44 protein-coding genes are annotated in these 47,029 nt (G+C 63.9%); 17 read left to right on the forward strand and 27 right to left on the reverse strand.

Annotation, left to right across the window (positions count from 1 at the left end):
* The first annotated feature begins 207 nt into the window (after positions 1-207).
* Entirely contained in the window at positions 208-501 is a 294-nt protein-coding gene (locus tag CKO23_RS14885; RefSeq protein ID WP_207168562.1) for a hypothetical protein, read from the forward strand.
* A 461-nt stretch (positions 502-962) separates the two neighbouring features.
* Here the strand turns inward: CKO23_RS14885 and CKO23_RS14895 are convergent, their stop codons facing one another.
* The 5 genes from CKO23_RS14895 to CKO23_RS14915 all read right to left on the reverse strand — a co-directional run bounded on the left by CKO23_RS14895 (position 963) and on the right by CKO23_RS14915 (position 5,310).
* On the reverse strand, positions 963-1,856 hold the full coding sequence (locus CKO23_RS14895) for a lysophospholipid acyltransferase family protein (protein WP_200332589.1): 894 nt from the start codon (positions 1,854-1,856) through the stop codon (positions 963-965).
* Between the two features lie 92 nt (positions 1,857-1,948).
* Complete coding sequence (locus CKO23_RS14900; protein WP_200332591.1) at positions 1,949-2,797, reverse strand: MipA/OmpV family protein; 849 nt, start codon at positions 2,795-2,797, stop codon at positions 1,949-1,951.
* A 265-nt stretch (positions 2,798-3,062) separates the two neighbouring features.
* Positions 3,063-4,406, reverse strand: coding sequence for an NAD(P)/FAD-dependent oxidoreductase (locus CKO23_RS14905; RefSeq protein WP_200332593.1), 1,344 nt, complete (start codon positions 4,404-4,406; stop codon positions 3,063-3,065).
* A 372-nt stretch (positions 4,407-4,778) separates the two neighbouring features.
* Positions 4,779-5,060: a type II toxin-antitoxin system YafQ family toxin gene (locus CKO23_RS14910; RefSeq protein WP_200332595.1), complete on the reverse strand. Its 282-nt coding sequence runs from the start codon at positions 5,058-5,060 to the stop codon at positions 4,779-4,781.
* The gene (locus tag CKO23_RS14915; RefSeq protein ID WP_200332597.1) at positions 5,047-5,310 is read right to left on the reverse strand and encodes a type II toxin-antitoxin system RelB/DinJ family antitoxin; all 264 of its coding nucleotides are present in this window, start codon (positions 5,308-5,310) and stop codon (positions 5,047-5,049) included. The genes CKO23_RS14910 and CKO23_RS14915 overlap by 14 nt, the downstream gene beginning before the upstream one ends.
* 387 nt (positions 5,311-5,697) lie before the next feature.
* On the opposite strand from CKO23_RS14915, the gene CKO23_RS14920 reads away from it, so the two are divergent.
* Positions 5,698-6,489: a class I SAM-dependent methyltransferase gene (locus CKO23_RS14920; RefSeq protein ID WP_200332599.1), complete on the forward strand. Its 792-nt coding sequence runs from the start codon at positions 5,698-5,700 to the stop codon at positions 6,487-6,489.
* On the opposite strand, the gene CKO23_RS14925 is transcribed toward CKO23_RS14920, so the two are convergent.
* The 8 genes from CKO23_RS14925 to cutA form a co-directional block, all read right to left on the reverse strand.
* Positions 6,453-7,385 carry an LpxL/LpxP family acyltransferase gene (locus CKO23_RS14925; protein WP_200332601.1) on the reverse strand — a complete coding sequence of 311 codons (933 nt, stop codon included), beginning with the start codon at positions 7,383-7,385 and terminating at the stop codon, positions 6,453-6,455. The two genes, CKO23_RS14920 and CKO23_RS14925, sit on opposite strands and share 37 nt — an antisense overlap.
* The gene (locus CKO23_RS14930) at positions 7,382-7,687 is read right to left on the reverse strand and encodes a hypothetical protein (protein WP_200332603.1); all 306 of its coding nucleotides are present in this window, start codon (positions 7,685-7,687) and stop codon (positions 7,382-7,384) included. The genes CKO23_RS14925 and CKO23_RS14930 overlap by 4 nt, the downstream gene beginning before the upstream one ends.
* Positions 7,684-9,060, reverse strand: a complete 1,377-nt coding sequence (locus CKO23_RS14935) for an AMP-binding protein (RefSeq protein WP_200332605.1) — start codon at positions 9,058-9,060, stop codon at positions 7,684-7,686. Before CKO23_RS14935 ends, CKO23_RS14930 begins: the two co-directional genes overlap by 4 nt.
* 19 nt (positions 9,061-9,079) lie before the next feature.
* Positions 9,080-9,739, reverse strand: coding sequence for a hypothetical protein (locus tag CKO23_RS14940; RefSeq protein WP_200332607.1), 660 nt, complete (start codon positions 9,737-9,739; stop codon positions 9,080-9,082).
* Positions 9,739-10,035: a phosphopantetheine-binding protein gene (locus CKO23_RS14945; RefSeq protein ID WP_242482461.1), complete on the reverse strand. Its 297-nt coding sequence runs from the start codon at positions 10,033-10,035 to the stop codon at positions 9,739-9,741. Before CKO23_RS14945 ends, CKO23_RS14940 begins: the two co-directional genes overlap by 1 nt.
* Before the next feature lie 214 nt (positions 10,036-10,249).
* The gene (locus CKO23_RS14950) at positions 10,250-10,816 is read right to left on the reverse strand and encodes a TlpA family protein disulfide reductase (protein ID WP_200332609.1); all 567 of its coding nucleotides are present in this window, start codon (positions 10,814-10,816) and stop codon (positions 10,250-10,252) included.
* Between the two features lie 47 nt (positions 10,817-10,863).
* A complete protein-coding gene (locus CKO23_RS14955) occupies positions 10,864-13,251 on the reverse strand; it encodes a protein-disulfide reductase DsbD (protein ID WP_242482462.1) in 2,388 nt (795 codons plus the stop codon).
* Between the two features lie 35 nt (positions 13,252-13,286).
* Complete coding sequence (cutA, locus tag CKO23_RS14960; RefSeq protein ID WP_200332613.1) at positions 13,287-13,619, reverse strand: divalent-cation tolerance protein CutA; 333 nt, start codon at positions 13,617-13,619, stop codon at positions 13,287-13,289.
* A gap of 338 nt (positions 13,620-13,957) precedes the next feature.
* Between cutA and CKO23_RS14965 the strand changes: the two genes are divergently transcribed.
* Positions 13,958-14,380, forward strand: coding sequence for an FxsA family protein (locus tag CKO23_RS14965; protein ID WP_200332615.1), 423 nt, complete (start codon positions 13,958-13,960; stop codon positions 14,378-14,380).
* A gap of 45 nt (positions 14,381-14,425) precedes the next feature.
* Here the strand turns inward: CKO23_RS14965 and CKO23_RS14970 are convergent, their stop codons facing one another.
* The 6 genes from CKO23_RS14970 to CKO23_RS14995 form a co-directional block, all read right to left on the reverse strand.
* Positions 14,426-16,921, reverse strand: coding sequence for a glycogen/starch/alpha-glucan phosphorylase (locus tag CKO23_RS14970; protein WP_200332617.1), 2,496 nt, complete (start codon positions 16,919-16,921; stop codon positions 14,426-14,428).
* A 157-nt stretch (positions 16,922-17,078) separates the two neighbouring features.
* The gene (locus CKO23_RS14975; RefSeq protein ID WP_200332619.1) at positions 17,079-18,053 is read right to left on the reverse strand and encodes a DUF3298 domain-containing protein; all 975 of its coding nucleotides are present in this window, start codon (positions 18,051-18,053) and stop codon (positions 17,079-17,081) included.
* A gap of 101 nt (positions 18,054-18,154) precedes the next feature.
* Complete coding sequence (lpdA, locus tag CKO23_RS14980) at positions 18,155-19,861, reverse strand: dihydrolipoyl dehydrogenase (RefSeq protein ID WP_200332621.1); 1,707 nt, start codon at positions 19,859-19,861, stop codon at positions 18,155-18,157.
* Positions 19,862-20,106: 245 nt separating this feature from the next.
* Positions 20,107-20,862 (reverse strand): GGDEF domain-containing protein, encoded by a 756-nt coding sequence (locus CKO23_RS14985; RefSeq protein WP_200332630.1) that lies wholly within the window; start codon positions 20,860-20,862, stop codon positions 20,107-20,109.
* A gap of 4 nt (positions 20,863-20,866) precedes the next feature.
* The gene (locus tag CKO23_RS14990) at positions 20,867-22,087 is read right to left on the reverse strand and encodes an FIST signal transduction protein (protein ID WP_200332631.1); all 1,221 of its coding nucleotides are present in this window, start codon (positions 22,085-22,087) and stop codon (positions 20,867-20,869) included.
* Between the two features lie 550 nt (positions 22,088-22,637).
* Positions 22,638-23,681, reverse strand: a complete 1,044-nt coding sequence (locus CKO23_RS14995; RefSeq protein WP_200332632.1) for a WD40/YVTN/BNR-like repeat-containing protein — start codon at positions 23,679-23,681, stop codon at positions 22,638-22,640.
* A 341-nt stretch (positions 23,682-24,022) separates the two neighbouring features.
* Here CKO23_RS14995 and CKO23_RS15000 point away from each other — a divergent pair, with 341 nt between their 5' ends.
* The 3 genes from CKO23_RS15000 (at position 24,023) to icd (ending at position 30,067) form a co-directional block, all read left to right on the forward strand.
* The gene (locus CKO23_RS15000) at positions 24,023-26,305 is read left to right on the forward strand and encodes an AAA family ATPase (RefSeq protein ID WP_200332633.1); all 2,283 of its coding nucleotides are present in this window, start codon (positions 24,023-24,025) and stop codon (positions 26,303-26,305) included.
* A gap of 596 nt (positions 26,306-26,901) precedes the next feature.
* Positions 26,902-28,575, forward strand: coding sequence for a methyl-accepting chemotaxis protein (locus tag CKO23_RS15005; protein ID WP_200332634.1), 1,674 nt, complete (start codon positions 26,902-26,904; stop codon positions 28,573-28,575).
* Between the two features lie 235 nt (positions 28,576-28,810).
* Positions 28,811-30,067: an NADP-dependent isocitrate dehydrogenase gene (icd, locus tag CKO23_RS15010; protein WP_200332635.1), complete on the forward strand. Its 1,257-nt coding sequence runs from the start codon at positions 28,811-28,813 to the stop codon at positions 30,065-30,067.
* Between the two features lie 95 nt (positions 30,068-30,162).
* Here the strand turns inward: icd and CKO23_RS15015 are convergent, their stop codons facing one another.
* Complete coding sequence (locus CKO23_RS15015) at positions 30,163-30,369, reverse strand: cold-shock protein (RefSeq protein ID WP_200332636.1); 207 nt, start codon at positions 30,367-30,369, stop codon at positions 30,163-30,165.
* 271 nt (positions 30,370-30,640) lie between these two features.
* Here CKO23_RS15015 and clpS point away from each other — a divergent pair, with 271 nt between their 5' ends.
* Both clpS and clpA read left to right on the forward strand, forming a co-directional pair.
* Positions 30,641-30,964 (forward strand): ATP-dependent Clp protease adapter ClpS, encoded by a 324-nt coding sequence (gene clpS, locus CKO23_RS15020; RefSeq protein ID WP_200332637.1) that lies wholly within the window; start codon positions 30,641-30,643, stop codon positions 30,962-30,964.
* Between the two features lie 69 nt (positions 30,965-31,033).
* Entirely contained in the window at positions 31,034-33,295 is a 2,262-nt protein-coding gene (gene clpA / locus CKO23_RS15025; protein WP_200332638.1) for an ATP-dependent Clp protease ATP-binding subunit ClpA, read from the forward strand.
* A gap of 333 nt (positions 33,296-33,628) precedes the next feature.
* Here the strand turns inward: clpA and infA are convergent, their stop codons facing one another.
* From infA to trxB, 5 genes are all read right to left on the reverse strand, one after another.
* Positions 33,629-33,847 (reverse strand): translation initiation factor IF-1, encoded by a 219-nt coding sequence (infA, locus tag CKO23_RS15030; RefSeq protein ID WP_164451408.1) that lies wholly within the window; start codon positions 33,845-33,847, stop codon positions 33,629-33,631.
* A 99-nt stretch (positions 33,848-33,946) separates the two neighbouring features.
* A complete protein-coding gene (locus CKO23_RS15035) occupies positions 33,947-34,711 on the reverse strand; it encodes an arginyltransferase (protein ID WP_200332639.1) in 765 nt (254 codons plus the stop codon).
* Positions 34,708-35,460, reverse strand: coding sequence for a leucyl/phenylalanyl-tRNA--protein transferase (aat, locus tag CKO23_RS15040; RefSeq protein WP_200332640.1), 753 nt, complete (start codon positions 35,458-35,460; stop codon positions 34,708-34,710). The genes CKO23_RS15035 and aat overlap by 4 nt, the downstream gene beginning before the upstream one ends.
* The gene (locus CKO23_RS15045; protein WP_200332641.1) at positions 35,457-36,650 is read right to left on the reverse strand and encodes a GNAT family N-acetyltransferase; all 1,194 of its coding nucleotides are present in this window, start codon (positions 36,648-36,650) and stop codon (positions 35,457-35,459) included. Before CKO23_RS15045 ends, aat begins: the two co-directional genes overlap by 4 nt.
* Before the next feature lie 134 nt (positions 36,651-36,784).
* Positions 36,785-37,750 (reverse strand): thioredoxin-disulfide reductase, encoded by a 966-nt coding sequence (gene trxB, locus CKO23_RS15050; protein WP_200332642.1) that lies wholly within the window; start codon positions 37,748-37,750, stop codon positions 36,785-36,787.
* 290 nt (positions 37,751-38,040) lie between these two features.
* On the opposite strand from trxB, the gene CKO23_RS15055 reads away from it, so the two are divergent.
* The 8 genes from CKO23_RS15055 to CKO23_RS15090 all read left to right on the forward strand — a co-directional run bounded on the left by CKO23_RS15055 (position 38,041) and on the right by CKO23_RS15090 (position 45,423).
* Positions 38,041-38,508 carry a C40 family peptidase gene (locus CKO23_RS15055; protein ID WP_200332643.1) on the forward strand — a complete coding sequence of 156 codons (468 nt, stop codon included), beginning with the start codon at positions 38,041-38,043 and terminating at the stop codon, positions 38,506-38,508.
* Between the two features lie 129 nt (positions 38,509-38,637).
* The gene (locus CKO23_RS15060) at positions 38,638-39,000 is read left to right on the forward strand and encodes a high-potential iron-sulfur protein (protein ID WP_200332644.1); all 363 of its coding nucleotides are present in this window, start codon (positions 38,638-38,640) and stop codon (positions 38,998-39,000) included.
* Positions 39,001-39,293: 293 nt separating this feature from the next.
* Positions 39,294-40,145, forward strand: coding sequence for a hypothetical protein (locus CKO23_RS15065; RefSeq protein ID WP_242482463.1), 852 nt, complete (start codon positions 39,294-39,296; stop codon positions 40,143-40,145).
* Positions 40,146-40,594: 449 nt separating this feature from the next.
* Complete coding sequence (gene rlmE / locus CKO23_RS15070; RefSeq protein WP_200332646.1) at positions 40,595-41,215, forward strand: 23S rRNA (uridine(2552)-2'-O)-methyltransferase RlmE; 621 nt, start codon at positions 40,595-40,597, stop codon at positions 41,213-41,215.
* A gap of 77 nt (positions 41,216-41,292) precedes the next feature.
* Positions 41,293-43,209, forward strand: coding sequence for an ATP-dependent zinc metalloprotease FtsH (ftsH, locus tag CKO23_RS15075; protein WP_200332647.1), 1,917 nt, complete (start codon positions 41,293-41,295; stop codon positions 43,207-43,209).
* Between the two features lie 4 nt (positions 43,210-43,213).
* On the forward strand, positions 43,214-44,548 hold the full coding sequence (gene glmM, locus CKO23_RS15080) for a phosphoglucosamine mutase (protein WP_200332648.1): 1,335 nt from the start codon (positions 43,214-43,216) through the stop codon (positions 44,546-44,548).
* Positions 44,549-44,677: 129 nt separating this feature from the next.
* The gene (locus CKO23_RS15085; RefSeq protein WP_200332649.1) at positions 44,678-45,106 is read left to right on the forward strand and encodes an SRPBCC family protein; all 429 of its coding nucleotides are present in this window, start codon (positions 44,678-44,680) and stop codon (positions 45,104-45,106) included.
* Positions 45,103-45,423 (forward strand): RnfH family protein, encoded by a 321-nt coding sequence (locus CKO23_RS15090; RefSeq protein WP_200332650.1) that lies wholly within the window; start codon positions 45,103-45,105, stop codon positions 45,421-45,423. The genes CKO23_RS15085 and CKO23_RS15090 overlap by 4 nt, the downstream gene beginning before the upstream one ends.
* Positions 45,424-45,590: 167 nt before the next feature.
* Here the strand turns inward: CKO23_RS15090 and CKO23_RS15095 are convergent, their stop codons facing one another.
* Complete coding sequence (locus CKO23_RS15095) at positions 45,591-46,082, reverse strand: outer membrane protein assembly factor BamE (protein ID WP_200332651.1); 492 nt, start codon at positions 46,080-46,082, stop codon at positions 45,591-45,593.
* A gap of 143 nt (positions 46,083-46,225) precedes the next feature.
* On the opposite strand from CKO23_RS15095, the gene fur reads away from it, so the two are divergent.
* Positions 46,226-46,642: a ferric iron uptake transcriptional regulator gene (gene fur / locus CKO23_RS15100; protein WP_200332654.1), complete on the forward strand. Its 417-nt coding sequence runs from the start codon at positions 46,226-46,228 to the stop codon at positions 46,640-46,642.
* A gap of 59 nt (positions 46,643-46,701) precedes the next feature.
* Here the strand turns inward: fur and CKO23_RS15105 are convergent, their stop codons facing one another.
* On the reverse strand, positions 46,702-46,890 hold the full coding sequence (locus tag CKO23_RS15105; protein ID WP_200332652.1) for a hypothetical protein: 189 nt from the start codon (positions 46,888-46,890) through the stop codon (positions 46,702-46,704).
* Positions 46,891-47,029: the final 139 nt, after the last annotated feature.

Consider the following 47,029-nt stretch of genomic DNA (forward strand, 5'->3'; position numbering starts at 1 on the left):
TTGACATCCGCCAGCATGGCGATGCGCACCTCCCCGCCGCGTTCGATCAAGCCGAAGATCGGTGGCTTGTACTTTGCCAAGGTGCCTCGTCCGGGAGCCCCCTTGTGCCGCCGACGGCGTGGTGAGCGTCCCACGATACGATCCGCACGCCCCTTGTGTCTGGCCAGGATGTACCCTCCGACGGCGCTTGACGATCCCCTTACGCAGTTGCTCCGCCATCCACTGACCATCGCTTTCATTCCGGCCAAGCTCCTCGGCGATCTGAAGGTTCGACTGGTTCAGCCCCTTCAAGTGCAGAGTGGAAAACTACATCGACAGCGGCTGATGGCGTGCCATGAAAATCGTCGCCGTCAGGTCATCGAAGCGTTTCGCGCGGTTTCGGCAGGTGTAGCGGCGACAGGCCATGTGTCGGTGGTTGCGGCCACGCTTGACGACTTCGTGCGTCGCTGGTTGATCTTGAGGCCGGTCGAACGAGCCGCTACGCGGATGCGGATTCACTGATGTGTGCGCTCGGTGCTGATGAAGCATGAGCTGCGTGCTCGTTACGACTCAGCACTTTGAGCGACGCGCTCGCAAGTTTCTCTGTAAGCCCCCGACCTTCGTCCCGCTCTTCGGGACATTCTGACAGATCTCGGTCAAGACCCTTTCCTGCCCGGGCTGAAGCTGCATCCCCTCGCTGGCAAGCTGGAAGGAATGCAGGCGGTCAGCCTGACCTACAGCTATCGATTGACGCTTCTGCTCAAGATCACGGAACAGGAGACCGGGCTTCTCGATATCGGGATCCACGATGAAGTCTACGAATGAGAGTTACTGCCAAGGACATCGAAAGATGGGCTGAGCGTCGCGAAGCGCAAGCCGAGCAGCCACGTCTGGTGCGACGCTTGGCTATGCAGGGTCGATCACGGAAATGGCCTTTCCAGCGGGTGACTCGGTGAGTCGTCCCGGTTGGGATGGGGTCCACTTCAGGGCTCCGGATGATGCACTGCGGAGATTCGGCTCTGCGTGGATGCTTGCGATGAGGCATGCGTCGGTATGGCCTCCTTGAAGTAGCCTTCGAGCGCGAGGCTGAGGGTATGGTTGTCTTCGGGAGGATCGAATCTCTCCCCGAGCCGGACGCGGTAGTTCAACGGTATTGGGGGACAGCGGTAGAGAGGCCAGCCTTTGGCGAGGAAGGCGGAATCCGTCTCGATGATGATCGTCTGCACCTGGACCTTGGCACGACGGGAGATGGTGCCTGTCGTTGTGGGGATCGGGTTGATCGGCGAGTGGGTGGTGCGTGTTCCCTCGGGGAAGAGCAGCAGCTGGCCGCCCTCCCGCAGGTCGCCGCAGGCGGCCTTGATCATGGCGCGCGGGTTGTTGTTGGGGATGTAGCCGGCGAGCCGCGCACCGGCTCCCAGGAATGGGTTGCGCATCAGCTCGGCCTTCATGATGCAGGCGATGTTCGGCAGCCGCGAGATGATCATGACGGAGTCGAGCAGGCTCGGGTGATTGGGGGCGAGGATCATGGGCCCGGCATGGCGCAGCTGGTCCAGCTCGGAGAGATCGAAACGGCAGGCGCCGAGGCTGCTCAGCATCCAAAGTTGCAGGCGGAAGCAGGCGGTAATGGCGCGGCGTCCGATCCGACGCGCCGGTTTCTCCGGCAGCACGGCCTGAAGCAGCAGGGCGAAGGGCAACCAGCCGAGGCAGATCAAGGCGAACGCGAGCAGTCCGGCGTAGAGGCAGACGTAGGCGTAGGCTCTTGGCAGCGGTCGGCTTCGGGTATCCGGTGCGGCCGCGCCGGGAGTCTGTTCGACGCGGGAGGGGCGAAGCGAGGACCTGGGCGCGCGGGGTATTTTCGTTCTGGTCTTGAGTCGCATCCTGGTTCTATATCACGAAAGACCGGCGCGAAAGTGACCGTCCCCCTGCTTCCGCGGCCGATCTATTCTGACTCGGGCAGGTGCTCTGGCCTCTAGTCGAGCACTTGCACGGTCTTGGTGGACTGGCCAAGGATCCAGGCGATTCCGATTCCGGCCGCCCAGGCGTGGTCCTGCCTGACCAGCGGGCTGTCTGCGAAGACGGCGTCTCCCAGCCAGTCGTAGCGTGCGAAGCAGCCGACCCAGAAGCGGTCGAAACGCTTCGAGAGCGCGGCGATGGCCTTGGCGCCACCGTAGCCGCCGTCGGATTGATAGGCCGGCCGATCGGCGGTCGCGAAGGCCGGGTCGACGTCATAGAAGTAGGCGTGCTGGCGCTGGTTGCCGTAGACCGCGCCGACCAGCAGGCCAAGATTCCAGCCGGAGGCACCCAGAGGATCCTCGATGTCGAGGTTGAGGTTGGGTGTGAAGACCAGGCCGGCATCGCGGAAGCCGCCGTCGATGGTGATGGCCTTGCGGACCGGCAGGCGCAGGTCGAGCAGCCGACGGCGATCGGCGGAGCGCCAGAGGTGCAGTTCCAATGCGGGGCCGATCTCGACGGTCGGATCCAGGTTCGGCATGCCGCTACGGGCGTCGTTGCCGTCGCTGTCGACGGGCAGGGAGGCGGAGACGCTGAGATTGAGTTCGGCGATTCTGTTGTCGAACAGGATGCCTCGCACACCGTCGCGGTCCGCCTGGAAGATCTTGCCGCGATAGATGAAGTAGGGCATCGGCAGCAGATAGCTGCTCTGTTGATCCGAGCCGCGATAGTCGGGGAAGGCGAGGGCGGTGGCCCCCAATCCGGCCTCCCATAGCGGCTGCTCGGTCTGCGCGGCCAGCGGGCTGGAAAGAGCCGCGAGCAGAAGCGCAAGGGTGACTGCGCCGGATGTCGATCTGGATGGGATCATGGGGCGGGTGCCGCCAAGGTTGTCGTGCTCATGCCCTCGATGTCGACGGGCAGCTCACGGCGACAGATGTCCGCGTGCGTGAGGCGCCAACGCCGGTGTCGGCGAGGACCTCGGCTTGGTTCCTCGGATCGACGCCATCGTCCATCGCATCGGGGCGGAATCGCGCGGATCCGACCGTCCGATTCGCCCCCGAGATCGCCGCCGCCAGATTCGCGATCGTCTCCCGCTTTCGAGCCGATGCTTCGTCGGGGTGCGGGACGCATACTCAGGCTTCGGCGGTCGCGCCGCTCTCCTCGACGGGCTGGATCTGGTCCCGGCGCTTGCGGGCAGCCGCGAGGGTGCCGCGCCAATTGCGCAGGGCCGAGATGTAGTAGATGAGCTTGAACAGATAGAGCGACGGCCAGATCGGCGTCTTGCCGTAGATGTCGCCGGAGAGCAGGGAGAGCAGCGCCTCCTTGACTCGCAGTACATTGCGCGGCGCCATGAAGAGGTCGCGCATGGTCGGGCTGGTCATGCGATAGATGAACCAGGAGAACTCGCGGGGTCCGTGCCGCATCCGACGGTCGAAACGCTTGAGGGCCTTGCGGCTTTGCGTCGGCACGCGCAGACAGGCGTCGACCGCCTCGGCGCCGAAGAAGGCCCCCTGCATGGCCAGCATGACGCCCGAGGAGAAGACCGGGTCGATGAAGGCATAGGCGTCGCCGAGCAGGATGTACCTGTCCCCGTAGGTATGGTCCGTCGCGTAGGAGAAATTGCCGGTGGCCTCGACGAGGTCGGTCGGCTCAGCGTCCTTCAGGCGCTCGGCCAGCGCGGGACAGAGGGCGATGGTGTCGAGCAGGAACGTGGAGAGCGTCCGGCCCTGGCGCTGTTTGGTGTAATAGGGCCAGGTCACCGCGCCGACGCTGGTCGCGCCGTCCGCGAGCGGGATGAACCAGAACCAGCCGTGCTCGAACCAGTAGATGCTGATATTGCCCTCGGCCTCGCCTGGATTCCGCTTCGCGCCCCTGAAATGGCCGTAGAGGGCCGAGCTGTTGTGATGCGGGTTGCGGGATTTCGCGTGCAGCCGGTTGGCCATGAAGGTGTCGCGCCCGGAGGCGTCGACCAGAAAGCTGGCCCGCCAATGCGATGCCGTGCCGTCTTCATGGGATGCCTCGATGTCCACGGCGTCCGCCGTGAAACTCACCGCGCGAACGCGGCAGCCCTCGACGAGCCTGGCTCCGCTGTCGACGGCATTCCTGGCCAGGATCTGATCGAACTCGGAGCGCCGGACCTGATAGGCGTGCGAGAGGCGCTTGTCCCAGCCATCGGCGAAGGAAAAACGCTGTGGGTGCTCGTGGTTCGGTGAGATGAACTCGGCCGCGTTCTTGCGGATGCCGATCTGGCGGATGGCATCGCCGACACCGAGCCGGTCGAACAGCGGCAGATTGGCGGGCAGCAGGGACTCGCCGATATGGAACCGAGGGTGGCGGCTCTTCTCGATGATGGCGACCGAATGACCCTGGCGCGCGAGCAGGGTCCCGACCGTCGACCCGGCCGGGCCGGCACCGATGACGAGCACGTCGCAGCACTGCCTGGTTTCGCCGGGTGCGGGGGTGTCTTGCAGTTGCATCTGGAGGGCGTCCTTCGATCGCGGGCCTTTCTGTGCCGCACTATACCCCAAGCCCTTTGTCGCGACAGTCACGGCGGTGAGCACGCGCGTCGAGCGAGTGATCAGGCGCCGTTACTGAGACTGGATCTCGCCGACCATGAGATTAGGTGCCATCGCAACGGAACGGCCACGTCGGCCATGACAATGAATACAGTCACCAGCGAACTGGCCGACTCGCTCGCCGAACTCGACAGCATGTGCAACCGAAGTGGACGCTGGGTTTTCGTCGGAGAAGTCTCTTTTCGACGGATCCAATAGCGCTGGAGGCGAGGACGACTCATGCGCCTCCAAAACCTCGCCGGACGAGCACCTGTCGTCAACGGCTCACCCCGTTCACAACCCCAGCTCAGCATGGGAGCCGAGCCGGATCAGCTGCAGAGTCTCCGGGTCCGGCTTTCGGTAGATCAGGATCAAGTCAGGCTTGATATGGCAGTCGCGGTGATCGGTCCAGTCACCCGTCAGTGCATGGTCTCGATACCGTTCCGGCAAGACTGTGTTGTGGGCCAGTGCCGTTAGAACCTGTCGCAAATCGGCTTGCAACGTCGTGCGATATGCCCCTTTCCCCTCGCGTTTGTAGTCGCGCTTGAAACGCGTCGTTAGCTCAATCCTCCGCATCCAGATCCGCCATCAGGTCGTCTAAGGACTCGAAGGATTGCAGTTGACCGCGACGTGCTTCCTTCATAGCCTCGACCGTCTCTGGATTGGGGATCAGCGGATCAAAGGGCAGCGCGTGCTCACGTGCGACCCGTGTCAGCATCAGGCGGACAGCGTCGGAGACCGTCAGCCCCATGGTCGCCAAGACGGCGGCCGCCTCCTCTTTTACGTCACCATCAATGCGAGCCTGTACAAGGGCATTAGCGGCCACCGGATATACCTCTCAATTGCATGACGTTGTCATGCAATTGAGTATGCGGTTTGCTGGCTTGCATCGCAATCGTGCAACCATTGAAGACCCGCAGTCTGCCTCGAGCAGTTCTAAATCTGGCGTCGCTTATCTTTGGCCCACACGCCTCCGCATCGAGCAAAGTGCCGACTGAGGAGGACGCCTGCGGCGCAACAACAGTCATTTCCGAGTGATGATTCTGGACAACTGCGTGCCAGGTCCGACGTTGACCAATCTCATCGGCAGCCATTGGCTGGTCCGCTTGCTAGGACCGTCCAGTCTCTTGCTTGTCACGACCTTGACGCGAACCCACAGGGCGGGATCTCGATACAATGCGCGTTCTTTCGATGATCTTGGGCCCACCCGCCAATGACGACTCAGCCTTCAGGCGCCAAGCGCACGGTCTTGGTCCCGCATCCCCCGCTGACGGCCTACTACGCGAGCGAGTCCGAGCGCTCGGCCTTTGTCCGTGGCCTCTTCGACCAGGCGGCACCGGATTACGACCGCATCGAGGGACTGCTCGCCCTGGGGAGCGGCGGCTGGTATCGCCGCCAGGCGCTCTTGCGGGCCGGACTGCGGCCAGGCATGCGGTTTCTGGATGTCGGCGTGGGTACGGGGATTCTGCTGCGCCAGGCGGTCCGCATTCTCGGCGATGAGGCGCTCGCGACCGGCATCGATCCCAGCCCCGGGATGATGAGGCTTGCGTCCTCATTGCCGACGGTGACGCTGGTGGAAGGCTGCGCGGAGCGGATTCCCTTTCCGGACGAGAGCTTCGACTTCCTGGCCATGGGCTATGCGCTGCGCCATATCGGCGATCTGTCCGCGGCCTTTCACGAATTCCATCGCGTTCTGCGCCCAGGCGGCCGTTTGTGCATTCTGGAGATCACACGCCCCGACAGTGCTTGGGGGCGGTCGCTGATGAAGCTCTACATCCGCGGCATGTTGCCCATGCTCGCGCGCCTCACGGGCGCGCGGCGCGAGAGCCTTCTGCTCTGGCGCTACTACTGGGACACCATTGAGACCTGTGTGCCGCCGGAGCCTCTGCTGGATGCGCTCGCTGCCACGGGCTTCGAGGGAGTGCGCCGCCACGTCGATAACCGGATGCTGAGTTTCCTGTCCGAATATCAGGGCCGTAAGGCTGGCTCCTGCCAGAAGGGGTAGAAGTTGAACCAGTTGTCGGGGGCGTCGCGGCAGCACTGCTCCAGGGCCTGGACGTACCGCTCCATGGCGGCGGAGATGGCGGCCTCGCGCTCGGCGCGGGGCACGCTGCCGAAGTCGGCGATGGGCAGGAAGCGAATGCGGTAGCGATTGCCGCCACGGTAGAGCCCGGCCATGAAGATGATCCGGGTCTTGAGCGCCGCGGCCATGCGGAATGCGCTGACTGGAAAGGAGGCCGGAGATCCCAGGAACGGCAGGCTGCGGCAGGTCTCGGCGCGCAGGCTGCGGTCCGCGAGCACGCCGACCAAGGCGCCCGCTTCGATGCGATCGCGGATGGCGAGGATGGCGTCTGGCCCCCCCAGCGCGATTAGATCGGGTCGCGCCGCCGGATTGATCGCCGCCAGCATGTCATTGAGGCGGCGGGTGTTGTCCTCGTACATGGCGAGCGCGATACGCAGATCCGGCTGGCTGCGGCCCAATGCCCGAGTGACCTCGAAGCTGCCAAGATGCGCGCCGAAGAGCAGCGCCCCTGTCCCCGAGGCGACCTGCGCGGCGATCAGCGGCTCGCCCTCGATCTCGATCTCGAAGTCGTCCAGGCGCGCGTTGAGCAGGTAGATGCGGTCATGGATGGTGGACGCGAAGGTGAAGATGTGGCGGTAGCGCTCCGCCAGGGTTGCCGCGCGGCCCTTGACCCGGCGCAGATAGTCCCCCGAGGCGCGGCCCGCGCTGGGCGAGAAGAGCAGGAAGTAGAGCGCGATGCCGCGCAGCAGGACGCGGCCGGCCCGGCGTCCCATCCGCAGCGAGATCCAGGTCATGAGACGCAGCATGAGCCGGTTGCTGCGCTCCGGATAGCCTGTCCAGAGGGTGGGGGTCGCGGATCGGGCCTCGGGTGCGCTCATGTGCCGCGCAGTCGCAGGGATCCCTCCGCCAAGGCCTCCGCCGCGCGCTCGATGCGGAAGTCGATGTTGCCCTTGGCGGCGCGCTCCCAATGCAGCTGCAGGCTATCCCCGGGAAAGGCGGGCCGCAGGAATTTGACCCGGTTGATCTGCCATGCCAATGCGGGATCCAGATCGAGCGACGCGGCGATGCGGTTCGCGGCCTCCGCGAGCAGGACAACGCCGGGGAGAATGGGTCGCCCCGGAAAGTGTCCGGAGCAGGCTGGGTGATCCGGTGCAATGAGGAAGGATTCGCTGCGTGTCATTCAAACCTCCCATGGCGTTGGTCAGTGTCGCGCGCATGCTGCCGGAACAGCGCCTCGCACTCGGCCTTGAGCAGCTTGCCGACCGGGTTGCGCGGCAGGGCATCGAGCAGGATGAGCGGGCGTGGCAGGAAGACGGGATCGATGCGTTCGCGCAGGGCCGCTAGGAGCTGCTTGGCGCTCTGTCCGGGCGCGACCACGAAAGCAGCGAGCCGAACGACGCTCGGCGCCGGGTCCGACGCTTCGGGCAGGTGGAAACAGCCATCGCGGACACCTGGGATGGACAGCAGCTGCCGATTGAGCCAGCCGAGCGAGGTGCGCTTGCCCGCGATGTTGATGAGATCGGTCTGGCGACCCTTGAGTTCGAAGCGGTGTTCGTCGATCTGCTCGATGATGTCGCCGAGCGGGACGGCGACCTCGACGTGTCCACCCTGCGCCCAGGTCTGACCGTCGCGCGCTTCGAGCCGGACGTCTGGGAAGAGCGTCCAGGCCAGCTCTCGGCTGGTGCGCCGGGTCGCGAGCTGGCCGGTCTCGGTGCTGCCGTAGATCTCGAACAGGGGTGCGCCGGAGGCCGCCTCGGCGCGCAGCGCCAGGGCCTGGCTCAGGGGGGCGGTGGCGCAGAGCAGGGATCCGGCCCGCGTCAGTTCGGCGCCAGCGTCCAGGATCTTCTCCAGGTGGAAGGGTGTGGTGACCAGCATGTTGCGCGCGGGGCAAGCGGCTAGGGTTGTGGCGATGTCGGCCGGGTAGAAGGGGCGCGCGGTCTCGAAGTTGCCGCCGCTCAGCCAGGCGAGCAGAACGGTGGATTCGAAACCGTACATGTGCTGGGGCGGGACGGTGCCGACCAGGGTGACGGGTTGCTCCGGCGCAAAGCCGAGTGCTCGGGCTTCATTGGCGACATTGCGTCTGAGCGGACCCCAATGCTTGCGGTGGGGCTGCGGCGCACCGGTCGACCCGGAAGTGAAGACCCAGGCCGCCAGCTGCTCGGCCGGGATGGTCGGGATCTCGGTGACCTCGACGGCTGGTCGGAACGCTGCCGGCGGCAGTTCTGGAAATGCCAGCACCGGCTGGCGCAGGTCGCGGTGCTCGGTGTCGGCGAGGACCAGGGCATCGTCCGCGAAGTCCCGCAGCTGTTCCAGTGTGCGCGCGATGTGGCTGGGCGGGAGTAGGCTGACCCGCCCGCTGATGAGGCAGGCGGCAAGAGCGACCGCGAAGCGATAGCGATCGGCGCAGGCGTTGATGATGTGATCGGTGTCCGGCAGCGCGGCCGCGAGCGCCAGGGCATCGGCGAGAAATTGGCGGACGCTGATCGGCACGCCGCGCCGGTAGGCCAGTGCGGCATCCAGATCCCGATGGGCGAGCAGCGGCTGGTGAGTCATGAGGCGACGCGGCGTCGGGCTAGCACGCGGGCGGTGCGGATCCGCGGGCGGCGACGATGCTGGCGCGAATCGACTCGATGAATCCCGTGCGGATCTCGGCTGGCAGCACCCGCAGCCGGACGATGAACTCGCCCGCGAAGGTTGCGATGACGAGCGTCGGGGTGAGCAGGTTGGCGAAGAAGGACCAATGCGCAAGATCGCCGAGCCCAAACAGGATGCCGGAGACGGCGGCCATGCCGGCGAAGAACAGCGTCCAGAGGATGGTGACGGAGCGCGTGTAGCGCACCACCTCCGGCGCGAGCCGGCCATCATGCGCCAGGCGGGCGAAACGCGTGATCATGGGCTCGGCGCCTGCCGCGAGTGTCCGACCGAAGCCGATGGCGAGCAGGGTGAAGATGCCGGCGTGCTGGATGAAGTAGATCCAGGCGAAGCGCGCCTCGATCACGGGCCAGGCCAGCAGCAAGAGCACCACCGCGGCTGACCAGGTGGCCATGGCGATGATCCGCCGCGCGGCCTTCCAGGCCAGCGCCAAGGCGAAGAGCGCGACCGGCAAGATGGCGAGGAGCGCGCCCAGGTGCGTGGGTTGGGCGCTCGCGGTGGTCCGGTAGGCGAGCCAGACATAGATGCCGGACAAGGCGGCGATTGCGAGCCAGCGCAGGACGCAAGTGGCCTGGCGCATCACTGTGTGCGGTTCGCTTCGATGTGATCGCAGAGGCTGCGCAGGGAGGAGAAAATGGAGACGTTGTCTTCATTGTCCGCGCGTAGCGAGAAGCCATAGCGTTTGGATACCACCAGCGCGACTTCCAGGATGTCGATCGAATCCAGCCCGAGGCCCTCTCCATAGAGTGGTGCATCGAGGGCAATCTCTTCCGGGGTGATCTCGAGATTCAGCGCGGTGACGATGAGCGCGGCGACGTCGCGTGACAGTGCGGTGGGGTCTTGCTGGAGGAGATCGGGTGCGGCGTTCTGAGTCATCGAGTCGGGGCTCCTGGAGAAGGGCGGCTTGGCGCTATTGCGGCGATTTTAACCTTCGTCGCGCCCCTGTGTGGCGAATCCTGACCAAAATCCTTGGCGCGCCGCCGCAAAGGCGATCCCGCGTTCGGCTCAGCGGTGTCTTGCCGCCAACGCGGGGAGGGCACAAGGATGACGTGATCGGGATCGCCGCGCCCTTACGCCTCGGGAATCGCCGTCAAAGCCTGGTCTTGCCGGAGGTTGCTCGATCGACCTCCGCGCGAAGCGCTTCGGCCTGCAGATCGCCGATCTGGCTGTAGACCCGTCGTCCACGGGCATCGAAGATGACGGTGAAGGGGAGGACCTCAAGGCGGTTGCCGAGCCGTTTGGAGAGCGCGATGACCTCGCTGTCGGCGATGAGGACGGGGTAGTTGATGGGGTGATCCACGACGAAGTCCTTCACATCCTCGACGCTGTCGACGGCGATGCCCACGAACTGCACCCCGGATTCGCGCAGTGCCTCCTGGGCGCGAATCAGCATGGGCATCTCGCTGATACAGGAGGGGCACCAGGTCGCCCAAAAATGCAGGATCAGGGTCTTGCCGGCCCAGGCGTTGCTCGTGACCTCACGTCCATCCAGGTCCAGGAGGCGAAAGTCTGGCAGGGTCTCGAGTCTGTCGGTGTTGCGGTCCGTCAGGTTCTCGATCAGTGGACTCTCGCCGATCCAGCGCTGGCCGAAGATGGCGGCACCGATGCTGATGGTGCCCGCGAGCACGGTGACCAAGACGACTTTGACCGGCCTCATATTGCGAACGCCTTCATGCTGTAGTTCTCTTCATGCTGTGGTTGCCGTCATGGTGTGATTGCTCGGAGATGTGCGACGAATTCATCGGCGGGTTTGAAGCCGACGAGACGGAAGTCTCGAAGCTCGCTGCCGCTCCCATTGAAGAAGAGGATCGTCGGCGGGCCGGGAATCCCGAAGCGCTCCTGCATCAGCGCCTGGTCAGCCTCATCGTTGGCGGTGACATCCGCTTGCAGCAGCACGAAGCGGTCCATCTCGGCGATGACCTGCGGATCACTGAAGGTGTAGCGCTCCATCTCCTTGCAGGACACGCACCAGTCGGCATAGAAGTCCAGCATCACCGCCTTGCCCGCGCCACGCGCTTGCGCGAGCGCCGCCTCCAGGTCGGCGACCGTCTTGATGCCTTGGAAGCTGGCATGGGGCGTGGCGGCGGCTCCAGCACCCAGCCCCAGTCCCCGCAGCGGTTGCAGGGTGTCTTTGCCGCCGGCTGCCGCGCCGACCAGCATCAGCGTACCGTAGATGAGCAGGAAGGTGCCCATGCCTTTCCAGAGTTTGCGCCAACCGCTGACATCGGCGGAGAGCTGGCTCAAGGCACCCATGTAGACCGCCGAGCAGATCAGTAGCAGACCCCAAAGCAGCATGGCGACCGTGGCCGGCAGGATGCGTTCCAGGAGCAGGATGGCGACCCCCAGCAAGGCGACGCCGAAGACAGCCTTGACCGCATCCATCCAGACGCCGGCGCGGGGCAGCAGCTTTCCGGCCGAGGTGCCGATGGCGATCAGCGGCGCGCCCATGCCCATGCTCAGCGCGAAGAGCGCGACGCCGCCGAGCAGGGCATCGCCGGTCTGGCTGATGTAGATGAGGGCGCCGAAGAGGGGCGGGGCGACGCAGGGGCCGACGATCAAGGCGGACAGCAGACCCATGATGGCGACGCCGATGAGGGTGCCGCCCTGTTGGCGGTTGCTGATCTCGGCGAGCTTCGACTGGAGCGCGGAGGGCAGCTGCAGGTCGTAGAAGCCGAACATGGACAGGGCCAGGAGCACGAATACCAGCGCGAAGGTGCTGAGGATCCAGGGGTTCTGGAAGACCGCCTGGAGGTTGGCCCCGAAGAGCCCGGCGAGGATACCCACCACCGTGTAGGTGAGCGCCATGGCCAGGACATACACCAGAGAGAGGATGAAGGCCTTGCGCGTGGTGATGCCGGCGCCCTGGCCGGCGATGATGCCGGAGAGGATGGGGATCATCGGGAAGACGCAGGGTGTGAAGGCGAGCAGCAGACCGAAGCCGAAGAAGGCGGCGACGATCACCCAGAGGCTCTCGTCGGCGAGGACTGCGGCGATGCGATCCTGCTCCGAGACGGGCGTCGACTGAGTTGCCGCTGGCGCGCTCGCGGGCATGCTGGCTGTTTCCGGGGTCGCCTGGCCGGCCGGCGCCGGCTCGGACTTCGCCGTCACCATGGCTGCCGAGGCGGCGGGCAGGCTCAGCGCGAGACGCTGAGTCTGCGGCGGATAGCAGATCCCGATCTCCGCGCATCCCTGATAGGTGGCGACCAGGGTGACCTCGGTCGGCGCGCTGGCGCCGCGGCGCAGGGGCAGCGCCAGGTCGATGCGGTCATGGTAGACCTCGACATCGCCGATCGACCCATCCGGCAGCACCGAGTCGTGTTTGACGTCGCCGGGAGGACGCTCGAAGTCACCGAGCGCGACCGCGTCGCCACCTTCGAGACGGACGTCGACCAGGTGCCGATAGAGGTAGGTCCCCGGGGCGATGTCCCAGGTCAGCTGGAGCCGGTCCGGCGCCGCGACCTCCGCCTGGAAACGAAAGGCGTCCGCGACGTCCAGGATCTCGTCCTCGGCGCCGATGCCGAGCGATTGGCCGAGGCTGGGGGCGGCACTCGCCGGCTCCGACGGGGATGAGGCCGCCGCGGATTCAGGTTCGGATGCCGTTGGAGCGGCGGTCTCGGCAGCGGCCAGTTCGGGGAGTTCGAGTAGCAGCGTCTGGCGATGCGGCGGATAGCAGAGTCCGGCATCGGCGCAGCCTTGGGAGGTGGCCTCGAGCGTGATGATGCGCTCCGAGCCCGGATCCCGCTTCAGGGGCAGGTCAACCTCGACGCTGTCGCGATAGATGCCGACCTCGCCGAAGAATTCGTCGTTCTTGATCTCGGGCGAGGGCAGCTCGGGGTCGCCTGGAGAGACACCGAGCGTCTCGGAGCGGAAGCGCAGCTTGCTTTGGTAGAGGTAGTAGCCGTCGGCGATCTTCCAGCGGATCTGGACCCGGTCCGGCCCGGCGGCCTGCCCGGAGATCTGGAAGGCCGCGTCCGGGAGCAGGAAGTCCTCCTCGGCCTGCGCACTGGAGAAGAGCGCCACACAGAGGGCGATCAGTAGCAGTCGCGGCAACCCCCAGCCGCCCAGACCAGTGACCTCGGGTCTCTTTCGCATGCCAAGCAGCCTCTTCGTCGCAAGTCGCCTATCGGTCATTGGTCTCGCTCTCTCGTGCAGTTGTCTAGCCAGCTCAAGTAGGCCGTGGAGCCTTCGGTGATGGGGAGTGCGATGATCTCCGGCACCTCGTACGGGTGCAGTTGGCCCAGGCGCTCGATCAGGGCCGCTGTCCGCGCGGTCGTGGACTTGATCAGCAACAAGACCTCGGCGTCCTCCTGCAGCGCGCCCTCCCAGCGATAGACCGAGGTGATCCCCGGGACCAGGTTCACGCACGCGGCCAGCCGCTCCTCGACCAGTGTCTTCGCCAGGCTGAGCCCCGTGTCCCGGTCCGGGCAGGTGCAGAGCATCAGACGGGGATCGTCGTTCATCCGGCGTGGCTCCTTCGATGGGGCATGGCAATGATTCCTCGGCCTTGCTGGGGCGCGGGTTGGATTCGGCCCTTGGACTGGCGAGGGCGAAGGGTTAATGTGAGGGTCTCAGGATGGCTCCATGGGTTCGGCCTGACGTCGCTTCGCTCTGACTCGGAAACCCTCGATTGATTCCGCGGCTTGGCCGCCTGCGGTTTCAGTCGGGTGGATCCTACCCGGAAGGCGGCGGCGACGTCACCCGTCTGCTTCGTGCCAGGCTGTGCGCGCCGAGGGAGTGTATCCGTTCAATGTTGATCCCTGATCTGGCCCATGGCCCGGATCCCGAGGAGATGGCTAACGTGTTTGTATTGCTTTTGCTCTTCATTGGTCTGCCCCTGATCGAGATCTACTTTTTGATCGAGGTCGGCTCCGAGATCGGCGCCCTGCCGACCATCGCGCTCTCCATCCTGACCGCCGTTATCGGAACCTGGCTGGTGCGGTTGCAGGGTTTCGGTGTGCTGATGCGTGTGCGGCGCATGATGGATCAGGGCGAGGTTCCCGCGCTGGAGGTGCTCGACGGCGCGCTCATCCTGGTCGCCGGTCTCTTCCTGCTCCTGCCCGGGTTCCTGACCGACATCGTCGGTTTTCTGCTGCTGGTCCCGCCCCTGCGCCGCTGGGTGGTCGGCCGCTATGTCCAGGTCGCTCCGGCTCACCGCACCCCGACCCGCGGTGAAGGCCAGGGTCCGCGTGTCATCGAGGGTGACTATCGCCGCGACGATTGAGCCAGGATTCGACCCCTGCTGCCCCGCGAGCGCCGCGCGCGTCTTTTAGAGGTCGACTGGCGTTGGTTCGATCCGCCAGATGTTCTGGGCATACTGCCGGATGGCGCGGTCCGAGGAGAAATACCCCATCCGCGCGACATTGAGGATGGACATCCGGGTCCAGTGTTTCTGGTCGCGGTAGGCCTCGCTCACGCGCGCCTGGCATTCGAGGTAGGCGCGATAGTCGGCCAGCACCATGAAGGGGTCGTGGTTGATGAGATTGTCCGTTAGCGGCCGGAAGAGTGTGGTGTCGCCGTGCGAGAAGAGCCCGGAGTTGATGAGGTCGATGTCCGACTTCAGCTCTTGGTCGCCGTGATAATAGTCCCAGGGCCGATAGCCCTCATGCTCCTTGTAGGCGACTTCCTCGGTGGTCATGCCGAAGAGGAAGAAATTCTCCTTGCCGACGGCGTCGCGGATCTCGACATTGGCTCCATCCAGGGTGCCGATGGTCAGGGCGCCGTTCATCGAGAACTTCATGTTCCCGGTGCCCGAGGCCTCCTTGCCGGCGAGTGAGATCTGTTCCGAGAGGTCGGCGGCCGGATAGAGGCGCTGGCCGTTCTTCACGTTGAAGTCGGGCATGAAGACCACCCGCATGAAGCCGTTGACCTCTGGGTCGGCGTTCACGACCTCGGCGACCGAGTTGATCAGCTTGATCATCAGCTTGGCCAGGAAGTAGCCGGGTGCGGCCTTGCCGCCGAAGATGAAGGCCCGTGGCACGGGGTCTTGCCGGCCCCCCTGCTTGAGTCGCTGATAGCAGCGCACGATGTGTAGCAGATTGAGGTGTTGGCGTTTGTACTCGTGGAAGCGTTTCGCCTGTACGTCGAACATCGCATCCGGATCGAGCAGGATGCCGGTCGTGTGCTTCAGCCAGGCCGCGAGGTCGCGCTTGGCCGCGGTCTTGACCTCGCGCCAGCGCCGTTGCAGCGCCTCGTCGTCGGCGTAAGGCTCGAGCCGGGTGAGGCAGGCCAGGTCGCGGACCCACTCGTCTCCGCCGCAGGCATCGCTGATCAGGTTGGTCAGCCGCGGATTGCTGACGACCATGAATCGGCGCGGTGTGACGCCATTGGTGACATTCTGAAAGCGCGCCGGCCAGAGCTCGTAGAAGTCCTTGAACAGGGTGGCCTTCACCAACTCCGAGTGCAGGGCGGCGACCCCGTTGACGGCCTGGCTGCCGACCACCGCGAGGTGGGCCATGCGGACCCGGCGCTCGCCCTCCTCCGCGATCAGGGACATGCGCCTGACGCGGGCCTCGTCGCCGAGGAAGTGCATGCGGACCTCGTCGAGAAACCGGCAGTTGATCTCGTAGATGATCTCAAGATGACGCGGCAGCAGCCGCTCGAAGAGCGCCACCGACCAGGTCTCCAGTGCCTCGGGCAAGAGTGTGTGATTGGTGTAGCAGAAGGTGTTGCGCGTGATCTCCCAGGACTGATCCCAGGTCATGCTGTGGTCGTCCATCAGCAGCCGCAGGAGCTCGGCGACGGCCAGCGCGGGGTGGGTGTCGTTGAGCTGCGCGACGAACTTCTCGGCGAAGGTCTCGAGCGGGCCGACCGTGTTGAGGTGGAGCCGGATCATGTCCTGGATCGAGCAGGACACGAAGAAAAACTGCTGCTTCAGCCGCAGCTCCTTGCCGGCCTCGGGCTCGTCGTTGGGGTAGAGGACCTTGGAGATGGTCTCCGCCTCGATCTTGGCGTGCACGGCGCCGTAGTAGTCACCGACGTTGAAGGCCTGGAAATCGAACGACTCGGAGGCTTCCGCCTTCCAGAGTCGCAGCAGATTGACGTTGCCGACCCCGTAACCCAGGATGGGCGTGTCGTAGGCGACCCCATCGATCTCCAAACTCGGCACCCAGCGCAGCCGTGTCTCGCCGTTCTGATCGCGATACTGTTCGGTGTGTCCGCCGTAGGGTACCGGGAAGCGGATCTTGGGGCGTGGAATCTCCCAGGGGTTCCCGTTGCGCAGCCAGGTGTCGCTCTTCTCGACCTGCCAGCCGTCTTCGATCGTCTGATCGAAGATGCCGAACTCATAGCGGATGCCGTAGCCGATGGCCGGTATCTGGCAGGTCGACAGCGAGTCCATGAAGCAGGCCGCCAGTCGCCCGAGACCGCCGTTGCCCAGGCCCGGCTCCTCCTCCTCTTCCAGGATGGCGTTGAAGTCCAGGTCCAGTTCCTCGCCCGCTTCCCGTGCCTTTTCGATGATGTCGAGGTTCACCAGGTTGTTGGCCAGGTGCGGCCCCAGCAGGAACTCGGCCGAGAGATAGCAAAGGGTGCGCGCGTGTTGGGTCTTGAAGGCCTGCGCGGACTTGACCCAGCGCTTGAGCAGCCGGTCGCGCGTGGTGTAGGCGGCGGCCATGTAGAGGTCATGAGGTGTGGCCACCTCGCGAAAGCGGCCTTGGATGTAGAAGAGGTTGTCGAGGAAGTCCTGTTTCAGGGCCTCCTTGGACATGCCGGTGCGGGTGCGCTCGCGCTCCGCGGGCAGAGGGCCGGACGTCTTCGTTTTGGTCATGATCTCAACCTTGGTGAGCGGGTGGGCAAGGCGCCGGCCCGGATGTTGCCGATCTTGTGCTCGGTCTTGGCTCCAAACTCGGCCCGAACGTCTAACTGGAACTTGGCCCCGGTTGCCAGTGCTGGCCGACGCGATCGAACGCCCTGGCCGCGGCCGTTCAGCGTGGGAAGAATGCCGGATTCAGGAGCCCTTTCAGACGGGCGTAAGGAACGACGACCGACTGGGGGCCTGCCGCGTAGGGCGCGACCGCGTAGGGCGGAAACGTCAGGGTCAGACCCTCGGCTCCCGGGTAGAGGAGGCGGTAGTTCTCGGCCTGCGGCGCGGTGCCGGTCTTGAGCCAGTCGTCATCGGCGGCGATGAACTCGTCTTCGCTGAGCGCTCGATAGGCGTCGTCCGAGAGCACGCTCAGCCAGTCGCTGGCGGGTGCGAAGAGTTCCTGGGGCGCGATGCGTCGCCCATCGGGCAGGGTGAGGATCAAGGGTTCCATGATGGGCATGCCGTGCGCGCCGCCACGGTAGTCATCGCCGCTGAATGCGATTGCGACATAGCGGCTGGCACGGTATGGCTTCTGGTAGTCGAGCGTGAGCGACCAAGGCGGCAGCTCGCCGAGTTCGGCGAGCCCTGGGGCCTCGTCGGTGTGCTCCTGAAGAAAGGGCGCGATCAGCGATTGGACGAAGGCGCGGATCTGCGCGTTGATGGGGGTGAGCGCCGGGTCCTTGAAGACCGGGTAACGGGCCGAGATCCGGTAGCCCGGACCCGCGTCGCTGATGTGTCCTTCGGAGACCCTGTCCATCGCGTCCGGTGTTGCGCTGGCGGGCCTCTCGCTCAATGCCGCGAGACGCGCCCCATAGAGCTCGCTGAGGCAGCCGGTATCGCCGCAGGCGTCGCGTCGTTGCAGCCAGGCGCGCTGCGCCTCCAGCAACGCCTCCCGCTCGCTCGCCTCCGTCAGCGCGGAGCGCGCGGCCTCGAAGGCCTTCGCCATGCGCGCGTCCAGCCGGCTCAGCGCGGCATCACCGCAGATCGTCTGCTCGATCCAGGTTCGCGCCTTGCCGCAATCGAAGCTCGCGGCCTGGGGCGTCGTGCTCCATGCCAGCAGGCTGGCGGCGATCAGCGTCAGATGATGAGGCTTCATTCCTGGTCTCCCGATCGACGCCCACTGTGTTGCGCCGCGCCAGCGCGCTGCCTGGTCCGCCGAGGTGCCGGGCAGCTCGGCGGACAGCCCTCGTTTCGGTCTCAGCGCTTCTTGGGCGGCATGATATCCGTGATGGAGCCGTGCGCCATCTCGGCCGCCAGGCCGATGGTCTCGTTCAGGGTCGGGTGTGGATGGATGGTCAAGCCGATGTCCTCCATGTCCGCGCCCATCTCCAGCGCCAGCACGGCCTCGCCGATCAGCTCGCCCGCGTTGGGTCCGACGATGCCGGCCCCAAGGATGCGTTTGGTCTCCGGGTCGAACAGCAGCTTGGTCATGCCTTCGTCGCGGTGGATGCCGAGCGCGCGGCCGCTTGCCGCCCAGGGGAAGACACCCTTCTCGTAGGCGATGCCGTCCTCCTTGGCCTTGGTCTCGGTCAGGCCCATCCAGGCGACCTCGGGGTCGGTGTAGGCAACCGAGGGGATGGTCAGGGGATCGAAGAGCGCGGGCAGTCCGGCGATGACCTCGGCCGCGACCTTGGCCTCGTGGGTGGCCTTGTGCGCCAACATGGGGCCGCCGACCACGTCGCCGATGGCAAAGACGTGCGGGACGTTGGTGCGCATGTGGCCGTCGACCTTGATGAACCCATGCTGGTCGACCTTGACGCCCGCGGCTTCCGCGTCGATGTGCTTGCCGTTGGGCAGCCGCCCGACGGCGACCAGCACCTTGTCGTAGGTCTCCTCGCCGGGATGCTTGCCCTCGAAGCTGACCTTGATGCCCTCCTGGCCGGCGCTCATGCCCGCGACCTTGGTTTCGAGCATGATCTTGTCGTAGCGCTTCTTGATGATCTTTTCGAGACTGCGCACCAGGTCGAGATCGGCGCCGGGCATAAGCTGATTCTTGAGTTCGACCACGTCGATCCGGGTGCCCAAGGCGCTGTAGACCGAGGCCATCTCCAGGCCGATGATGCCGCCCCCGACGATCAACATGCGGCCCGGCACGTCAGCGATCTCGAGCGCGTCGGTCGAGTCCATCACGCGCGGGTCTTCGTGCGGGAAGCCGGGGATCTTCATGGGCGAGGAGCCGCAGGCGATGATGCAGTCGTCGAACTGAATGCGCACGCGCCCGTCCCGGGTCTCGACGCCGATCCGATTGGGCGCCTCGAAGCGCCCGGTGCCCTGAATCACCTCGACTTTGCGCTGCTTCGCCAGGGCGGTCAGACCGCCGGTCAGCTTGGCGACGACCTTGTTCTTGCCGGCGCGCATCTTGTCCAGATCGATCTTCGGCGGCTCGAAGGTCACGCCCATGCTGCCGAGCGTCTTCGCCTCCTCGATGATGGCGGCGGTGTGCAGCAGCGCCTTGGAGGGGATGCAGCCGACGTTGAGGCAGACGCCGCCGAGGGTGTCGTAGCGCTCGATGAGCACGACTTTTTTGCCCAGATCGGCCGCGCGGAAGGCGGCCGTGTAGCCGCCGGGGCCGGCGCCGAGCACGACGACTTCCGTGACCATGTCGGTGGCGACCGCATCCGCTGCGCTCTGTTGCCGGGGCTGCTGCTCCGCGCCGTCGGCCTCTGACGCTTCAAGGGTCAGAATGGGGTCGCCCTGTGAGACGCGGTCGCCGACCTTCACGTTCAGGCTCGCGATGGTCCCGGCCTGTGGCGCTGGGATCTCCATGGTTGCCTTGTCGCTCTCAAGTGAGATGAGCGAGGCCTCTTGCGTGACGCGGTCGCCGGGGGATACGAGGATCTCGACGACTTCCACGTCCTTGAAATCGCCGATATCCGGCACCTTGACCTCGATGATGTTGCTCATGATGTGCTGCTACTCTTCCGCCGCGTTGGGCGCTCGGTCGTTTGCGATTGATGACTGTCGTGAAGCTCGCGCTCTGTCGGCATCGACATGCCTTGTGCCGCCGATCTGGAGGTGGGGAGCGGGCGATTGCGCGAGGGCGGCGCCCCCCATGGTTCGAGGTGGCGTCTCGCCATGTCTGTTGGCGCAATGCTAAACGATCGGGGGCTGATAGGCGAAGCAACTCTCGGCTTGCCGCGCCGGGGGGCTCAGGCCGCGTGATAGACGAGGCGATCTCCACCCTGGTCTCTCGCCTGGCGGAGCGCCTGGTCCGCGCGCTCGATGACCTCGAAGACCGAGTTGTCCTGATGGCCGATGGCAGAGACGCCGGCGCTGGCGGTGATTTGGACCTTGGTGTCCAGGGTCACGCGGAACCGGAAACGGCCGATCTGTTCCAGCAGGCTCTTGAGCGCGCTCAGGGCGGCGGCCTCTTCGCGGTCGGGGAGGCCGAGGATGAAGACCTTGCCGGCAAATCGGCCGATGATGTCCTCTTCGATCAAGCGCTCCGAGCGGCGCAGCAAGGTGCCGAAGCGGCGTAGTAGCTCGTCGCCCGCGCCGTATCCGTAGGTGTCGTTGATGTGCGAGAGCGCGTCGATGTCGAGGAGGACGCAGAAACAGCCGCGCGCCGGGTCCGTGCTGGTCGCGCGGCGTTGGCAGTTGGTGAAGAACGGCTGAAATCGCTCCATGGCGCCACGTCGGTTCAGCACCTGCGTCAGGTCGTCGGTGATGCTGGCGCGCTCGATCTCCCCATGCAGCTTGAGCAGGGCCGCATGCTGGGTCTCGGCCATCCAGATCTTTTCCTTCAGGTGCGAGACCAGACGGGAGTAGCCTTCGGCCTCGCGCAGACGTTCGTCGCCGGTCGCCTTCGCCAGCCCGCGGTAGTAGCTGGATTCGCGCTGCTGCGCCTCCAGCCGCTGCTCCAGCTCGTGGATGCGGTCGGTGAGCCGATCATGCTCCGCATTCATGGGGCTAGACCGTGAAGACCATGAGGACGCCGGTCCAATCCAGGCTGCGGCTGCCGCTCTCGAAGGGGGCGATCTCGACGCCGGAGAAAAAACCGAACAGGGGCACATCGGCCTGGTTGAAAATGTCCTGCACCTCGGCGGACTCCTCCTGGAGTGATTCGGAGAACTGCGCGTTCCTGCCCGCGCAATCGATGTAGAGGCCGAGCAAGGGCTCGCGGCCCGCGGCGCGGACCCGTCGGAGCAGGTGCTCGGCGTTCATCCGCGCGGACTCGAGAATCTTGTGTGAGTCGCGCAGCATGAATTGGATCTCCGTGCCGACCTCAAGGTCCGACTCGAAGGTCAGGATCCCCGAGCGGTCGGGGAGGACGCCGAGGATGAGGCGGTTAACATAGTCTTCCTCGCGAAACGCCCGCGCATAGCGCTCGCCGTGATTGACGCCGATGGTCAGGCGCTTGAGCGGGACCTGGGTCTGCCAGGAGCGATCGCCGTACATTTCATCGATGACCTCCACGATGGGCCGGCCGTCCAGCTCGTGGATGACGGGGCCTTCGCGGCGGGTGATGGTGTAATAGAGACCGTCCTTGAGCGTGCAGCCGTGCATGATGCACCAGTCCACCGCGAAGTCGCCCGTGAGCGAGAGAGTGACCGCCGACTGCGTGGCGACGCGGTCGCCGATGAACTGGATCGTCGGTGAAAGCTTCTCGTCACCCATGACCCCTGCGCCCACGACAGGGTAGGGGCGGGCGAACTGCGCCTGGAGACCCGCGAGCAGCGACCGCGACGAGTTCATGACGGGCGGGCTCGTGGCTGTCGGGCCGACACGGATCGAATCATAGAAGAGCAGGGTTGCCGTGGCGGGCGCCAACGGCAGTTGTCGGCCGAGGATGCAACCGACCTGGTGCTCCCCCTGATCCAACCCGCCGACGGAGGCCAAGCGGATCTCCATCTCAGGTGCCTCGATTAGGAGCAGCCCGCTGATACTGCCCTGGTAGCAGATGGTCGTGTTGGTGATGATGCCCAGCCCCGAGCCGCCGACCACCGGCGTCTGCGCGCCGATCTCCGCCCGGATGCCCTCAAGCAGTGCCGCCGCGTCGACGGCCAGCGAGCAGAAGGCAAGCGCGAGGCTGGGGGCTTGAATGCAGCCCTGCTCCATGGCCGACCGGGCGATCTCCCGACCGGCGGTCCATCCGTCCGTGGCTTGACTGCTTCCTGTACCCACCTTCATGTCCGATTGTCCTCTGATCGAAGCCCCGCGGGGCGCTCTGGCTCGCTGCCGACCGAGACTTCCTGAGAATCCCCGAGCTGGTCAGGCCCAAGCGGACAGGATCGACGCGCGGCTGCGATTGCGGCTTAGTCTATCAAGCTTCGGGGGGCGGTCTCTGAGGCAGGTTTCGCATTCGAGCTGTTGCCGGCGCTCGACCCCGGCGAAGGCCAGCGGCCGCGGGCAGCAAGGATGGATCCTTGCGCGCCGAGTCTGCGCGGTCTGCCGGGCCAGGCGGCAGGAGCCACCCATGGACGACAGCGCCGCGCGGCTGGATGCTCAAGCATGCGCTCGGACTTGGTCGATGCCGATCACATCCCTCCTGGCATGCCGTCAATTCGTGGCCGAGCCCTTCCGCATCGCTGTTCTCTCTCGTGAATAGCGGCTTTCATGACACTGACAACTGACAACTGACAACTGACAACTGACAACTGACAACTGACAACTGACAACTGACAACTGACAACTGACAACTGACAAGGAGGCAGACCCCGCCTGCCGGCAAGCTCCCCTGCTATTCCCCGCCGACCGCCGAGAACCGCGCGCCAGGCAGGGCGCCGAAGCCCTGAGTCAGTCTGATCCGTGCCGCCCGAAAGAAGACGCTGGCGCCCACGGGTATGCTGACCGGGTTGGCCGTCGCCAGGGTATGGGTTGCGATGCAGACCGTTTGCCCACTGGGGAAGATCGTCCCGCTCGAAACCTGTACATCCGAGCCAGAGCAATCGGCGCTGGGATCCCCGCTCACGCCCATTGCGCGCAATCCGTCACCGAAGTTGGTGACCCATACCTGCGCGGGGTCGAAAGGGTTGATGAAGACGCGCAGTGGGTGACGAAACGGGTACTCGGGGTCTTGCGTCAGGACCGGTGCTGAGTGGCTGAAGTTCTCGCTCTTCCAGAGCCCTTGGGTCTCTGTCGTCATCCAGGCGATGTCGGGGTTGCTCGGGTCGATGGTCACGGACTCGACCCTGGGCAGGTCGCTGATCCGGGTCCAGCTCAGACCGCGATCCGTGGTGCGGTAGAGTCCGCCGACATGCTCATGTCCCCCGCCCCAATGGCGGAAGACGCTCACGAGCCAGGTGTGCTGACTGCTGTCATGGGGGTCGACCACGAGATCCTTGGTCCACCATTGCATGTCACTGTGGCTGCGATCGACCCAGGTCGCGCCGCCATCGCTGCTGACGAAGACGCCTGAGCGGGCGGTGAAGTCCCAATTGCTGTCCATGTGCCCCGAATAGGTGGCCACGAGGGTACCGTCCGCGAGTGCGTGGATCGTGAACGCATGCCCCTGGGTGCGGGGTGGGGCGCTCAATGCCTGCCAGGTGGCGGCCGTGCCGTTCTGCAGATCATGCGTGACATAGATCCCGCCGGCCTGACTGTGCACGACGCTGGCATAGAGGCGGTTGCGATCCTGCGGGTCGAAGGCGAGCCAAACGACGGGATGCCCGAAGTCGTGCAGGACCGTCCAGCTGGCCCCCTGATCAGTGGAGACCATCAGGTGACCCCGAGCGCCGTCGATGCGGTCGTCGGCGAGGTAGGTGCTTTGATAGAGGTCATGCACCGAGGGTGTCGCGGCATAGAGGGTGCCAGTGCCCGGTTGTGCAATGATCTGGTAGGTGCTGTTGTCCGTCAGTCCGAGACTGCCGCCGGCCTGCCAGCTGAGTCCGCCGTCCCGGCTGCGCTGACCCTGGATGTTCGTGAAAGCGGCGTTGCGCGTGTTGGCGTCCGACCAATGCAGCCACCAGTCGGATGTTTTTGGACGCCGATGCCGTTGTAGGTCAACGCCCCGCGGTGTCGGGCGCCCCTTGGCGTTCAGACGGACGACAGTGTCCTGTCGTAGCAGATCGGATAGCCTTTGGTCTCGGTATGAACCCGGCGCGGACGTGAGCGAGGTATTGCACGATGCTTGAGCGATTCTATGGATTCAGCGGTGAACCTTTCCGGTTGACGCCGGACTACTCTGCCTGCTTCGCCCACAAGAACTTCTCCAGAGCGCGGGACTACATCATCTATTCGCTCATGCGCCGTGAAGGCTTCGCCTTGATTACTGGTGAGCCGGGAACGGGCAAGACGGCCCTGCTCAATGATGTTCGCACGCATCTAGTAGATGCCGATGTCGATGTTGGAGTGCTCGTCCATCCACAATTGGATGGCTTAGACTTGCTCATCATGATCGCTAGCGCCTTCGGGCTAGCTTCGAAGGCATCCAGCAAGTCGATGGCCTTGCAGGAGCTGACCCAGTACTGGAACGAGCGTCTGGATATGGCCCATCACGCCGTGTTGTTCGTCGACGAAGCGCAAAATCTATCCCCAGACGCACTTGAAGACTTAAGGCTATTGACGAATCTGGAGCGGGGAGGCAAGCAACTGCTTCAAGTCCTGCTAGTCGGGCAGGAATCCCTGCGTGACATGATTCGGTCGCCGCAGATGCGCCAGGTCCATCAAAGGATCGTGGCGTCCTGGCGGTTACGACCCCTTGCGCCGCAGGAGACGATTGGGTATGTCCGTCATCGATTGGAGACCGTTGGGTGGAATGGCGATCCAGCTCTTGCCCCCGGCGTCTGTCGCGAAATCCATGAGTATAGCCAAGGAATTCCGCGCCTGATCAATCTGATCTGTAGCCGTCTCTTGTTGCACGGCTGCATCGGCGAGCGGCATCGGCTGGAGGCGGCGGACGCCGAGCTGATCGCGCGAGAGCTGCTTGAGGAGGGCTTGGGACCGCCGGTAATGGCGATTCACAGCAGTGATGATGGCGAGCCAGACTCGATGTTGGTTGATCTGATGCCGGAAGAGGATAGCTGGCATCGCCGGGAAGAGGAGAGAGTTCTAGCTGGACAGGGAGCCGCGACGGAGGTGGATGAGGTCGTAAGATGGGATTTGCTCGATCAGGGACTGTATGTTGCCTCAGGAAAAGCTCAGAAAGACCTGAGCGAAGCGGGAAGACGGCGCCGAGGAGCACAGGCAACGCCGCAATCGTCCATGGCACAAACTGCGATGGCCTTGAATTCCACGGCCCCCGAGCAATCCCTGATTAAAGGGGCTGCCAACGAGCTGCCAGCAGAGCATGGCGGCACAGGCGAGCATGATCTTTTCGAAGTTAGCGCGCCAGAGCCTCCTGCTAAAACCGAATCTGCGCCGTTTTCGGATGAGCTGGCCAATCGCAATCCCCGGAAATTGCTCGGCGAGGGATTGTGGAAATTCGTCGCAGCGGGCTTCGTAGCAGGACTCGCAATCTTGGAGCTCACTATAGCGCTCCACGCACTCCCCGACAGCTTGTCGGCGTCGCCGCCAGAACCGGTCGACCAGCGCTCTGCGGACATGCCTAGGAGCGCTGAGGAGATGCCGCAGGCCAGTCGACCGAGTGGGAGTCATGCGCCCGAGGAGCAAGGCGGCCAATCCACACGCGTGGCAAAGCCAGACGACCTGGCCGTCATGGGGGTCGACGATGCGATAGCGCCAGCGGGTATCGCGCCGATCACGGCTGCGGCGGTATCGTCCGCCACTACGGCTGGTCAGTCGGAGCCACTAATTCCAGAAGCGCCGCGTCCGCTCTCGCCTGGCATCGAGGCTCTTACCCCGGGCTCCCCGGATATACCCAAGAGCACCGAGGAGACGTCGCAGGCCAGTATGCGATCGAGTGGGAGTCATGCGCCCGAGGAGCAAGGCGGCCAATCCACACGCGTGGCAAAGCCAGACGACCTACCCGTCATGGGGGTCGAGGGTGCGATAGCGCCAGCGGGTTTCGCGCCGATCAAGGCCGCGGTGGCATCGTTCGCCACCCCAACTGGTCAGCCGGAGTCAATGCTTTCAGAAGCGCCAAGTCCACTTTCGCCCGTTCTCGAGGCGCGTGTGCTGTTCGGATTCGACAGCGTGCACATTGGCCGGCGATTCATGCCGGAGCTTGAAAAGATCGTGACGGTGCTACGAGCGTCTGAGGATCACTCGGCCGAGATTATTGGCTTTGCAGACCACTACGGTGATCCCGCCTACAACCTCGACCTATCCCGGAGACGGGCGGAGTCCGTCGCCGATTATCTGGTGGGGCAGCATGTGTCCAAGGATCGTTTACTTGTCGAAGGTCGCGGTCCGCAGAATCTGGCACTTCGTCACGACGGCCCAGTGCCACTGGCGTCCCAACAACGGGCGGTGCACATTCGTGTTCTCAGGTCGGCTCCGCACGATTAAGCCGGCGTCTGGACCTTACCCAGAGCGGGATGCGATACCTTGTAGTGTTGGTCAGAAGCGTCTGCCAAGTGTGCACTCGGCAGCCCCCTCCCCAAGTCAGAGATCGACTTGGAACGCCTGCGTGCGCAAGCGCCCACGCGCAAGATCATCATGTTCTGGGATGGCGCGCGCCGGCGCAAACTGGCAGGTCTTGGTGTGGCAATGGATCGGGTTCCTGCCGCGCCGCGCACCGCGAAGTATCGGCGTAGTGAACCCGTTGGCACTCCCGACGAGGTATTTCCCTTAGACTCGCCCGAGCCGCATCTGCTGGGCCGCCGTCAAGCCAGGCGTCCGCGAGACGGCGGCACGAGAACCTGACGTCATGGTTGCGCCTTTGGGTGGGGCTGGCTTTCGGCGCATAGGACGCTTGGTCAGGGGCGGGGATGGGCGATGGACAATCCTGCCAGGTGCCGAACCCGTTCGCCCTCAGCCGTGTTGATCCACTCCACCCAGCGCCCCGGCTCGCTAGGCCAGCGTTCGCCGGAGTGCGGGCTGTCAGGTTACGGATTCGAAATTCAACGCGAAGTAAGAGACGTCGGCGTCAGGAAGGGAAGGTCATGAAGAAGATGCGTTTGAGCGTACAGTTGTTGGGCAGTTTTCTATCCATCGCGGCGATCGTCCTGGTTGTGGGTGCCTTCGGGATCAAGGGTGAGCTGGACATGCGCAAGCACCTGATCTCCATCAGTCAGGCGTCCGTGCCAACCATCATCGCGCTCAACCGGCTGAACTATGAGCGGGTGCAGATTCGGGGGCAGACCTATGAGGTGAAGGGGCTCGCCACCTGGACGCCGGAGGTCGGTGAGCAGGTCGCTCAGGTCGTGCGGCAGCGGGCGGCTTCCTGGTCGAACGTCGAATCCGCGCTCGACAGTTATCAGCACCTGCCGCGCACCCCGGACGAGGAGGCGCTCTATACGGCGTTCAAGAGCGACTACGATGCCTGGCGGTCGGACTATGCCAAGGTCGATCAGTTGACGCAGAAGTTGAGCGAGGCGGCGGACCCGGTCGCTTACGCCGCTTTGCACGCGGATTACGCCCGGAGCGTCGACGAGATCTTCTTGGTCTCGGATCGCGTCGGGGTGCTGATCGAGTCTATGGTCGCGGTCAAGAATGACGCGGTGCAGATCGAATTGACCGAGGCGGTTGGCGAAAGCGAGCTCATGGTCAAGCTCTATAGCGCGGGGATTGCCTTGGGGCTGGCCTTGGCGGCGTTCCTCGGCATCATGATCACACGCGGAACCCTGCGGGAGCTGGGCGGGGAGCCAGCGGATGCGGTGTCCCTCGTGAACCGCTTGGCGGAGGGCGATCTCACCACCGCGATCAACTTGCGTCAGGGTGATAGCACCAGCCTGCTGGCGGCCATCGCCCGGATGGTGGAGAGCATCAAGCGCGTGCTCCAGGAGGTCTCCAGCGCCAGCGCGCAAGTGGCCGCGGCCGCCGTGCAACTGGCGGCCACGAGCGAGCAGACGCGCGAGCAGGTGCGGGTGGGGCAATCCGAGACGGATCAGGTCGCGACGGCCATGAACGAGATGACGGCGACCGTGGAAGAGGTGGCGCGCCACGCCGCCGACGCCGCCCGCGCGGCGCAGGACACGGATAAGGAGACCGAGGCCGGTGGGCAGGTCGTGACCCAGACGATCACCGCGATCGACTTGTTGGCTCAGGAGGTGGAGTCCGCAAGCCAGGTCATCGCCAAGCTTTCGGTCGACAGCGGGGAGATCGGGGCCGTTCTCGACGTGATTCGTGGTGTGGCCGAGCAGACCAATCTCCTGGCCCTCAACGCCGCCATCGAGGCGGCCCGCGCGGGCGAGCAAGGCCGCGGCTTTGCGGTGGTCGCGGCAGAGGTGCGCACTCTGGCCAGTCGGACTCAATCCTCGATTCAAGACATCCAGGAAAAGATCGAGCGCGTCCAAAACGGCTCTGCTGGTGCCGTTCAGGTGATGGAGAAGGGGCAGGCGATGGCGCGTGAGAGTGTCGTTCAGGCGCAGCGCGCTGGTGAGTCGCTGCAGGCCATCAGCGCCGCCATCACCAGTATCAACGACATGAACCGCCAGATCGCCAGCGCCGCCGAAGAGCAGACGGCCGTCGCGGAGGAGATCAATCGAAATATCCACACGATCTCCCAGACGGTTGACCAAACCTCGGCGGGTTCGACGCAGATTGCGACCGCCAGCGAACAGCTTGCGGGGCTGGCGTCCTTGCTGCAGGAACGGGTTGGACAGTTCCGCATCTGAGCAGGCCGCGGCGCAGGCGTCCCCGGCAGCGCGATCCGGCGCAGGGGGAGCGAGGCGCGCATTGTCGAATTGGGGTTTCGAGTTGGGGCGCGGTTGAGACGGAGGTGGCGGGATCGGCGGCGCGCTGAGGCCGGTCCGCGCGTCGATTCAGGTCGGAGAATCTGCGCTTGTGTCTGCGCGATGCCAATCAGGAATGATAGCATAGGCAAATTTGGCGACCGAGAGAGCGCAGCACATGTCGTACGACAAAATTCAAGTCCCATCCACCGGCGAGAAGATCAGGGTCAACGACGATCTCTCGCTGAACGTCCCCGACAAGCCGATCATCCCTTACATCGAGGGCGACGGCATCGGTATCGACATCACGCCCGTCATGCGTGCCGTGACGGATGCCGCCGTGTCCAAAGCCTACGGCGGGACGCGTCAGATCCAATGGATGGAGATCTATGCCGGCGAGAAGTCGACGCGCACCTATGGCGAGGACGTCTGGCTGCCCGAGGAGACCCTGCGGGCCGTCAAGGACTTCGTCGTCTCGATCAAAGGCCCGCTGACGACGCCGGTCGGTGGCGGCATCCGCTCGCTGAACGTCACCCTGCGTCAGGAGCTGGACCTCTACGTCTGTCTGCGTCCGGTGCGCTATTTCAGCGGGACTCCGAGCCCGCTGAAAGAGCCTGAGCACACCGACATGGTCATCTTCCGTGAGAACTCGGAGGACATCTATGCCGGTATCGAGTGGCAGGAAGGCACGCCCGGCGCCAAGAAGCTCATCGAATTCCTGCGCAAGGAGATGGGCGTCACCAAGATTCGGTTCCCGGAGACCTCCGGCATCGGCATCAAGCCGGTCTCGAAAGAGGGCACGGAGCGCCTGGTCCGCAAGGCAATTCAGTACGCCATTGACAATGACCGCCCCTCGGTGACCCTGGTCCACAAGGGCAACATCATGAAGTTCACCGAAGGTGCCTTCAAGCAATGGGGCTACGAGCTGGCGCAGTCCGAGTTCGGCGCGACCGAGCTGGACGGCGGTCCTTGGTGTACCTTCAAGAATCCGAAGACCGGGCGCGACATCATCGTCAAGGATGTCATCGCCGATGCCTTCCTGCAGCAGATCCTGCTGCGTCCCAAGGAGTATGCGGTGATCGCCACCCTGAACCTCAATGGCGATTACATCTCCGACGCCCTGGCGGCCCAGGTGGGCGGCATCGGGATGGCGCCGGGCGCGAACCTGTCAGACAGCGTCGCGATGTTCGAGGCGACCCATGGCACCGCGCCAAAGTATGCCGGGAAGGACCAAGTCAATCCGAGTTCCCTGATCCTCTCCGCGGAGATGATGCTCCGCCACATGGGCTGGACCGAGGCGGCCGACTTGGTGATCAAGGGTGTCGAGGGCGCGATCGCGGCCAAGACCGTGACCTACGATCTGCATCGTCTCATGGACGGTGCGACAAAGCTCAGTTGCTCTGGCTTTGGTGAGGCCTTGATCGGCAAGATGTAAGGCGCAAAAGAAAGCGGCGGAACCGCTGGGGTTCTGCCGCTGTGATCGCCAAGCGTCGTGCCGACGATGGCTTGCTGGCGTTGGCCGCCCCGCCCTCAGCTCACGCGATGCACATTGGCCGCATGCAGCCCCTTCGGGCCTTCGCTCAGTTCGAACTCGACTTTTTGTCCTTCTCTCAACGTCTTGTAACCGTCCATGTCGATCGACGAAAAGTGGACGAATACGTCCTCCTCTCGACCGTCGGGCTGCACGAACCCGTACCCCTTTGCGTTATTGAACCATTTCACGACACCGGTGATCATTGTCGCACTCCTCCTACTTGACGGGGCTCTTGTTGGTGGTCGTTATAGTTGCCTGGCACCGTACCTTGAATCCGGCGATCGGTACCACAACTCCGTAGTATAGTGAGTTGATTTCGCTGGTCAAACTGCCCCTTTCTGCAATCTTTGCGAAAACCGCTTTCCCGGGAGGGGCTGCACTGATCCCGCGCCGAGACAGGGTCTGCGCGCAGCGCTGGCGCTACTCGTCGGCATCGCGTCGCACCTCGACAAATTTTGACTAGAATCCGAGATCATGAGTAACGATATACCTGGTGAGGAGCGGGAATCTGGACTGACGGTTCAGGAAGCGCGTCCAAAACTCAGGCGTCCGCCCCTATTTAAAGTCCTGCTGCTCAACGATGACTACACCCCCATGGAGTTCGTCGTGCTGGTCCTGGAAGTCTTCTTCGGTATGAACCGCGAGAAGGCCACTCAGGTCATGCTCCATGTTCACACGCGTGGTGTCGGGGTCTGTGGCGTCTTCACCAAGGATATCGCCGAGACCAAGGTCGCGCAGGTCAACGACTACGCGCGAAGCAATCAGCACCCGCTGATGTGCACCATGGAAGAGGCCTAGGTGATGGTGGTTGACCAAATGAGCGGCAGCATGTTAACGGTTTCATAACCTCACCCTTGGAACAGGCCGATGCTGAGCAAAGAACTCGAACTCACGCTTAACCGGGCCTTCAAAGAGGCGCGCGCCAAGCATCACGAGTACATGACGGTGGAGCACATGCTGCTCTCGCTGTTGGATAACCCGACGGCCGCCAAGGTGCTGCGTGCATGCGGGACTGACGCGGAGCGACTGCGTCGCGAGATTGCCGCCTTCATTGACGAGACCACACCAATCATCCCGAGCAACGAGGAGCGCGACACCCAGCCGACGCTCGGCTTTCAGCGGGTGCTGCAGCGCGCGGTCTTTCACGTCCAGTCAGCGGGCAAGAAGGAGGTGACCGGCGCCAATGTGCTGGTGGCCTTGTTCAGCGAGCAGGACTCTCAGGCGGTTTACCTGCTCAATCAGCAGGATGTGACCCGGTTGGACGTCGTCAACTACATCTCCCATGGCATCTCCAAGGTGCCCGGCGAGAGTCAGGAGGACGATGTCCCCGGCGATGCCGAGGATGTGCGCGGTGACGAGAAGGAGGGCTCAAGTCCGCTCGAGAGCTTCGCGACCAATCTGAACGAGATGGCTCGGCAGGGCCGGATCGATCCTCTGATCGGCCGTGCCGCCGAGGTCGAGCGGACCATCCAGATTCTGTGCCGTCGGCGGAAGAACAATCCGCTGTTCGTCGGCGAGGCCGGTGTCGGCAAAACGGCGATCGCGGAGGGTTTGGCGAAGAAGATCGTCGACGCCGAAGTGCCCGAGGTACTGAACGACGCCGTCATCTATTCCCTGGATCTCGGCGGTCTGGTCGCCGGGACGAAGTACCGGGGCGATTTCGAGAAGCGGCTGAAGTCGGTGCTGGCCCAGCTCAAGCGTCAGCCGCATGCCATCCTCTTCATCGACGAGATCCATACCATCATTGGTGCCGGCTCGGCCTCGGGCGGCGTGATGGATGCATCGAATCTCATCAAGCCAGTCCTGGCCTCTGGCGATCTTCGCTGCATCGGCTCCACGACCTATCAGGAGTATCGGGGCATCTTCGAGAAGGATCGGGCGCTGGCGAGACGGTTCCAGAAGATCGATGTCGAGGAGCCCTCGGTCGAGGAAACCTTCGAGATCCTGAAGGGGCTCAAGTCGCGCTTCGAGGAGCATCATCAGGTCACCTATACCAACCCGGCGCTGCGCGCCGCGGCGGAACTCTCGAACCGGCATATCAACGACCGCCATCTGCCCGACAAGGCGATCGACGTCATCGACGAGGCCGGCGCCAACGTCCAGCTCAAGAGTCCGGCCAAGCGCAAGAAGCGGATCGATGTCGCGGACGTGGAGGCGATCGTCGCCAAGATCGCGCGTATTCCGCCCAAGCGCGTCTCTGCCTCCGACATGGAGTCGCTCAAGAACCTCGATCGCGACCTCAAGATGGTTGTGTACGGTCAGGATCCCGCGATCGATGCGCTGACCTCGGCGATTCGCATGAACAGGTCCGGCCTGGGTGCCGAGGAGAAGCCAATCGGCTCCTTCCTGTTCACGGGGCCGACCGGCGTCGGCAAGACCGAGGTCACGCGCCAGCTGGCGCGCATCCTGGGTATGGAGCTGCTGCGTTTCGATATGTCCGAGTACATGGAGCGGCACACGGTCTCACGTCTGATCGGCGCGCCCCCTGGGTACGTCGGCTTCGACCAGGGTGGTCTGCTGACTGAAGAGATCAACAAGCATCCGCATGCCGTCCTGCTGCTCGATGAGGTCGAGAAGGCGCATCCCGACGTCTTCAACCTGCTCCTGCAGGTTATGGATCACGGTACGCTGACGGACAATAACGGCCGCAAGGCGGACTTCCGCAATGTCGTGCTAGTCATGACGACCAATGCCGGCGCGGAGGAGACCTCCCGTCGGTCCATCGGCTTCACCGAGCAGGATCACTCCACCGATGGCATGGAGGCGCTCAAGCGCTTCTTCTCGCCCGAGTTCCGCAATCGGCTGGATGCCGTCGTTCAATTTGGCCCCTTGGGCGAGAAGACGATTCGCAGCGTGGTCAATAAGTTCGTCTTCGAGCTGGAGCAGCAGTTGGAAGAGAAAAAGGTCCATCTCACCGTTGACGAGGACGCGTGCGAGTGGCTGGCCGATACGGGCTATGATCCGAAGATGGGCGCGAGGCCCATGGCGCGGGTGATTCAGCAGAGTATCAAGAGGCCTCTGGCCAACGAGCTGCTATTCGGGGATCTCGCGACGGGCGGGTCTGTGCGAGTCTTCCTGAAGGACGGCGCCGTAGCCTTCGAGATCAATGGCGTCGAGAAGGAGCTGTGAGTCGAGGGAGGGCAGGTGGGCGCTTCTGACTAGGCCGGGATCCTTGCTTCGGCGTGGTTTCCGGTTCTTTGCTGGGTGCCGTCAGGCGATGACCCAGCTGGCTTCAAGGGCCGGCTGGCGCCTAGTCCGATGTCGATGATCGATCGTTCGGTTGGTGGGTATGGGCCATCATCGGGCTGAGCGACCCGATGTTCGCGATCAGCGCGTCGAAGAGTCTCTGTCAACCGGGAGGTGCGCTCGTCGACCTTTGGCGAGAGGACGACTGCCGCGCCTGATGGCTCGGCTGACGTTGGTCGGACGAATCCTGGTGGGTTCGCGAACAGCCGAGACGCCTTAGCGGGCGCGGTAGACGATCCGTCCCTTGGTGAGATCGTAGGGTGTGAGTTCCACGGTGACCTTGTCGCCGGTGAGGATGCGGATGTAGTGCTTGCGCATCTTGCCGGAGATGTGGGCCGTGACGGTGTGTCCGTTTTCGAGTTCCACTCGGAAAACCGTATTGGGCAGGGTCTCCATGACCGTGCCTTCCATCTGGATGACGTCGTCTTTAGACATAGTTGTGAGCTTGTTGGGGTTGCAATTCAGGCTTCAAAGCTCACGAAGTATACCATAGGCGGCCGATCGAGCGTCATTCCGGCCTCAAGAAATCAGCCTTCATGAGACACCGATGGTGATGGGCTGAGTGCGCTCGAATTGCCTCCAGCGATGGCCATCCCAGGCCTCCATCGGGCGGAAGCGGTCCTTGTAGGACATCTTTCTGCAATCCTGAATCCAGTAGCCCAGATAGAGATAGGCCAAGCCAAGCCGGCGCGTGGCTTCGACCTGTGCCAGCACCCCGAAGGTGCCTGGCGCCCGCTCCGAGATCTCGGGGTCGAAGAAGGTGTAGACCGCGGAGAGGCCTTGCTCCAGAACGTCCGTCACGGCGACCCCCACCAGCCGATCTCCCAAGCGCAGCTCGATGAATCGGGTGGCGCCACCCCAGGGCTCGACCAGGAAGCGTCGGTAGCTGTCCTCACTGGTATCATCGGCCATGCTGCCGTCGGGGTGGCGGTGCAGGAGATAGCGCCGGTACAGCTCGAAATGCGCGTGCTTGAACGCGGCTGACCCATCGACGAGCGTCATGTCCGCGCTGTTGCGCCGCCAATTGCGCTGCTGTGAACGGTTTGGCTGGAAGGCTTCGACAGGGATGCGCACCGGCACGCACCTGGAGCAGCCGCGGCAGGCGGGTCGGTAGATGTGGGAGCCACTGCGCCGGAAGCCCTGATCGACGAGAACCTGATAGGTCGCGTTGTCGATCTTCGCCGTCGGGTCGACGAAGAGCGTGCGCGCCAGTCGATTGTCCAGGTAGGAGCAGGGATGGTCCGCTGTCATGTAGAGCGCGAGATAGCGCCCTCCGCTGCGGTCGACGGCTTGCGTCATGGTGTTTGCGCCCTGTCTGCGACGGGTTCCAGCAGACAGACGCTGGATGGAAGCGCCTCGCCACACTGATCCCAGCTGCCGATGCGTCCTGACTCCGCGCAGCAGCGATTCAGGAGGGCGATGAACTCCATGCGTGGGAGCTCGACTGCTCCCATGCTCATCAGGTGCTCGGTGCGCATCTGGCAGTCGATGACCCCGAAGCCCCAGTCGGCCAGCGTGCGGCAGAGATGGACCAGCGCGACCTTGGAGGCGTCGGTCGTTCGGCTGAACATCGACTCGCCGAAAAAGGCGCGACCGATGGCGACCCCGTAGAGCCCCCCGACGAGTTGCTCCCCCTCCCAGACCTCGACCGAATGCGCCAGCCCCTTGGCATGCAGGAGGCTGTAGGCGGCGATCATTTTGGGTACCAGCCAGGTTCCGCCGCCTTCCTCGCGCGGTTGCGAGCAGCCGCCGATCACGCCGGTGAAGCTGCGATCCAGCGTGAGCGAGAGCTGCGCCTTGCGCAGGCGCTTGCGCAGGCTGCGTGAGATGCGGATGTCCTCGGGGAAGAGCACCGTCCTTGGGTCCGGAGACCACCAGAGGATCGGGTCCTCGGCGCTGAACCATGGGAAGATGCCGCGCCGATAGGCGTGCTCAAGACGCGTCGGCGAGAGATCGCCGCCGACCGCCAGGAGCCCATTGGGCTCGCGCAGCGCCTGATGAGTATCGGGAAAGCTGGTGCGATCGTGGGGGTCGAGGAGGGCGATCATTGCAGGGCGTCTCTTGCCGCCCTCGGGCTCCCGTGTCTGGATGCGGGGTCGTCACTCGACCGATAGGGGCTGTGGTCGGTCATGTCCGCAATGTAACCCTCCATCCCTTCCGTCTCCGTCGCGAGGAATCTGCGAATAGCGGCCCCGAAATTCGGATCTGCGACCCAATGAGCGGACCAGGTGCGGGTGGGCAGAAATCCGCGGCTGACCTTGTGCTCGCCCTGGGCGCCTGGCTCGAACCGTTGCAGGTGATGCTCGACGCAATGCTCGAGCCCCTGGTAGTAACAGACCTCGAAGTGCAGGCTGTGGTAGTCCCGAAAGCAACCCCAATGGCGTCCGTAGAGGGAGCTGGATCCGAGCAGGTTGAACGCGCCAGCCACGACTTTTCCGGCATCATACGCCAGCACGAGCAACAGATGCTCGCCCATGGTTTCCGCGATGCGCTGGAAGAAGTCCAGGCTCAGGGTCGCCAGTCCGCCGCGTTTGTCGAAGGTGTCGCAGTAGAGCCGATGGAAGATGGCCCACTCGGCCTCACTGACGGCGTCGCCGCGAATGCGGCGGATCCGCAGGCCACTGTCGCTGACCCGTCTGCGCTCGCGCTTGATCATCTTGCGCTTCGCCGCTGTCAGGGCGTTCAGAAAGGCATCGAAGGAGTCATAGTCGTGATTGCGCCAATGAAACTGGCAGCCAAGACGCCGCATCAGCCCCTGCGACTCGAGCTGCTGAGTCTCGTGCTCGGTCGTGAAGAGCCAGTGCAAGGAGGAGACCTCCAGGCGTTCAGCGACCTTGACCGATCCTTGGATAAGGGCGCGGGCATGCGCCCCTTCGCGATCGCCGCTCCCGGTGAGGATGCGCGTTCCCGTTGCCGGGGTGTAGGGTGAGGCGATGACCAGCTTCGGATAGTAGTCTCTGCCACTGCGCCGGTAGGCGTCGGCCCAGCTCCAGTCGAAGACGAACTCGCCGTAGGAGTTGAGCTTGAGGTAGCAGGGCGCGACCGCAAGCACCTCGTCGTCAGCGTCGCGCAGCGCCAGGTGGGTCGGAATCCAACCCAGCTGCTCGCCCACGCAGCCGTGGTCCTCCATCGCTCGAAGGAACTCATGCCGCAAAAAGGGGGTGTCCGGATCGGCGAGCGCATTCCAGGTCTGGGCCGGGATCTCGGCGATTCTGGAATGCGTCGTGAGCTTATACATGGGATGGTCTGAAGGGCATGCTGAAATGCTCTTCAGATATGGGCGGTCGGCTCTCAGCCAATCCAGCGAGGGCCGTCTTCCGCCGCGGGACGCGCCCTGATGCATCGCGCGTCCTGCTCGGATCGAGACGCCGCTTACTGGCCAGCCGCCTCGAGCGCATCGAGGAATTTCTCCGCGTCCAGGGCGGCCATGCAGCCGCTGCCCGCCGATGTGATCGCCTGGCGGTAGATCTGGTCCATGACGTCGCCCGCGGCGAAGACGCCAGGAACCGAGGTCGCGGTCGCATTGCCCTGGGTTCCGCTCTTGACCTGGATGTAGCCGTTGGTCATCTCGAGCTGACCCGCGAAGATCTGGGTATTGGGCTTGTGGCCGATGGCGATGAAGACGCCTTGTAGATCGATCTCCTGGGTCGAGCCGTCCGTCACGCTCTTGATGCGCATGCCGGTCACGCCGGTTGCGTCCCCCAGGATGTCGTCGAGGACGTGGCTCCAGGCGATGCGCACGTTCCCCTTCTCGGCCTTCTCGAAGAGGTGTTTCTGCAGGATCTTCTCGGCCCGCAGTGCGTCGCGACGGTGGACCAGAATGACCTCGGAGGCGATGTTGGACAGGTAGAGCGCCTCTTCGACGGCGGTATTGCCGCCACCGATCACGGCCACCTTCTGATTCCGATAGAAGAAGCCGTCGCAGGTCGCGCAGGCCGACACGCCTTTGCCGCGGAATTCCTGTTCAGAGGATAGACCCAGGTACATCGCGCTCGCGCCGGTCGCGATGATGAGGGCATCACAGGTGTAGACGGCCGAGTCGCCCATCAGTTTGAAGGGACGGCTGCTGAGGTCGGTCGCGTTGATGTGGTCGAAGATGATCTCGGTCTCGAAGCGTTCCGCGTGACGGCGCATCCGCTCCATGAGTTCGGGACCCTGCACGCCATCCGGATCGCCGGCCCAGTTGTCGACCTCGGTCGTCGTCATGAGTTGGCCGCCTTGCTCCAGCCCAGTGACCAGGACGGGCTTGAGGTTCGCACGGGCAGCGTAGACCGCCGCGGTGTAGCCGGCAGGGCCGGAGCCCAGAATGAGTAGCCGGCAGTGCTTGGTTTCGCTCATGCGTTCAACTCCAATGCGCCTGAGAGGACCCGGTCCAGGACGTCCATTGCCCAAGGCGCGACCGGATCTGGGTCTGAAAAGGCAGGAATGCCAAAGGCCGTAAATTTAAGGGCTCGCCGCAGTCAGGTAAAGCCCGCGCGTTGCAGGGGGCCGGACGGTCGCGCGCTTTGTCGGCTCCTCGTCTCGCCAGTTTGCGACAAAAGGGCGAATCGGTGTGTGAATCGGAGATGAAAAGCGCGCAGAGAGCGGCTAAGATAACAAAGCATTAGAATAACAATCGTGAGTCCTTTATGAAGATGCCGCAGCGGCCTTGGTACCTCAGTCTTGCCCTCATGCTCTGTCTTTCCTTGCTCGCCGGGTGCGCTGGTACCGGTGGCTCGCGGGGCGGCAAAGGCTCCGACGTCGTCATGACCGGGCTGGCGCAGGTCGGCAAGCCGTATGTGTATGGGGCCGAGGCGCCAGGAGAGGGATTCGACTGCAGTGGCCTTACCTATTATGCGCACCATCGGGCCGGGCTCTCGATTCCGCGCACGGCCGCCGCGCAGCGCAAGGCGGCGAAGCCCGTCCGCAAGAACGGGCTGAAGGCGGGTGATATGGTCTTTTTCAAGACCGGGCCGAACGCCTATCATGTCGGTCTCATGGTGGACGACGGGCGTTTCGTACATGCCTCGACCTCGCGCAAGCAGGTGATGGTGTCGCGCCTGGACAACCCCTACTGGCAGTCGCACTTCCTTGGTGCCGGTACCTTTGTCCGCTGAGTCGGGCTTCTATAACGGGGTAAACGTCTCGCCTTTTTCGGTTCGCTGTTGCACAATGGTGGACGGCTTCTGGTCATCGACCGGGAGTGTCGAAATCACCACACTGTGCCTAATTTAGGAGTGACATTCATGTCCGATAAGCCAATGAGCAAGAGCCGTCGCGACGCCGTCAAGGTCATGCTGGGTACCGCAGTTGCGATTCCCATGATCAACATGGTCGGCTTTGGCACCGCGCGCGCGGAGGCTCCTGCGAATGCCGTGACCATGGACGATCCGACTGCACAAGCGCTGAAGTATCATCCGAGTGCCGCTGACTCCGATCGCGTTGCCGCGGCTCGTCCCGGTTTGCCGCCGGAAGAGCAGCACTGCGCGAACTGCAACTTCATGCAGGCAGATGTCGGTGAAGGTGATTACAAAGGTTGCCAGCTCTTCCCCGGCAAGCTGATCAACGTCAATGGTTGGTGCGCTTCCTGGACGCTGAAGGCAGGCTGATCGGGCCGTCTCGGTTTCCGAGCATGAAAACGGGGCTTCGGCCCCGTTTTTCGTGGCCTGTGAAGCGCGTCTCTAACCCCCTTGTTGGGTACCGCTAGTCTTGGAGACGAGAGAGACGGTCGATGACCCAGGCGCCTAGGCATTGAGGCGACACCGGATTCTTGACCGCCCTCTTTGCGAACCGAGCCGATGCCGGGCTTTCGCGGCTGTCCTTGAGTTGGATCATAGGGGCGCGAGCTCTTTCTCAGGCATGCTTGCTTCACTGTTGTTGCTGTATCTGCGGTATCATGGTCATGTCTACACCGTCTGAAACCACCTCCGATTTCGCCAATGCGCGCCCTTACGAACGCCTGGGCGCCGCGCCGATCAGGACCGGCTCTTTCGCTCGGCTTGCCTTCTTGAGGGCAATCGTCTGGAGCCTGATCGGGCTGATCTACGCACCACTCTTCACTGGACTGCTCGAGCTCATGACGGGGCTCGGGATGGGGCCCTACGCCTACATGCTTGCGGCGGGGTTGGCTGGCGGGGCTGGAGCGGTGCTCTACGGCGCACGCGAGCTGGCGTTGATCAGCACCGGTATCGGCGCCGCGGCCGGGGTCGCCGTCCTGATCCTGCTCTCTGACCAGGCTGGGCTTGCGAATGTGGTGCTGGTCGCATCCGTCTTGGCGGCGGCCGTGGGTCTGACGGTGTCCTTTCCGCGTCGCTGCTCGCGCCATGTCCCCGGTAAGCTCATGGCCGGTCTCATGTCGGGTATCTTTGGTGGGGCGGTTCTGGCGATTGTCGGGCCACTGCACCCCGCGCCCTTTTCGACCTTCGCCGTCCTGGCCTTCTTGGTCAGCGTCAACGGCATCCTCTACGTCGGGTCGGTCGAATGGTGGATCGCCGTGTCGCGCCGGATGAAGCTCGAAAGCCGTCCGTGCTACATCATCGAGTCGGTTATCATGGCGATCCTCGCTGGCATCGCGGCCGGCAGTGTCTGGATGGTGGCGGCGCCCTTGTTGGGTACCGACGCCGGCGTTTCGCAGCTGGCGAGCATCACCATGCACTATGAGATCCAAAATGCCGTTCTCGGCGGGCTGCTCGGCGGTGCACTCGGTGGATTCCTGCTTGAGATCTTCAGATTCTCCTGGGTGCATGAGCTTTGATCCTGGCGGCGTCGATCATTCTTCGGTCCAGTCGTCTTCTGTAGGGCGAACAAGCGCAGCGCAGTCCACCAACGCCGGCGCGGGATTCGGTGGACTGCGCTCTCGCTCGCCCACGCGACCGGTCCAAGTGATGACCAAGGCCATCCTGACGATTGTCGACGGCCGTTGTCTGAGCTGAGAGACGCGGCGATCGAGTTCTGGTTGATCGCGGCTGACCCCGGCGGAAGCTGTTCTCGGCTTTCTTGATCCTTGTGCACGGCGGATCTCGCCCCCTGTGGTAGGCTCTATCCCCAAGTCGTCGAGCGATGCGTTCGGCACGTTGAGGCTGTGACCTTGGGCGGAGTGCCTGCGCTCGGAGCATTCGATCGCGCTGGCGCATCGCTGCGACCGGTCGCTTTGCTGGCCATTCCATGGCCTGGACGACACGAAGGAGCCCATCGGCATTATCTATGGCAAAGAGTAAATCCAGCCGACGCTGGCTTGATCGGCATGTCAACGATCCGTATGTCAAGCGCACCCAGCTGGATGGCTATCGCTCGCGCGCCGCTTACAAGCTGCTCGAGATCCAAGAAAAGGACCGCCTCCTGCGGCCCGGCATGCATCTTGTCGATCTCGGCGCGGCGCCGGGGAGTTGGTCGCAGATCGCCAGCCGCCTGGTCGGCAACCAGGGCCGGGTCGTCGCGCTGGACATTCTCCCGATGGACGCCGTGCCGGGCGTCCAGTTGATTCAGGGTGACTTCCGCGAGGAGGCGGTGCTCGATCAGCTCAAGGACACCCTGAGCGGTGAGCCTCTGGATCTGGTGCTTTCGGACATGGCCCCCAATATCACGGGTACAGCCGCCGTCGACCAGGCGCGTGCCATGTATCTCATCGAGCTTGCACTCGAGTTTGCTCGGGAGCATTTGAAACCTGGTGGCGCCCTGGTCGTCAAAACCTTTCAGGGAAGCGGATTCGACGCCTATTTGCGCGAGCTGCGCGGGAGCTTCCGACAAGTGGCCTCACGCAAGCCAAAGTCCTCCAGGCCAGAGAGCCGAGAGGTGTTTCTGGTGGCAAAAGGCTTTCATCATTGAGCCGTCGATGCTAGTTTCCCCAGGTTATCCGGGGTCCTTTCTCGACAGAACAGCAGGGGCAGCGAGCCGTGAGTGACATGGCGAAGAACGTATTGCTTTGGGTGGTCATCGCCATTGTGCTGATGTCCGTCTTCAACAATTTCACCACCACCCAATCCACCCCGAGGAGTCTGAACTACTCGGACTTCATCGAGCAGGTGAAGGCGGGTGGGGTCAAAGAGGTCACTATCCAGGGCCGCTTGATCGAGGGTGTCAACGAGAGCGGGCAGCGGTTTACGACCTACAGCCCAGGCGACGATGGCTTGGTGGGGGATCTGCTCAACAGCAACGTGGTCATCAAGGCGGCGCCGCCCGAGAAGCCCTCGCTGCTCATGCAGATCCTCATCAACTGGTTCCCGTTGCTGATCCTCATCGGGCTGTGGATCCTCTTCATGCGACAGATGCAGGGCGGTGCCGGCGGGCGGGGGGCCATGTCGTTCGGCAAGAGCCGCGCGCGCCTGCTCTCCGAGGATCAGATCAAGGTCACCTTCCAGGACGTCGCCGGCGCCGAGGAGGCCAAGGACGAAGTCACCGAGATGGTCGACTTCCTGCGTGATCCGGCCAAGTTCCAAAAGCTCGGCGGCAAGATTCCGAAGGGCGTGCTCATGGTGGGGCCGCCGGGAACGGGCAAGACACTCCTGGCGCGCGCCATCGCCGGCGAGGCCAAGGTACCCTTCTTCACCATTTCCGGCTCCGACTTCGTCGAGATGTTCGTGGGCGTCGGTGCGTCGCGCGTTCGGGACATGTTCGAGCAGGCCAAAAAGCACGCCCCTTGCATCATCTTCATCGATGAAATCGACGCGGTCGGGCGCCATCGCGGCGCCGGACTGGGCGGTGGCCACGACGAGCGCGAGCAAACCCTCAATCAGTTGCTCGTCGAGATGGACGGTTTCGAGGGCAACGAGGGTGTGATCGTCATCGCGGCCACCAACCGCCCGGACGTCCTCGATCCGGCGCTGCTGCGTCCGGGCCGGTTCGACCGTCAGGTGGTCGTGCCGCTGCCGGATGTGCGTGGGCGCGAGCAGATCCTCAAGGTCCACATGCGTAAGATCCCGGCGGCCGAGGACGTCAGGGCGTCCGTGCTCGCGCGTGGAACGCCGGGCTTCTCCGGGGCGGATCTCGCCAACCTTGTGAACGAGTCGGCGCTCTTCGCCGCGCGCGCCAACAAGAAGATGGTCGACATGGACGACATGGAGAAGGCCAAGGACAAGATCATGATGGGCGCGGAGCGGCGCTCGATGGTCATGTCCGAGGCGGAGAAGCGCCTCACGGCCTATCACGAGTCCGGCCATGCCATCGTCGGGCGTCTGGTGCCGGATCATGACCCGGTGCACAAGGTCAGCATCATTCCGCGCGGCCGCGCCCTGGGCGTGACCCTCTTCCTGCCCGAGGACGACCGTTTCAGCTACAGCAAGCAGCGCCTGGAGAGCAGCATCTCCAGCCTCTTCGGGGGGCGCGTTGCCGAGGAGCTGATCTTCGGCGAGGACAGCGTCACCACGGGTGCGCAGAACGACATCCACCGCGCCACCGAAATCGCGCGCAACATGGTCACCAAGTGGGGGCTGTCGGACAAGCTCGGGCCGCTGACCTACAGCGAAGAGGAGCAGGAGGTCTTCCTGGGCCACTCGGTGACGCAGCACAAGAGCGTCTCCGACGAGACGACACACCTCATCGACGAAGAGATCCGCCAGATCATCGAGCGCAACTACGAGCGCGCCCGCACGCTGCTGGTCGAGCACATGGATAAGCTCGAGGCCATGGCGGATGCGCTCGTGAAGTTCGAGACCATCGACGCGCACCAGATCGACGACATCATGAACGGCCGCGCGCCGCGTCCGCCCAAGGATTGGGAAGATGAGGAGCCCAAACGCCCGGCCGAGCCTCGCGGCGAAGCCAAGGACGTTCCCGATGCCTCCGAGGGCGGGCAAGTCGGTCGACCGGCAGGAGAGCACTGATCAGATGCGTCACTACTTTGGAACCGACGGTATTCGCGGAACCGTCGGAGAAGGGCATATCACCCCGGATTTCATCCTCAAGCTGGGTTGGGCGGCCGGCCAGGTTCTCGGTAAGGGTGGCGGCAAGATCCTGATCGGAAAGGACACGCGGATCTCGGGCTATATGTTCGAGTCCGCGCTGGAGGCTGGCCTGGTGGCCGCGGGCGTCAACATCCGCCTGCTCGGCCCCATGACCACCCCTGGCGTGGCCTATCTGACGCGCACCTTCAGGGCCAGCGCGGGCATCGTCATCACCGCGTCGCACAACCCCTTCCAGGACAACGGCATCAAGTTCTTCTCGGCTGACGGCGACAAGCTGCCGGACGAGGTCGAGCTGGCGATCGAGGCGGAGCTCGACAAGCCCATCCGAACAGTGGACTCCAGCAAGCTCGGGAAGGTGAAGCGGATCGATGACGCCAATGGCCGCTACATCGAGTTCTGCAAGGGCACCATCCCTTCGAGCATGAACTTCAGCGATGTCAAGATCGTGGTCGACTGCGCCAATGGGGCGACCTACAACACCGCGCCCTACGTCTTCGAAGAACTCGGCGCGACCGTGGTGCGGCTGGGCACGGATCCCGACGGATTCAACATCAACCACGAACTCGGCTCCACCAAGCCCAAGGCCCTGTGTCAGGCGGTGGTCGAGCAGGGTGCCGATCTCGGCATTGCCTTCGACGGCGATGGCGATCGGGTGCTGATGTCGGACTCCAAGGGCAACCTGGTCGACGGCGACCAGCTCCTCTACATCATCGCCAAGTCGCGCCTGCTCGCTGGCGCCATGCGCGGTGAGGTCGTCGGCACGCTGATGAGCAATCTTGGGTTCGAGCATGCCCTGCAGCGCCTTGAGGTCGGCTTGGTGCGGACCAAGGTTGGTGACCGCTACATCATGGAGCACCTCAAGGGCGCGGACGGCATCCTCGGCGGCGAGCCCTCGGGCCACATCATCTGCCGCGACCGCACGACCACCGGTGACGGCATCGTCGCCGCGCTCCAAGTGCTCGCGGCGCTCAAGCGCCTGGACAGCAATCTGGACGATCTCAGCGCCGAGGTGGAACGCTACCCGCAGGTTCTCGTCAATGTCCGCCTCGACGAACGGCGCGACATCGTGAGTCTGCCGGCCGTCCGGGACGCCGTGCTGGCGGCCGAGCGCGAGCTTGGCGGGCGGGGCAGGGTGCTGCTGCGTCCCTCCGGCACCGAGCCACTCGTCCGAGTGATGGTCGAGGGTCATGACGGGCAGGAGGTCAGCCGACTGGCCGATTGGCTCGCCGGAGTCGTTCGCGACCAGATCGGGTGCTAGCGAAAGTGATTGCCGGGAAACAGCAGGCCGCCAGTCCCGCGCCGCGAGGCAGGGTCTCTTGGCTACCGGAAATCACATCAGTCACCTGGGCACTCAGAAGGTTAGGATTCATTACGGCGATGATGCATTGTGGCTATCGTTAGAAAAAGCGCGCTGGTATCCCATTCGGCGGCGGAGATGTTCGACCTCGTCTACGACGTCGCCTCCTATCCAAAATTCCTTCCCTGGTGCAGCAATGCCAGGGTGATCTCGGAGACCGACGAGAAGATCTGCGGTCAGATCGAGGTCCACCGCATGGGGATTCGCCAGACCTTCAGCACCTGCAATCGGTTCGAGCGCGATCGCTTGATGCACATCGACCTGCTCGACGGACCCTTTCGCAAGCTGGTCGGCGCCTGGCGATTCACGCCCCTGCGCGAGGATGCCTCGAAGGTCGAGTTGGAGCTGGAGTTCGAGTTCTCTGGCCGGCTGATCGACAAGGCCTTTGGCGGTGTCTTCAATCAGATTGCCAACACCCTGGTGGACGCCTTCTGCAAGCGGGCCGATGAGGTTCTGTGACTGAATACATCCAGATTGCAGTGGCCTACGTCGGCTCCGAGGGCCAGGTGCTCCGCAGTCTGGAGGCACGTACCGGAACGCATGTCCAAGAGGCCATCGAGCAATCCGGTGTTCTGCAGCAGTTCCCGGAAATCGATCTCGCCGTGAACAAGGTCGGCCTCTTCGGCAAGCTCGTCAAGCTCGATCAGGCCCTTCAGGACGGCGACCGCATCGAGATCTATCGTCCCTTGATTGCGGATCCAAAAGAGGCGCGCAAGCGGCGTGCGGCCGGCGAGGCCAAGGGCGCGCAGCGCGACGTCCAGACAACAGACTCCTGACGCCACTCATTCAGAGCGCCAGCGGCCAAATCACCTGAATCCTCGATGCCCCATGCGCTTGCGCGCGTGGAGAGCTCCGACGTCGGGGCCGAAGCGAGGGAGTGGGGGGAGCGAAAGTGGCCGCTCTCAGGATTCCGCAGCCGATTCATCCCAAGTCGGACAGCCTCCTAGTCCTTCGGCTCCAAACCAACGGCCTTGAGGCTCTTATTCAGCAGTCCCTCGCGTGCCTTGTAGTCCGGAACGGTCACCAGGATCTCCTTGGGTTCGTTCTCGGCGGAGCGTTTCGTGTCCGGTCGAATGTCGCCAGCGATTCGAGACAGCTTGTCATCCTGGAAATAGAGCGTCAGATCACGCTGCTCCATCTCCTTGTGTCCACGTTTGATCGTGTAGGTGTAATCCCAGCGATTGGTGTGGAAGAAGTCCGTCAGCAGCGGTGTTCCCAGCACGAACTCAACCTGGCGCTTGGTCATGCCGAGCTCCAGGCTATCCACCATTTCCGACGTGATGATGTTGCCCTGCTGAACCGTCATCTTGTAGACGAAGGGCAGGCTCTCCAGGACCGACGTCTGGGTCGCCTCTGGTTTCTTGTCTCGAGCGCAGCCGGCCACGCCCGAGAGCGCGAGACAGCCGATCACCGTAAGAGTGAAAATCTTTCGCATCTTGATCTGACAGAGACTTTGCGATAAACCGCCTAATGATACAGCAGCGCCGCCCCTCGGTGACAGAGGCAGGCGCTTCGCCGCTTCGGGCAAGCCCCATGCGGCCTTCCCGGGCCGAATCAGCAAGAGACGTGGAGACCCAATTGGAGAACCAGCAGATCAAAGAAGCGGGACTCAAGGTGACCGCGCCGAGGGTGAAGATACTCGGGATTCTCGAGAACTGTGGCAAGCGCCACATGAGCGCCGAGGATGTGTACAAAGAACTCATCAGCCAGGATGAAGAGATCGGCCTCGCCACCGTCTACCGCGTGCTGACCCAGTTCGAAGGTGCCGGCCTGGTGTGTCGCCGCCACTTCGAGGGTGGTCAATCCGTCTTCGAACTCAACAGCGGCGAGCACCACGACCATTTGGTCTGTATCAAGTGCGGCAAGATCGTGGAGTTCGTCGACCTTACCATCGAAAAGCGGCAGGCGAAGATCGCGGCCGATAACGCCTTCCAGATCGAGGACCACTCCCTGGTCGTCTACGGGATTTGCGGCGACTGCCAGAACAAGCGCTGAGAACCCTTGGCGACTCGGACAGGTTGCTCGCGTGATCCGAGGGTTCGGCAAGACGGCTCTTAGGAACTGTCCATCAATTGTTTCCCGCTTTTCTGGTCACGAAGCTCCAGCTTCGTGACCTCAGCGATGAGGCTCTGCTTCACGGCTTCGGCGGCTTCCGGCCCTTGATTGGGTCGATTCAGGCGCTGATCCTCGAGTTCGCGAAGCGGAGCTTCGTCTCGCGGATGAGGAAGCTGGAGCTTCGTCACCAGGCTCGAATCGGGACGTAGAAGATGGACATTTCCTTACTGCCCATGGACGCCAGCGAAGCCGAGGCCGGCGCAGCCGTTCCCAAGGTTTCAATCCGCGCCCGGCTGATTAGCCGGGCGATGCGGTACCGGGGCGGGC

The organism is Thiocystis violacea (genome assembly GCF_016583565.1).
Classification (GTDB): domain Bacteria; phylum Pseudomonadota; class Gammaproteobacteria; order Chromatiales; family Chromatiaceae; genus Thiorhodococcus; species Thiorhodococcus violaceus_A.

Excerpts from the sequence above, each read along its gene's own strand:
- CKO23_RS14985 (WP_200332630.1), bottom strand. The coding sequence starts at position 20,862 with ATGAATGCGGAGCATGATCGGCTCACCGACCGCATCCACGAGCTGGAG.
- aat (WP_200332640.1), bottom strand. The coding sequence starts at position 35,460 with ATGATCGCCCTCCTCGACCCCCACGATCGCACCAGCTTTCCCGATACT.
- trxB (WP_200332642.1), bottom strand. The coding sequence starts at position 37,750 with ATGAGCGAAACCAAGCACTGCCGGCTACTCATTCTGGGCTCCGGCCCT.
- clpS (WP_200332637.1), top strand. The coding sequence starts at position 30,641 with ATGAGTAACGATATACCTGGTGAGGAGCGGGAATCTGGACTGACGGTT.
- CKO23_RS15045 (WP_200332641.1), bottom strand. The coding sequence starts at position 36,650 with ATGTATAAGCTCACGACGCATTCCAGAATCGCCGAGATCCCGGCCCAG.
- lpdA (WP_200332621.1), bottom strand. The coding sequence starts at position 19,861 with ATGAGCAACATCATCGAGGTCAAGGTGCCGGATATCGGCGATTTCAAG.
- CKO23_RS14955 (WP_242482462.1), bottom strand. The coding sequence starts at position 13,251 with ATGCGAAAGAGACCCGAGGTCACTGGTCTGGGCGGCTGGGGGTTGCCG.
- rlmE (WP_200332646.1), top strand. The coding sequence starts at position 40,595 with ATGGCAAAGAGTAAATCCAGCCGACGCTGGCTTGATCGGCATGTCAAC.
- CKO23_RS14940 (WP_200332607.1), bottom strand. The coding sequence starts at position 9,739 with ATGCGCCAGGCCACTTGCGTCCTGCGCTGGCTCGCAATCGCCGCCTTG.
- CKO23_RS14930 (WP_200332603.1), bottom strand. The coding sequence starts at position 7,687 with ATGACACGCAGCGAATCCTTCCTCATTGCACCGGATCACCCAGCCTGC.
- CKO23_RS14905 (WP_200332593.1), bottom strand. The coding sequence starts at position 4,406 with ATGCAACTGCAAGACACCCCCGCACCCGGCGAAACCAGGCAGTGCTGC.
- icd (WP_200332635.1), top strand. The coding sequence starts at position 28,811 with ATGTCGTACGACAAAATTCAAGTCCCATCCACCGGCGAGAAGATCAGG.
- CKO23_RS15005 (WP_200332634.1), top strand. The coding sequence starts at position 26,902 with ATGAAGAAGATGCGTTTGAGCGTACAGTTGTTGGGCAGTTTTCTATCC.
- CKO23_RS14950 (WP_200332609.1), bottom strand. The coding sequence starts at position 10,816 with ATGAGGCCGGTCAAAGTCGTCTTGGTCACCGTGCTCGCGGGCACCATC.
- CKO23_RS14990 (WP_200332631.1), bottom strand. The coding sequence starts at position 22,087 with ATGAAGGTGGGTACAGGAAGCAGTCAAGCCACGGACGGATGGACCGCC.
- infA (WP_164451408.1), bottom strand. The coding sequence starts at position 33,847 with ATGTCTAAAGACGACGTCATCCAGATGGAAGGCACGGTCATGGAGACC.
- CKO23_RS14920 (WP_200332599.1), top strand. The coding sequence starts at position 5,698 with ATGACGACTCAGCCTTCAGGCGCCAAGCGCACGGTCTTGGTCCCGCAT.
- CKO23_RS15015 (WP_200332636.1), bottom strand. The coding sequence starts at position 30,369 with ATGATCACCGGTGTCGTGAAATGGTTCAATAACGCAAAGGGGTACGGG.
- CKO23_RS14910 (WP_200332595.1), bottom strand. The coding sequence starts at position 5,060 with ATGCGGAGGATTGAGCTAACGACGCGTTTCAAGCGCGACTACAAACGC.
- CKO23_RS15060 (WP_200332644.1), top strand. The coding sequence starts at position 38,638 with ATGTCCGATAAGCCAATGAGCAAGAGCCGTCGCGACGCCGTCAAGGTC.
- CKO23_RS15055 (WP_200332643.1), top strand. The coding sequence starts at position 38,041 with ATGAAGATGCCGCAGCGGCCTTGGTACCTCAGTCTTGCCCTCATGCTC.
- CKO23_RS14925 (WP_200332601.1), bottom strand. The coding sequence starts at position 7,385 with ATGAGCGCACCCGAGGCCCGATCCGCGACCCCCACCCTCTGGACAGGC.
- ftsH (WP_200332647.1), top strand. The coding sequence starts at position 41,293 with ATGGCGAAGAACGTATTGCTTTGGGTGGTCATCGCCATTGTGCTGATG.
- clpA (WP_200332638.1), top strand. The coding sequence starts at position 31,034 with ATGCTGAGCAAAGAACTCGAACTCACGCTTAACCGGGCCTTCAAAGAG.
- CKO23_RS15000 (WP_200332633.1), top strand. The coding sequence starts at position 24,023 with ATGCTTGAGCGATTCTATGGATTCAGCGGTGAACCTTTCCGGTTGACG.
- CKO23_RS14975 (WP_200332619.1), bottom strand. The coding sequence starts at position 18,053 with ATGAAGCCTCATCATCTGACGCTGATCGCCGCCAGCCTGCTGGCATGG.
- CKO23_RS15065 (WP_242482463.1), top strand. The coding sequence starts at position 39,294 with ATGTCTACACCGTCTGAAACCACCTCCGATTTCGCCAATGCGCGCCCT.
- CKO23_RS15095 (WP_200332651.1), bottom strand. The coding sequence starts at position 46,082 with ATGCGAAAGATTTTCACTCTTACGGTGATCGGCTGTCTCGCGCTCTCG.
- CKO23_RS14935 (WP_200332605.1), bottom strand. The coding sequence starts at position 9,060 with ATGACTCACCAGCCGCTGCTCGCCCATCGGGATCTGGATGCCGCACTG.
- CKO23_RS14895 (WP_200332589.1), bottom strand. The coding sequence starts at position 1,856 with ATGCGACTCAAGACCAGAACGAAAATACCCCGCGCGCCCAGGTCCTCG.
- CKO23_RS15035 (WP_200332639.1), bottom strand. The coding sequence starts at position 34,711 with ATGACGCAAGCCGTCGACCGCAGCGGAGGGCGCTATCTCGCGCTCTAC.
- CKO23_RS14900 (WP_200332591.1), bottom strand. The coding sequence starts at position 2,797 with ATGATCCCATCCAGATCGACATCCGGCGCAGTCACCCTTGCGCTTCTG.
- cutA (WP_200332613.1), bottom strand. The coding sequence starts at position 13,619 with ATGAACGACGATCCCCGTCTGATGCTCTGCACCTGCCCGGACCGGGAC.
- CKO23_RS14970 (WP_200332617.1), bottom strand. The coding sequence starts at position 16,921 with ATGACCAAAACGAAGACGTCCGGCCCTCTGCCCGCGGAGCGCGAGCGC.
- CKO23_RS14945 (WP_242482461.1), bottom strand. The coding sequence starts at position 10,035 with ATGACTCAGAACGCCGCACCCGATCTCCTCCAGCAAGACCCCACCGCA.
- glmM (WP_200332648.1), top strand. The coding sequence starts at position 43,214 with ATGCGTCACTACTTTGGAACCGACGGTATTCGCGGAACCGTCGGAGAA.